This is a genomic window from Candidatus Accumulibacter sp. ACC012 (assembly GCF_907163155.1).
Classification (GTDB): Bacteria; Pseudomonadota; Gammaproteobacteria; order Burkholderiales; family Rhodocyclaceae; genus Accumulibacter; species Accumulibacter delftensis.
On sequence record NZ_CAJQUC010000003.1, the window covers coordinates 286112 to 343782 of the forward strand.

The 57671-nt window shown below is 62.9% G+C and carries 47 protein-coding genes and 1 tRNA gene (2 of these 48 running past the window's edge); 33 read left to right on the top strand and 15 right to left on the bottom strand.

The genetic code is table 11. The annotated features are described in order from the left end of the window. Positions 1-1524, top strand: partial view of a PhoX family phosphatase gene (locus QZ648_RS04765; protein ID WP_291996262.1) — the 3' portion only. Its footprint begins 396 nt before the window's first position; 1524 of the gene's 1920 nt are visible here — the last part of the coding sequence; its start codon lies beyond the left edge, outside the window; its stop codon occupies positions 1522-1524. A gap of 80 nt (positions 1525-1604) precedes the next feature. On the opposite strand, the gene QZ648_RS04770 is transcribed toward QZ648_RS04765, so the two are convergent. Continuing rightward, positions 1605-2258, bottom strand: coding sequence for a sigma-70 family RNA polymerase sigma factor (locus tag QZ648_RS04770; protein ID WP_366144057.1), 654 nt, complete (start codon positions 2256-2258; stop codon positions 1605-1607). A 277-nt stretch (positions 2259-2535) separates the two neighbouring features. Between QZ648_RS04770 and ald the strand changes: the two genes are divergently transcribed. Next, on the top strand, positions 2536-3654 hold the full coding sequence (gene ald, locus QZ648_RS04775; protein WP_169067967.1) for an alanine dehydrogenase: 1119 nt from the start codon (positions 2536-2538) through the stop codon (positions 3652-3654). Positions 3655-3751: 97 nt separating this feature from the next. Here the strand turns inward: ald and radC are convergent, their stop codons facing one another. The 8 genes from radC to QZ648_RS04815 all read right to left on the bottom strand — a co-directional run bounded on the left by radC (position 3752) and on the right by QZ648_RS04815 (position 13425). Then, positions 3752-4414: a DNA repair protein RadC gene (gene radC / locus QZ648_RS04780; RefSeq protein ID WP_291996263.1), complete on the bottom strand. Its 663-nt coding sequence runs from the start codon at positions 4412-4414 to the stop codon at positions 3752-3754. Beyond that, entirely contained in the window at positions 4411-7347 is a 2937-nt protein-coding gene (locus QZ648_RS04785) for a DEAD/DEAH box helicase family protein (RefSeq protein WP_291996264.1), read from the bottom strand. The genes radC and QZ648_RS04785 overlap by 4 nt, the downstream gene beginning before the upstream one ends. A 7-nt stretch (positions 7348-7354) precedes the next feature. Further along, complete coding sequence (locus QZ648_RS04790) at positions 7355-8047, bottom strand: DUF4276 family protein (protein WP_291996265.1); 693 nt, start codon at positions 8045-8047, stop codon at positions 7355-7357. Between the two features lie 4 nt (positions 8048-8051). After that, positions 8052-9155 carry an AAA family ATPase gene (locus tag QZ648_RS04795; protein WP_291996266.1) on the bottom strand — a complete coding sequence of 368 codons (1104 nt, stop codon included), beginning with the start codon at positions 9153-9155 and terminating at the stop codon, positions 8052-8054. Continuing rightward, positions 9148-10491, bottom strand: coding sequence for a restriction endonuclease subunit S (locus QZ648_RS04800; RefSeq protein WP_169067963.1), 1344 nt, complete (start codon positions 10489-10491; stop codon positions 9148-9150). The genes QZ648_RS04795 and QZ648_RS04800 overlap by 8 nt, the downstream gene beginning before the upstream one ends. Next, complete coding sequence (locus QZ648_RS04805) at positions 10488-11474, bottom strand: N-6 DNA methylase (protein ID WP_291996267.1); 987 nt, start codon at positions 11472-11474, stop codon at positions 10488-10490. The genes QZ648_RS04800 and QZ648_RS04805 overlap by 4 nt, the downstream gene beginning before the upstream one ends. Further along, positions 11471-12493, bottom strand: coding sequence for a class I SAM-dependent DNA methyltransferase (locus QZ648_RS04810; protein ID WP_272873712.1), 1023 nt, complete (start codon positions 12491-12493; stop codon positions 11471-11473). Before QZ648_RS04810 ends, QZ648_RS04805 begins: the two co-directional genes overlap by 4 nt. 122 nt (positions 12494-12615) lie before the next feature. Next, positions 12616-13425 carry an inositol monophosphatase family protein gene (locus QZ648_RS04815; protein ID WP_169067962.1) on the bottom strand — a complete coding sequence of 270 codons (810 nt, stop codon included), beginning with the start codon at positions 13423-13425 and terminating at the stop codon, positions 12616-12618. Between the two features lie 63 nt (positions 13426-13488). Here QZ648_RS04815 and QZ648_RS04820 point away from each other — a divergent pair, with 63 nt between their 5' ends. The 13 genes from QZ648_RS04820 (at position 13489) to QZ648_RS04880 (ending at position 23549) form a co-directional block, all read left to right on the top strand. Next, on the top strand, positions 13489-14307 hold the full coding sequence (locus QZ648_RS04820) for an RNA methyltransferase (protein ID WP_169067961.1): 819 nt from the start codon (positions 13489-13491) through the stop codon (positions 14305-14307). A 58-nt stretch (positions 14308-14365) separates the two neighbouring features. Continuing rightward, a complete protein-coding gene (gene cysE / locus QZ648_RS04825) occupies positions 14366-15118 on the top strand; it encodes a serine O-acetyltransferase (protein ID WP_169067960.1) in 753 nt (250 codons plus the stop codon). 79 nt (positions 15119-15197) lie between these two features. After that, positions 15198-15707 carry a Fe-S cluster assembly transcriptional regulator IscR gene (gene iscR / locus QZ648_RS04830; protein WP_169067959.1) on the top strand — a complete coding sequence of 170 codons (510 nt, stop codon included), beginning with the start codon at positions 15198-15200 and terminating at the stop codon, positions 15705-15707. A 29-nt stretch (positions 15708-15736) separates the two neighbouring features. Then, complete coding sequence (locus tag QZ648_RS04835) at positions 15737-16894, top strand: cysteine desulfurase family protein (RefSeq protein ID WP_291996268.1); 1158 nt, start codon at positions 15737-15739, stop codon at positions 16892-16894. A 94-nt stretch (positions 16895-16988) separates the two neighbouring features. Further along, a complete protein-coding gene (locus QZ648_RS04840; protein WP_291996269.1) occupies positions 16989-18200 on the top strand; it encodes an IscS subfamily cysteine desulfurase in 1212 nt (403 codons plus the stop codon). A gap of 31 nt (positions 18201-18231) precedes the next feature. After that, positions 18232-18627 carry a Fe-S cluster assembly scaffold IscU gene (gene iscU, locus QZ648_RS04845; RefSeq protein ID WP_169067956.1) on the top strand — a complete coding sequence of 132 codons (396 nt, stop codon included), beginning with the start codon at positions 18232-18234 and terminating at the stop codon, positions 18625-18627. A 67-nt stretch (positions 18628-18694) separates the two neighbouring features. Then, positions 18695-19018 (top strand): iron-sulfur cluster assembly protein IscA, encoded by a 324-nt coding sequence (gene iscA, locus QZ648_RS04850; RefSeq protein ID WP_169067955.1) that lies wholly within the window; start codon positions 18695-18697, stop codon positions 19016-19018. Positions 19019-19110: 92 nt separating this feature from the next. Next, complete coding sequence (gene hscB / locus QZ648_RS04855; RefSeq protein WP_291996270.1) at positions 19111-19638, top strand: Fe-S protein assembly co-chaperone HscB; 528 nt, start codon at positions 19111-19113, stop codon at positions 19636-19638. A 137-nt stretch (positions 19639-19775) separates the two neighbouring features. Then, entirely contained in the window at positions 19776-21677 is a 1902-nt protein-coding gene (gene hscA / locus QZ648_RS04860) for a Fe-S protein assembly chaperone HscA (RefSeq protein WP_291996271.1), read from the top strand. After that, positions 21674-22015, top strand: coding sequence for an ISC system 2Fe-2S type ferredoxin (gene fdx, locus QZ648_RS04865; protein ID WP_169067953.1), 342 nt, complete (start codon positions 21674-21676; stop codon positions 22013-22015). Before hscA ends, fdx begins: the two co-directional genes overlap by 4 nt. Beyond that, a complete protein-coding gene (gene iscX, locus QZ648_RS04870; protein WP_291996272.1) occupies positions 22012-22206 on the top strand; it encodes a Fe-S cluster assembly protein IscX in 195 nt (64 codons plus the stop codon). The genes fdx and iscX overlap by 4 nt, the downstream gene beginning before the upstream one ends. After that, the gene (locus QZ648_RS04875) at positions 22203-22592 is read left to right on the top strand and encodes a DUF2237 domain-containing protein (RefSeq protein ID WP_291996273.1); all 390 of its coding nucleotides are present in this window, start codon (positions 22203-22205) and stop codon (positions 22590-22592) included. Before iscX ends, QZ648_RS04875 begins: the two co-directional genes overlap by 4 nt. 147 nt (positions 22593-22739) lie before the next feature. Beyond that, on the top strand, positions 22740-23549 hold the full coding sequence (locus QZ648_RS04880; protein ID WP_291996274.1) for an endonuclease/exonuclease/phosphatase family protein: 810 nt from the start codon (positions 22740-22742) through the stop codon (positions 23547-23549). Between the two features lie 49 nt (positions 23550-23598). On the opposite strand, the gene QZ648_RS04885 is transcribed toward QZ648_RS04880, so the two are convergent. Beyond that, entirely contained in the window at positions 23599-24282 is a 684-nt protein-coding gene (locus QZ648_RS04885) for a PhoU domain-containing protein (RefSeq protein ID WP_291996275.1), read from the bottom strand. Between the two features lie 2 nt (positions 24283-24284). Next, entirely contained in the window at positions 24285-25406 is a 1122-nt protein-coding gene (locus QZ648_RS04890) for a Na/Pi symporter (protein ID WP_291996276.1), read from the bottom strand. A 421-nt stretch (positions 25407-25827) separates the two neighbouring features. Between QZ648_RS04890 and QZ648_RS04895 the strand changes: the two genes are divergently transcribed. Further along, positions 25828-26292 (top strand): hypothetical protein, encoded by a 465-nt coding sequence (locus QZ648_RS04895; RefSeq protein ID WP_169067950.1) that lies wholly within the window; start codon positions 25828-25830, stop codon positions 26290-26292. 411 nt (positions 26293-26703) lie between these two features. After that, the gene (locus QZ648_RS04900) at positions 26704-26904 is read left to right on the top strand and encodes a hypothetical protein (protein ID WP_169067949.1); all 201 of its coding nucleotides are present in this window, start codon (positions 26704-26706) and stop codon (positions 26902-26904) included. Between the two features lie 340 nt (positions 26905-27244). Here the strand turns inward: QZ648_RS04900 and QZ648_RS04905 are convergent, their stop codons facing one another. After that, on the bottom strand, positions 27245-28144 hold the full coding sequence (locus tag QZ648_RS04905; RefSeq protein ID WP_169067948.1) for a recombination-associated protein RdgC: 900 nt from the start codon (positions 28142-28144) through the stop codon (positions 27245-27247). A gap of 334 nt (positions 28145-28478) precedes the next feature. On the opposite strand from QZ648_RS04905, the gene QZ648_RS04910 reads away from it, so the two are divergent. The 16 genes from QZ648_RS04910 to QZ648_RS04985 all read left to right on the top strand — a co-directional run bounded on the left by QZ648_RS04910 (position 28479) and on the right by QZ648_RS04985 (position 54469). Continuing rightward, positions 28479-28563: transfer RNA gene (locus QZ648_RS04910), tRNA-Leu, on the top strand. A gap of 621 nt (positions 28564-29184) precedes the next feature. Further along, positions 29185-29430 (top strand): helix-turn-helix transcriptional regulator, encoded by a 246-nt coding sequence (locus QZ648_RS04915; protein ID WP_291996277.1) that lies wholly within the window; start codon positions 29185-29187, stop codon positions 29428-29430. After that, positions 29431-33699, top strand: a complete 4269-nt coding sequence (pglW, locus tag QZ648_RS04920) for a BREX system serine/threonine kinase PglW (RefSeq protein ID WP_291996278.1) — start codon at positions 29431-29433, stop codon at positions 33697-33699. A gap of 33 nt (positions 33700-33732) precedes the next feature. After that, entirely contained in the window at positions 33733-37350 is a 3618-nt protein-coding gene (gene pglX / locus QZ648_RS04925; RefSeq protein WP_291996279.1) for a BREX-2 system adenine-specific DNA-methyltransferase PglX, read from the top strand. A 29-nt stretch (positions 37351-37379) separates the two neighbouring features. Then, the gene (locus tag QZ648_RS04930) at positions 37380-37802 is read left to right on the top strand and encodes a hypothetical protein (protein ID WP_291996280.1); all 423 of its coding nucleotides are present in this window, start codon (positions 37380-37382) and stop codon (positions 37800-37802) included. Next, positions 37802-39151, top strand: coding sequence for an AAA family ATPase (locus QZ648_RS04935; RefSeq protein ID WP_291996281.1), 1350 nt, complete (start codon positions 37802-37804; stop codon positions 39149-39151). The genes QZ648_RS04930 and QZ648_RS04935 overlap by 1 nt, the downstream gene beginning before the upstream one ends. 1 nt (position 39152) lies before the next feature. After that, positions 39153-40619: a hypothetical protein gene (locus tag QZ648_RS04940; protein ID WP_291996282.1), complete on the top strand. Its 1467-nt coding sequence runs from the start codon at positions 39153-39155 to the stop codon at positions 40617-40619. 40 nt (positions 40620-40659) lie between these two features. Continuing rightward, entirely contained in the window at positions 40660-40980 is a 321-nt protein-coding gene (locus tag QZ648_RS04945; protein ID WP_291996283.1) for a hypothetical protein, read from the top strand. 3 nt (positions 40981-40983) lie between these two features. Continuing rightward, the gene (locus QZ648_RS04950) at positions 40984-41358 is read left to right on the top strand and encodes a type II toxin-antitoxin system VapC family toxin (protein WP_291996284.1); all 375 of its coding nucleotides are present in this window, start codon (positions 40984-40986) and stop codon (positions 41356-41358) included. A gap of 89 nt (positions 41359-41447) precedes the next feature. Next, positions 41448-45119: a phage resistance protein gene (locus QZ648_RS04955; protein ID WP_291996285.1), complete on the top strand. Its 3672-nt coding sequence runs from the start codon at positions 41448-41450 to the stop codon at positions 45117-45119. Further along, positions 45116-47839 carry a BREX-2 system phosphatase PglZ gene (gene pglZ, locus QZ648_RS04960; protein WP_291996286.1) on the top strand — a complete coding sequence of 908 codons (2724 nt, stop codon included), beginning with the start codon at positions 45116-45118 and terminating at the stop codon, positions 47837-47839. The genes QZ648_RS04955 and pglZ overlap by 4 nt, the downstream gene beginning before the upstream one ends. A 356-nt stretch (positions 47840-48195) precedes the next feature. Next, positions 48196-48474, top strand: a complete 279-nt coding sequence (locus QZ648_RS04965; RefSeq protein WP_291996544.1) for a transcriptional regulator — start codon at positions 48196-48198, stop codon at positions 48472-48474. A gap of 338 nt (positions 48475-48812) precedes the next feature. Further along, positions 48813-49253 (top strand): hypothetical protein, encoded by a 441-nt coding sequence (locus tag QZ648_RS04970; RefSeq protein WP_291996287.1) that lies wholly within the window; start codon positions 48813-48815, stop codon positions 49251-49253. Next, complete coding sequence (locus QZ648_RS04975) at positions 49246-50565, top strand: hypothetical protein (RefSeq protein WP_291996288.1); 1320 nt, start codon at positions 49246-49248, stop codon at positions 50563-50565. The genes QZ648_RS04970 and QZ648_RS04975 overlap by 8 nt, the downstream gene beginning before the upstream one ends. Positions 50566-50953: 388 nt before the next feature. Then, positions 50954-52264 (top strand): BREX system ATP-binding protein BrxD, encoded by a 1311-nt coding sequence (brxD, locus tag QZ648_RS04980; RefSeq protein ID WP_291996289.1) that lies wholly within the window; start codon positions 50954-50956, stop codon positions 52262-52264. 36 nt (positions 52265-52300) lie between these two features. Then, entirely contained in the window at positions 52301-54469 is a 2169-nt protein-coding gene (locus QZ648_RS04985) for a DEAD/DEAH box helicase (protein WP_291996290.1), read from the top strand. Between the two features lie 106 nt (positions 54470-54575). Here QZ648_RS04985 and QZ648_RS04990 read toward each other — a convergent pair whose 3' ends face one another. From QZ648_RS04990 to QZ648_RS05000, 3 genes are all read right to left on the bottom strand, one after another. Continuing rightward, positions 54576-54749, bottom strand: coding sequence for a hypothetical protein (locus QZ648_RS04990; RefSeq protein ID WP_291996560.1), 174 nt, complete (start codon positions 54747-54749; stop codon positions 54576-54578). 19 nt (positions 54750-54768) lie between these two features. Next, on the bottom strand, positions 54769-56178 hold the full coding sequence (locus QZ648_RS04995) for a DUF234 domain-containing protein (RefSeq protein WP_291996545.1): 1410 nt from the start codon (positions 56176-56178) through the stop codon (positions 54769-54771). A 175-nt stretch (positions 56179-56353) separates the two neighbouring features. Further along, a protein-coding gene (locus QZ648_RS05000; RefSeq protein WP_291996291.1) for a site-specific DNA-methyltransferase crosses the window boundary here: on the bottom strand, positions 56354-57671 show its 3' end. It continues 1535 nt past the right edge of the window; 1318 of the gene's 2853 nt are visible here — the last part of the coding sequence; its start codon lies beyond the right edge, outside the window — the gene reads right to left on this strand; it ends in the stop codon at positions 56354-56356.

A 57671-nucleotide genomic window follows, 5' to 3' on the forward strand; every position in this document is an offset into this window, starting at 1 on the left:
CACGGCCTGCTGTGCATCAATCACGAATACACGGACGACGGGCTCTTGCATCCCGACGGGATGGCCGACTGGAGCCACGAGAAGACGCGCAAGTCCCAGAACGCGCATGGCGTGTCAGTGATCGAGGTTGAGCTCAAGGAGAGCGGCAGCGAGTTTCGCTGGCAGCTGGTGCGGCCGTCTCGGTACGCGCGTCGGATAAGCGCGCGTACGCCGACACGCATCGCCGGTCCGGCGGCCGGCGCGCCAGGCATGCGCACCGGCGACGACCGGCGTGGCAACGTCGTCTTCGGGACGCTGGCCAATTGCGCGATGGGGCACACCCCGTGGGGCACTTACCTCAGCTGTGAAGAGAACTTCGACGGCTATTTCAACGGCCTTGTCGAGCCGACTGCCGATCAGAAGCGTTATGGTATCCGTGCCAACGGTGCCGGCTTCCGCTGGCACGAGTACGACCGTCGCTTCGATGTGGCGAGCGAGGCGAACGAGGCCAATCGTTTTGGCTGGGTGGTCGAAATCGATCCCTGGAAACCTGCGCAGGCGCCCGTCAAGCGTACCGCCCTCGGTCGCTTCAAGCACGAATGTGCCACGCTTACGCTGGCCAGCGACGGCCGTGTCGTGGTCTACATGAGCGACGACCAGGCTTTCGAGTACCTTTACAAGTTCGTCTCCAGCGATCGCTTCGCTGCCGGAGATGCCGCTTCTGGCGGCCATCTGCTCGACGTCGGGACGCTGTACGTGGCGCGCTTCGATGCCGACGGCAAAGGTCGCTGGATCGCCCTGCAGCACGGGCAGAATGGTCTCGACGAGGCTAGTGGCTTTGCGGATCAGGCCGACATCCTGATCCGCACTCGGCAGGCCGCCGATCTCCTTGGCGCAACGAAGATGGACCGCCCGGAATGGCTGGCCGTCGATCCGCAGAGTGGCGAGGTGTATTGCACGCTGACCAACAACCGCAAGCGCGTGTCTGCAGATGCCGCGAATCCCCGCGCAGGGAACGCTTTTGGGCACATCATTCGCTGGCGCGAGGAACAGGCGGATGCGGCGGCTGCTGCTTTTGACTGGGATGTTTTCGTGCTCTGTGGCGACCCCGAAAATCCCGACCCGGCCAAGCGCGGGAACATCAAAGGCGATGCTTTCGCCAGCCCGGACGGCCTGTGGTTCGACCCCGCCGGTCGCCTCTGGATCCAGACCGACGTTTCCGGCAGCGTCGCGAATCGTGGCGACTACCAGCGGCTCGGTAACAATCAGATGCTCGTCGCCGACGTCGCCAGCGGTGAAATACGGCGCTTCCTGACCGGACCGAAAGCCTGCGAGATCACCGGCATCAGCGCCACGCCGGATGCGCGCAGTCTGTTCATCAACGTCCAGCATCCCGGTGAGGCGGCCGGTGGGCGTTCGTCACCCTCGGCGCCGCTGGCCGGATCAGGATGGCCAGCCAACCAGTTTGCAGGTGTCACCGGTGGCCGACCGCGTTCGGCTACGCTGGTGATCAGGCGCGCGGATGGGGGCGTTGTCGGCACCTGAAGCCCCGATCGCAGGCAGTCGCTGCTTGCCGCGGCGCTGCTGCGATTCGCCTGCCCGCTTATTGCTCACTTCTTGGTCGCTCATCGACCGTCTCGTTCACCGCTTCCGAACCACTTCTGTTCGAGGCACAGGCGTAGCCCCATGCGTGCGCGATGCAGCACGACCCAGCAATTGCTGCTGCTCATCGACAGTTCCTGGCAGATTTCGTTGGTCTCCAGGCCGAGCATTTCGCGCATCATGAAGACGCGTGCGGTGGTCGGCGGCAGGCGCTGCAGGCAGGCGTCGAAGACTGCCCAGAAGCTGCGGTTTTCGAAAGTTTTTTCCGGATTTCCCCAGTCCGAAGGCCGCGCATCGCGTTGCCAGTGACCATTGCTCTTGAACAGCGGGTCGAAATCGGCGTCGTCGACTTCCTGCTCGGCTGCTTCGTGGATCGGTTCGCGAACTCGCCGTCGGATGATGTCGACGATCTTGTTGCGCAAAATCGAGAACACCCAGGTCTTCAGCTTGGCACGCTCGGCAAAGCGCGCCGCGCCTTGGAGCGCCGCGAGCATGGTTTCCTGCACGGCGTCCTCGGCGCTTGCCTGATCGCGCAACTGCAGGACCGCAAAGCGCAGCATGTCACGGCGAAAGCTGGCCAGTTCCGTGGCCATCGCCTCGGCAGCGGCGGGGAGCGCCGGTCCGCTGCTGTCCGGAGCTGGCGTGTGATTTTTGCTGTCGCGATCGTTGCGGGTCATCGGCTTCGGCAATCGGTGGGGGGCAAGTCGCCGGGTTCAGGAGTGGCAGTTTATACGCAAGCGCGCAGCGGCGATAGACGTGCCGAGGTCTTGGCGCTGGCGCGCCGAGTGGCGCCCTGCGGGACTGGTTCTCGAGCGGCGAGTCCGCCCAGGCAAGCCTCCCGGGCGTGCGCCGGGGGCATGCCGAACGGGCAACTGCACGACACGCAAAAAGCCAGCCCGCCATACGGAAATCGCCTAAGATAAGCGGCTTAAATACGATCACAAGGAGACAGCGATGCACATCGGCGTACCCAAGGAGATAAAGAACCACGAATACCGTGTGGGTCTCACCCCGTCATCGGTTCGCGAGATGGTCGAGCACGGTCATCCGGTGACTGTTGAAACCGGCGCCGGCGCTGGCATCGGTGCCGCTGACGAGGTCTACGAGAAGGCCGGAGCGACGATTGCCGCGACCGCCGCGGAGATTTTTGCCAAGGCCGAAATGATCATCAAGGTTAAGGAGCCGCAGGCCGGCGAACGCGCCATGCTGCGCGAAGGGCAGATTCTTTATACCTATCTGCACCTCGCCCCCGATCCTGCACAGTGCGCGGATCTGGTCAGCAGCGGCGCCGTTTGCATCGCCTACGAAACGGTCACCCAGCCGGGCGGCGGCCTGCCCTTGCTGGCGCCGATGTCGGAAGTCGCCGGACGCCTGTCGATTCAGGCCGGTGCCTATTGCCTCGAAAAGGCGCACGGCGGCATGGGCATCCTGCTCGGCGGCGTCGCCGGCGTGCCGTCGGCGAAGATCGTCATCCTCGGCGGTGGTGTCGTCGGTTCGAACGCCGCGCAGATCGCCGTCGGCACCGGCGCGCAAGTGGTGGTCATCGACCGCAGCCTCGACGTCCTGCGGCGCCTCGATCGCCAGCTCGGCGCGCGCGTGATCACCGTTTTCTCGAACCGGGACAATGTCGAGCAGCACGTGCTGACCGCCGATCTGGTGATCGGTGGCGTGCTCATCCCGGGTGCCGCGGCACCGAAGCTGATCACTCGCGACCTGGTCAATGCGATGAAGCCCGGGTCAGTGATCGTGGACGTGGCCATCGACCAGGGGGGCTGCTGCGAGACCGCCAAGGCGACGACGCACGCCGACCCGACCTACGTGGTTGGTAACGTGGTGCATTACTGCGTCGCCAACATGCCGGGTGGCGTACCCAACACTTCGACCTACGCGCTCAACAATGCGACCCTGCCTTTCGCGCTGCAGATCGCCGACAAGGGCTGGCGGCAGGCGCTGCAGGACAGCGAGCACCTGCGCAACGGTCTCAACGTCGCGTTCGGAAAAGTCACCTGCCGCGAGGTCGCCGACGACCTCAAGTACGACTATCATGATGCACTGTCGGTGCTTGCCGGCTGACGAGTTTCCAGCGCGGATAGTTGGTTTTTTGCCGGGGAAGGACCGCGGGGCGCTCTGGCGGGGCTCGCGGTTGCCGACCGATTTCTGTTTGCGCGGCTTACAGCCGCCCGGCCTCGAGAAAACTGAAGTAACCCCTGCGATTGAAGATGATGTGGTCCAGCAGCGGTACGCCGACGATGCTACCGGCCGCCTTGAGTTGCCTGGTGGCTTCGATGTCGGCTGCCGACGGTTCGAGCCCGCCGCTTGGATGGTTGTGGGCGACGATGATCGCCGCGGCGCGGTCAACCAGCGCGTCGGCGAAGACTTCGCGCGGATGAACGGGCGTACGATCGATCAGACCGATTGAAACAACCCTTATGTTCAGGATCTCGTTTGCCCCGTTGATGCTGGCGCACAGGAAATGCTCCTGCTTGCGGTCGGCGTAATGCCGCACATGCGGCAGAAGGTCGGCGGACGTTGTAATCCGGGAGCCCTCGGGCTTGATGCGGCGGCGCGCAAATTCGACCGCTGCGAGAATCAGCGCAGCCTTGGCGTCGCCAACGCCGCCGTACTGGGTGAGATCGTCGGCGCGAAGCTGCAGGCCTTTCTCGTCGACAATCCTCACCAGCTTGCCGGCGAGCGTCATGACGTCCATTGCCGCCGTGCCCTTGCCGAGCAGCACCGCGACGAGTTCCTGATCACTGAGTGCTGCAGCGCCTTTGCGCAGCAGTTTCTCGCGTGGTCGATCATGCTCCGGGATGTCGGTCATGCGTGTGTTCATGCCGCAGCCTGCAGATGACGTTCGATGACGGTTGCGGCCATGATGTCGAAGATGGCTCCGGTGTCGGTGTACCTGGCGTCCGCCAGCGCCTCGTAGCGTTCGAGATGGCGGTAGGCGATGAGAATTTCCCCGTTCACCTGGATGTGGTAGGCGCCTTCGAGGAAGCCCATGTCCTCGCGATGTGCGTGCACCGTGCTGCGAATGGTCGCGTCGACCGACTTTTCCTCGGTCACCTGCCTGATGAATAGCGCCTCCTCGTCGCTGATCGTGAACTCAGCCGCAATGTCGGCGATCATCTGCTGGATCGAGACTTTACGTAGCGTCGGGCCGACGCCCTTTCTGCCGCCGCCGGGTCTCAGTTTCACCTCGCCGCCGCGGCTGCGCACTTCGCCGTTGTAGCGAACGGCGGCCTTGGCGACTTCGGTCCGACGAATCTGCTGCATCAGCTCGGAAATGCTGCCCTGCTTGATCAGCTGCGGTCCGACGTATTCGGCAAAGGTGGCGATCTCCCGTACGGCGGCGGGCAAGGCGAAGAAACAGGTCAGGAAATGAACGCTCTTCACCAGCCGCGCCAGCAGGTAGACAAAGTTCTTGCGCTCGTCCGCGGACGTGAGCCTGGTCTGGAAGCGTATGCGAAGCGCGTTTACGACGAGCTGCAGTTGCGCATCCGTTCCCGACGCAGCCAGGGCGACGAAGTCGCTGGCGTCGCTCTGCGAGAAGACGCCCGCTGCGAGTAGCCGGGCGTGCAGGGCAGTGCATTGCGCGGGGTCCGGCTCCTCCGTTTCGAAGGGCGTGCCTTTGCGGTATCTGGCGAAAGCGCCGAGGATGGCCCTGGCGTTGTTGGTGAAATCGACCACCACCACATCGTTCTTGCCTTCGTGGCTGCGGTTCAGTCGCGACACGGTCTGTACGGCGTTGCGGTCCAGGACCGGCTTGTCGAGGAACATTCCGGCCAGTAGCGGCTGGTCGAAGCCGGTCTGGAACTTGTTGGCGACGACCATCAGGCGATAGTCCTCACCCTTGAAGCGCTCCTCGATCAGCTCGCCATCGTCGAGGTGGTTCACCGCGTGCTCGCTGATCGCTGCGTTGCTCTGTGGATGGACGAAGTCCGAGAACGCGTAGAGCGCCTTGTAGGCGGTGCCGCGCTCCCTGAGCTTCTCCTGGATGATGCGGAAATAGCGCAGGCCGGCGACGCGCGAGCTGGCAACGATCATCGCCTTGGCGCGATTTCCGATCAGTGGCTGTACGTCCTTTTCGAAGATGCGCAGTATCACTTCTGCCTTGTACTGGATCAGGCCGTCGTCCTGGAAAGCGACGTTCTTCAGCGCTTTCGACACCACGCCCGCCGGATACAATCGCTCGTCGTCAGGCTTGGGCACGAGTGGACAATGCAGGTTATAGAGCGTCTTGTACGAGATGATGCTCGATGCCACGTCGACGATGTAGCCTTCAGCAATCGCCTCCGCCTCGCTGTAGGTGTCGAAAGGCTTGCCGAACAGTGTCACCGTGGCTGGAGCCGGTGTCGCGCTGAAGGCGACGAAAAGCTGGTTGACATCGTGCGCGCGGATGATCCTGGCGATTTTTTCGTCATCGTCCGGCGTTTCCCCTGTTGCGGCTTCGTCGCCCTGGTCGGCTTCGTCGGCGCGCCGGAAAGGCACACGGATGGCGACACCCATCTGGCCTTCCTGCGAGCGATGTGCCTCGTCGATCAGGAAGGCGACGCGCAGTTTCTTGAGCGCCGGGTCGTTCCTGATCTGTTCGAGCACCCAGGCGAACTTCTGCTGCGTAGTGACAATGATTGCCTTGCGCTCCTTGAGGAAACGCGGCAGGTCGTCGGCCTTGCGCGCCAGGCCGACGACATCCTTGAGATGGGTGAACTTCTCGATGTCGTCGCGGATGTTGGTATCCAGCGCCTTGCGGTCGGTCAGGATGAAGACCACGTTCACCAGCTTCTCGCTGCTGCCCGGCTTGAACAGGCTGTGCAGGCGGTCGGCCAGCCAGCAGATGGAGAGCGTCTTGCCGCTGCCCGCCGAGTGATTGATCAGATACTTGCGGCCGATGTTTCCGGAGGCGGCAAACAGCGCCTGCGCGTTGTCGGCGAGCTTGCGCACCATGCGGCTCTGGTGGTAGCGCGGCAGGATGGTGAAGGCCGCCTGCCGCCGCTTGTCGTCTTCGGCTTCCCGCTCTGGTACGCGGACCAGAAAGAAGGACAGCGCTTCCAGCAACTCGTCCTTGCCGAGAATCTCGCGATAGAGGAACTCGACCGAGTACTCGCCTGCCGTTTGCGCCGTATTGGTCAGGCCGCTGTTGTGCCAGCGGAAGTTTTCCACCCGGCGTGGGTCGGTCGCCGCCATCACGTCGCTGGTATCGGCGGCCAGGTACAGGAACGGGTGCCGGAAGATGCGCTGCGCGTGGTCGCGCGCGGCGAACTGGGCGACCGCGTCGTGTACCGTCTGGTTTTTCTCGTGCTTCAGTTCCAGCGCGACGATCGGCAGGCCGTTGAGGAAGACGACGAAGTCGATCTCCTGCCGCGTCTCGCCAAAATAGAAGTGCGGACGAAAGGTGAGGCGGTTTTGGCCGTGTCTGTCCGCTGCGGCGCTCTCGACCGAGCGGGGTTTCGGGTAGTAGAGGCGGAACGCCAGCCCGCGCACTTTCAGGCCGTGGCGCAGGATCATCCACAGCGGCGTGTACTCCAGCTCCCTGCGCAGGGCGCGAAAGACTTCTTCGCGCGCATCGCTCGAATAGTCGTCGGCGAGCGTTCTGAGCTGCTCGGCCTGCGTCGCCTGCAGGAAGGCCCAGAGCTGATCTTCGGCGATGCAGTGTTCGCTGTCGGTGATTTCCGCCTGCTCGAGTACGCCGTAGCCATGCACACGGACCAGGAAGTCCGCGACGTGCTGCTGGAAATTCAGTTCCGGCGCTCGTGTGCGTGGCATGGTCAATTCAGCCGGGCCGGGACTCGATATGTTCGAGCCATTGCCGGAAATGCGGACACTGCGCACGAATCGCGTTCAGCCCGATCTCCAGGGCGGCAAGGGTGCCGAACAGCGGTTTTTCGTAACCGGGGACGAGGGCTTGCACGCGCTTCGACGGCGCCGTCACCGGCGAGTCGTTGATTTCTTCCGGCGTGTCGAATTCGTCGCGGATGGCCTGGAAAGATGGCGCCAGTTCAGCCCTGCCGATACCCTCGGCGAAGTGTGCGCAGTCGCTGAACAGCAGCCCCTCGAACTCGTGCATCATCACGTACGGCACGAAGCGCGTCGCGAGCGAGGCGGCGCCAGCTTCGCTGCCGATGTCGGCCAGCAAGGCGTCCTGTACGGTCGCCGCCTTGCGTGCGAAGGGCAGAGATCCAGCCTCGGCCCGGCCTGGCCACGCCTTCTCGCCACTCTGCGGCAAGCCGTAGTAGTCGACCATCGTCGTCGCCAGGCAGGCGGAGTCCTCCTTGAGGTGCTTCAGGATATCCCTGCGCACCCCATTCCAGCCGCGGATTCCACCGCGCCGATCGCGCTGCCGGGCATTGCCGAGCAGGCGAGCGCTGACCTGGCTGTAGCCGCAGGTGTACAGGTGCGGAGCAAGAAGCTCATTGACGAAGCTCTCTTCCGTTTCGCCCTCCACGTGGATCAGCAGGCGGGTCATTCGCTCATTCTCCGGCCGGGCGGCCACCGAACTCGTTCTTTTCCCAGAGCTGGCCCAGGCTGTAGTCCTCCAGCCAGCTCGCCAGTCGGTCCGCTTCAAGCCGCGTGAATTGCGTTGCGCCGCCGACGCGGTTGGCGACCAGGACATCCTCGGGCTGGAAATGATCGAGCAGCAGCGGCGATTGGGTCGACAGAATGACCTGCGTCGTGACGGCGGCTTGCTTGACCAGCGAGGCCAGCAGAGTGATTGCGTAGGGATGCAGACCCAGCTCCGGTTCGTCGACCAGGATCAGCGACGGGCGATAGCTGTCCGGTTGCAGGAACAGCGTTGCCAGGGCGATGAAGCGCAGCGTGCCATCGGAGAGGGATGCCGCGTCGAAATAGGCTTCCGAACCCTTGTGACGCCACTCCAGGCGGATCTTGTCAGGATTGAGCTGTTGCGGTTCGAGAACGAAATCATCGAAGAAGGGCGCGACGCGCTGAATCGTGCGACGGATCAGGCTGTACGCGGAGTCGTGCTTCAGGCGCAGGTAATAGAGGAAGGCGGCCAGATTCGAGCCGTCCGGGCGCAGGTAGCGGTTGTCGTTGACGTCCGCCGTCTTCTTCATCGGAGAAGTCGAACTGGTGTCGTGGAAGTGGTAGAGCCGCCAGCGATCGAGGTGCTGGCGTACGTAGGAGCCCGTGGGTGGCAGTCGCGGGTCGCTGATGCCGGCTTCCATTCCGAGTGAGGCGAGGTCGTCTGAATACGGTGCCGGAGCACACTTGTCGCTACGGGAGACGGTTTCGGAAGCTGGGTGAAGCTGGTCTGCCGCGGTCGGTTCAAGAGCGATTGCGTACTGGTTAATGCCGTCCTTGAAGGAAACGCGAATTTCCAGCTTCTCGGTCGCCTTGGATCCGAAATGCAGGACTTTGTCGGCGCCACCCGCCTTGACCACGTAGTCCTGCAGATGCCCTTCGCGGATCGCGTGCAGGAAGGAAAAAACGCCGATGAAGTTCGACTTGCCCGATCCATTCGGCCCGATGACGACATTGATCGCCCCGAGCTTCAGTTTCTCGATGGCGGCGATGCTCTTGAAGCCCTTGACGGTGATCGTGTCGAGTTCAGGCATGGGTCGGTTCCGGCTGCGCTTCCGCGTCGACTCTAGCAGTTCGGCTCGTGACTGCGCGCAGATCGGCCTCCGAAATTCGCCGCTGGCCGGTGACGCATTCGTGGATCAGGGCTTTGCGGTAAGTGGTGAGGGCGGCGATCTGCGCTTCTACGTTGGCGACTATCCGATTCAGCTCGGCCGTGCGTTTATCGAGAAAAGCTGCGATTTCGATTTGCTCGGGTAGCGGCGGTCGTGGGACGAGGAGTCGACAGTAGCGAGTCGAGTTGAGATTCGATTGCTGGACCGAAGGGATGGCAAGTTTTCTTGCGAAGGACAGGAAGCCGGCGCAGTTGATCAGATAGTTCAGGTAGCGCGCATCTGCGCGGTGGTTCGTGCGAAGTCGCACGAGGTACGAGGCGAAAGTCACCTGGTCCGCCTTGCTCCGGCGAAAAATGGCGGCTTTCCCAACCTGGTCTGGGCTGTTGGTTCTGTTGAAGAGCAAATCACCCTTGTCGAGCAGCAGGTGTTCGGGAACCGTGTGCACGAAGTCGAGGTTGCGAAACGTGATTTCGCCGCGCTGGATATGCCCCATTTTAAGCACCGGGTAACGTCCTTCCGGTTCGGTGCTTTGGGAGATTCCATAATCAACGCTGGACACGATGCGCTTGATCCGACAGGCCTGCCAGTGGATGGGAATCATCGTGAGCCATTCGTTGTCGATGGTACGCAGCTCTGCGTCGACGCGCACACCTCGAGTGACAGTGTGTTCGATGAGGCTTTCCCTTGTGGTATCGAGTGTTTCGATCTGGCGGCGCTTGGCGGCTATTGCCGCGTCAATCGCTGCGCAACTCGCGTCGAGATATCCAGCGATGCGTTCTTGCTCGGGGAGCGTGGGCAGCGGGAGGCGATGCGAACCAAAGTCCTTATCGCTTATCGCCGGATAACCGACGCCGGTGGCCGTCGCTTCAAAATACTGCCGGCCGCGTTCGGATATCAGGGCGTAGTAGGCAAACTTCGGCAAGACCTTGTTTTCGATCGGCTGCACCACATTGAAACCTGTCGAACACACAAGGTTGCTACTGATCTCGCTCAAGAAGACGACAGCCTGCAAGTTGGGTCGCACTGACGAGATCAAGGTACAGTTCCGCGAGACACGGCGCCTGGCTCTTGACGGGGCGTCCTCGAAGCGCAAATTCTCAATCGCGTCGGGGTTGATGACCCCATGGTAGTCAACGTTCGAAATTTCGAGGTAGTCGAACTCGTAATCTGGATCCGTATTAGTTGGCAGTGAAGCTCCGTTGACAAGCGCGACATCTTTCAGCCGGTCTCTATGCCAGTCGGAAGGAAGCTTAGTCATTGCGCCAACCCCTCCAACATCTTCTCCGCCTCCTTCTCCAGCCTCCAGAACTCGGCGAGCAGTTCCTTCGCCGGTTTTGGCGGCTCATAGCGATAGAAGTACTTGTTGGGCAGGATTTCGTAGCCGAGCTGGGGGCTGTCCTGCCAGCGGATGATGGGTTTGGCGATTTCACGGTCCAGGAAGGCAGCAATGTCCTCGCCGTGCGGGATGTACTCGTCGTCCCTGACGTAGTGGTGGTGGGTCCATTCGACGGCGACCACTTCCGCCTTGTCGGCCAGCAGCGCCTTGAACTTCTGCGTTGCGTTGTCCCTGGGGGTTAGCGTGAGGACGCGGAGCGCCTCGCCCTCGCTCGCAGCTCCCTTTCCTCCGCCAGGCGAGGGCGTTGCGACGCGCACGCGAAAGATCAGCTCGCTGTCGTAGAACTCCTGTTCTTTCCTGAGGTTCGCGGCCGTGAAGGCTTTTTCGTAGGGCTCGGTGAGTATTGCTGGCTGATCGTTTTCGTCGAACTGCCAGAAGACGACGCTGACCTTGTGGTAGGCGAAGTCCTGGCAGCGGAAGATCTTGAGCTGCTCGTCGTGGTAGTCCGGCTGCCAGCCGTCGCGATAGCGCGTCTCGATCCAGGCGCGGTGGACGTCGGTGATGCGATTGCGTTTGTTGCCGAAGGACTTGGGTTCCTTCTCGAACTGCTGGCGGGCATCGATGAGCATCACGCGGCCGCGATGGGCAGCCGGCTTGTCGTTGCGCAGCAGCCAGACGTAGGTGAAGATTCCGGTGTTGTAGAAGAGCTGGTCGGGCAGCATGACGATCGCGTCGAGCCAGTCGTTTTCGAGGATCCAGCGGCGGATTTCGCTTTCGCCCGAGCCGCAGTCGCCATTGGACAGCGGCGAACCGTTGAAGATGATGGCGATCCGGCTTTCGCCCTTGGCCGCTTCCTTCAGCTTGGCGAGCATGGTCTGCAGAAAGAGCAGTGCGCCGTCGTTCACGCGCGGCAGGCCGGCGCGATAGCGGTTTTTCGCGAGCTTGCGCGTTTCGCTCTCGTAGCCGTCCTTGCCGCCCAGGTGACGCCAAAGGGCGGATTCGAGAGCATGAAGTCGAAGCGGTGGCGGCTTTCGGGCCACTGGTCGCCGGGCTCGCGGCTGTGCGGATCGTGCGGAATCAGTGAGTTGCCGAGATGGACGTGCGCCTGCCGGTCGTTCTTGATCAGCAGGTCGGCCTGGCAGATGGCGTAGTTGGCCGACGACAGCTCCTGGCCATGGACGGTGACGTACTTCTCGACGTCTGCCTTCTGCCTGGCCGTTGCTGCGCGGTCGAGCAGGTGTTCCTTGGCTACCGAGAGCATGCCGCCGGTGCCGCAGGCCGGGTCATAGATCGACAGGTGGTGGTCGGGGATCGGGATGTCGAGCAGTTCGACCATCAGCCGGATCACTTCGCGTGGCGTGAAATGCTCCCCGGCTTCCTCGCCGCTCTGTTCCGAAAAACGTCGCAGCAACTCTTCGTAGATGTAGCCCATTTCCAGCGGCGACAGTTTGTCGGGGCCGAGTTCAAGCTCCTTGTACTGGTTGAGGATCGGCGCCAGGCGGTTGTTCCTGACCATCTGCGCGATGGTTGCCCGGTAATTGAAGTGGTCGATGATGTTGTCGACGTTCTCCGAGAAACCGTTGATATACGCCCGGAAGTTTGCTTCGAGAAGGGTGTGGTCTTCGTCGTAGATCCGGCTCAGCGTCCATTCGGTGTGGTTGGCGAAAGGCGCGGTGCCGATTTCCAGCCGCTTTACCAGCTCATCGAGTTCTCGTCCTTTCAGCTCCGGGCGTCGGCCTTGGACCTCGGCCGCGGTATCGCGGCGCCATTTGATCAGCACGCATTCCAGGCGGCGGATGACGATGATCGGCAGGATGACGCTCTGGTATTCGTAGGCCTTGAACTTGCCCCGGAGCCGCTCGGCCGACTTCCAGATATCGGTGGCGAGATTGTCCAGTTTGGGCTTGTTCAGGGCGAGGGACATCGGGGTGTCTTCCTTCTCGTGGGGTGTGTGATCGCCTGCGGGCTTCCTAAGTTGCTGGCTATCTTTGCTGACGCGCGTTAGAGCGCTTCAGGCCTCACGCCTCACGCCTCACGCCTCACGCCTCAAGCCGCCAGCCCCGGCGTGCGGTGGCTGTCGATCACTTGCAGCAGCTGCGCGAAGACTTTCGGCGTGCCGGCAACCAGGTTGCCGGATTGCAGGTAGGTTTCGTTGCCGGCGAGGTCGCTGACCAGGCCGCCGGCTTCCGAAATCAGCAGGGTGCCGCCGGCCATGTCCCAGGGCGACAGGCCGAACTCCCAGAAGCCGTCGAAGCGTCCGCAGGCGACGTAGGCCAGGTCGAGTGCGGCGGCACCCGGGCGGCGCATGCCGGCCGTTTTCTTCGCCAGTTCCTTGAAGATTTGCAGGTAGGCGTCGATGTGGTCGTACATGCGGTAGGGGAAGCCGGTACCGATCAAGGCGGTTTCCAGTTTCAGGCACTTGCTGACCCGGATGCGGCGGTCGTTGAGGAAGGCGCCGCCGCCCTTGCTGGCGGTAAACATCTCGTTGCGCAGCGGGTCATAGACCACCGCTTGGGTGACCTGCCCGCGGTAGGCGAGGGCAATCGAGATCGCGTATTGGGGAAATCCGTGGATGAAATTGGTCGTGCCGTCGAGGGGGTCGATGATCCACTGATAGTCGCTGCCACCGCCTTGGCCGGCGGTCAGGCCGGACTCTTCTGCTAAAATGCCGTATTCCGGATAGGCCTCGCGCAGGATGTCGATGATCGCCGCCTCGGCCGCCTTGTCGACTTCGGTGACGAAGTCGCTCTGACGCTTGGTGGTGATCTGCAGGTGTTCGAGATCCAGTGCCGCACGGTTGATGATCTGGCTGGCGCGACGCGCCGCCTTGATGATGATGTTCAGAGCTGGATGCATGATTTTGACGGCGCGACGGGTGGCTGACGCAGCCCCATTGATGTAGAGGACCCCGATTCTAATATGAACAGGCCCGCAGGGTCGCATTCTTCCGGTTCGCCGCTCGCGCACATCCGCGTCGTCCTTTCGCACACCAGTCATCCCGGCAACATCGGCGCGGCCGCACGCGCGATGAAGACCATGGGTTTGTCGCGGCTGTCACTGGTCAATCCGAAGCACTTTCCCGACCCGCAGGCGGTGGCGCGTGCTGCCGACGCGGACGATATTCTCGAACAGGCGCAGCTCTGCAGCAGCCTCGACGAGGCGCTGGCCGGGACGGTGCAGGTGTACGCGCTGTCGGCGCGGCACCGCAACCTTGGGCCGCCGGCGCTGCCGGCACGCGAGGCGGCAACGGACATTCTCGGCTGGGCCGGCGAGGGCGAGGTCGCGCTGCTCTTCGGCAACGAGACGGCTGGCTTGTCGAACGCCGAGGTGCAGCGCTGCCAACGGACGGTGTTCATCCCGGCGAATCCCGACTACAGCTCTCTGAACCTGGCTTCGGCAGTGCAGTTGCTGTGCTACGAGCTGCGCCTGGCGGCCTTCGACGGTCGTCCGCCGGTGGTCACCCGCGCTGTCCCTTTTGCCTCGCCGCCAGCGGCGCATGAGGACGTCGAGCGCTTCTATCTGCACCTCGAGCGGGTAATGATCAGCAGCGGTTTTCTCGATCCGCAGCGGCCGCGGCGGCTGCTACCCAAGCTGCGCCGTCTGTTCGGGCGCGCCGAGCTTGAACGCGACGAGATCAACATCCTGCGCGGCCTGCTCGATGCGGTCGAACGGAAAGCCTCGCCAGGCGACGCGCCGCGCGCCATCCCCGGTGAGAGCCTGGGAAGTACGGCGAAGTAGTGTACTAAAATAGTCCGGTATTATATAATCGCGGTCATCGTTCAAGGATTTTCCGTTCATGTTCAACCGTCTTCGCGAAGACATCCAGTCAGTTTTCAAGCGTGATCCCGCCGCGCGCACTTTCTGGGAGGTGCTGACCTGCTATCCGGGCGTGCATGCCATCACCCTGCATCGTCTTGCGCACTGGCTGTGGGCGCGCGGTCTGCGTTGGCTGGGTCGCCTGGTTTCGCATTTCGGACGTTTCTTCACCGGTATCGAAATCCACCCCGGCGCGACCATCGGCCGGCGTATGTTCATCGATCACGGGATGGGGGTGGTCATCGGCGAAACGGCGGTGATTGGAGACGACGTGACGCTCTACCATGGTGTCACCCTGGGCGGCACCTCGTGGAACAAGGGCAAGCGCCATCCGACGCTGGAGGACGGTGTGGTGATCGGCGCCGGAGCGCAGGTGCTCGGGCCGATTACGGTTGGCGCGTCGGCGAAAGTCGGCTCCAATGCGGTGGTCGTCAAGAATGTTCCGAGCGGGGCGACCGCGGTCGGTAACCCGGCGCGAATCATCGACAACGAGCAGGACCAGAGGCGCGAGCAAATGGCAGGGCAACTGGGCTTTTCGGCCTACGCGCTGGCCGCCAATCAGGATGATCCCTTGGCCAAGGCGATTCATGGCCTGCTCGATCATGCGGCGGAAGTCGATCGGCGCTTCGAATTGCTGCTCAAGAAGCTTGAAGACGCTGGCGTGCATGTCAACGGCGACCTGGCGACGGCGGCTCGGTTCGACCCGCAATACCTGAGTAAAATAGTTGACTAATAGGTGCTTGCTCGTTATAGTGAATAGTGTAGTATTTTGATCAACAATTATTAGTACTTGTAGTATCGGAGGAGGAAATATGAGACTGACGACGAAAGGACGCTTTGCAGTGACGGCGATGATCGATCTGGCTCTGCGCGGTGGTGACGGCCCGGTGTCTCTGGCTGGCATCAGCGAGCGCCAGAAAATTTCGCTGTCGTATCTGGAGCAGTTGTTCGGCAAGTTGCGCCGCCACCAGTTGGTGGGCAGCGTGCGTGGTCCAGGTGGTGGTTATTGCCTGGCGCGGCCAACCAGCGCGATGACCGTCGCGGACATCATTCGTGCCGTCGATGAGCCGCTCGATGCCACCCAGTGCGGTGGTCGCGAGAATTGCCATGACGAAGAGCGCTGCATGACCCATGACCTGTGGGCGACTTTGAACGTCAAGATGTTCGACTATCTGAGTTCCGTGACGCTGGCCGACCTCGTCGCGCAGCAGGGCGGCAAGAGTAGCGGCGAGGTGGCGGTGATGCATCAGGAACGACGAAAGGCTGATGAGCGGCGGAAGGGCGAGCGTCAGCGCGCCAAGCTCATCGCTGTCAATAGCTAGCCGAAAACCGGAAAGCTTCGCCCGTCGCCGTGTTCGCTCCCGTCTATCTCGACCACAACGCAACAACCGCTACCGATCCGGTGGTGGTCGAGGCGATGTTGCCCTACCTCTCGGGGCTCTGCGGCAACGCTTCGAGTCGTCATGAGTACGGCCGGGCGGCGCGGCGAGCGATCGATGAGGCGCGCAGCAAGGTGGCCGCGGCGGTCGGTGCGCATGCCAGCGAGGTGGTGTTTACCAGTGGTGGTTCGGAAGCCAACAACCTGCTGATCAAGGGTGCGGCAGCGTGCCTGAAACCTGGCGTGCTGGCAGTCAGCGCCATCGAGCACCCGTGTGTGATCAGGCCCGCCGAGCAGCTCCGCAAGCGCGGCTGGACCTTGCACAAGCTGGCGGTGGACGCCGCCGGACGGGTCGATGTTGCAAGCTTCCAGGCCGTGATCGCCGAGCAACCGCGCATCGTCTCGGTGATGCTGGCCAACAACGAGACCGGCGTGGTGCAGGACGTCGCTTCGCTGGCGACGCAGGCCGGAGCGGCAGGGGCCTGGTTTCATACCGATGCGGTGCAGGCGGTGGGCAAGATCGCCGTCGATTTTCGCCAGCTCAACGCCGCTGGCGTCAATGCCCTCAGCCTGTCGGCGCACAAGATCGGCGGTCCCAAGGGGGCGGCGGCACTGGTGCTCGACAAGCGACTCGACATTGAGCCCTTGATCGCTGGCGGAGGTCATGAACGTGGTTTGCGTTCGGGTACCGAGAACGTGGCGGCAATCGTCGGTTTCGGCGTGGCCTGTGAATTGGCAGCGGCGCGCCTGGCGGACGTGGCGCCGCGGCTGCTGGCCCTGCGCGAGAGGCTCGAGAGGGGGCTTTTCAGCCTCGGCGCGACGCTCTTTGGCCAGGCCGCCGAGCGCTTGCCGAACACTCTCTATTTCGCGTTTCCCGACATCGACGGCGAGACACTGGTTGGCCACCTCGACCGCGCCGGTTACGCCTTGGCCAGCGGCTCGGCCTGTTCGAGCGCCAACCCGGAACCCTCGCATGTGCTGCGCGCGATGGGCGTCGAAGCCGAACTGGCACGTGGCGCGCTGCGGGTCAGCCTGGGTGCCGCCAACAGCGCAGCCGAGATGGATGGATTTCTGGTAACGCTGCGGGCCACCGTTCTCAGGCTGCAGCAGCTGACCGCGATGGCCGTCTGAGCAGAAAACCGCAGCGGACGGCGGAACCAACGCCCAGGACAATGAGTCAAGAATCGCACGTAACACGCAACCTGTACACATCGGAGCAAGAGCAATGCTGAAACTGCCTATCTATCTTGATTATTCGGCGACCACGCCAGTTGATCCGCGCGTCGCCGACAAGATGATCCCTTATCTGGTCGAGAAATTCGGCAACCCGGCCTCGCGGTCGCACGCCTTCGGCTGGGAAGTCGAGACGGCGGTCGAAGAAGCGCGCGAAGAAGTGGCCAAGCTGGTCAACGCCGACGCCAAGGAAATCGTCTGGACCTCGGGTGCCACCGAGTCAAACAATCTGGCGCTCAAAGGCGCAGCGCAATTCTATGCCGGCAAGGGCAAGCACCTGGTGACGGTGAAGACCGAGCACAAGGCCGTGCTCGACACCTGCCGGGATCTCGAACGTCTCGGTTTCGAAGTTACTTACCTCGACGTCCAGGACAACGGCCTGATCGACCTCGAAGTCTTCAAGGCGGCTTTGCGCCCGGACACCATTCTGGTGTCGGTGATGATGGTCAATAACGAGATCGGCGTCATCCAGCCGATCGCCGAAATCGGCGAAATCTGCCGCGCAAAGGGAATCATCTTCCACGTCGATGCGGCACAGGCGACGGGCAAGGTGGTCATCGATCTGGCGACGCTGAAAGTCGATCTGATGAGTTTTTCGGCCCACAAGACCTACGGCCCGAAAGGCATTGGCGCGCTCTACGTGCGCCGCAAGCCGCGCATTCGCCTGACCGCGCAGATGCATGGCGGCGGTCATGAACGTGGCTTCCGTTCCGGTACGCTGCCGACGCATCAGATCGTCGGCATGGGTGAGGCTTTCCGCCTCGCGCGCGTGGAAATGGGAGCCGAGAATGAGCGTATCCGCATGCTTCGCGACCGCCTTTACAAAGGCCTGTCGGACATTGATGAGGTTTATGTCAACGGCGACATGGAGCAGCGTGTTCCGCACAATCTGAATATCAGTTTTGCCTACGTCGAAGGCGAATCGTTGCTGATGGCGGTCAAGGATTTGGCGGTGTCGTCCGGATCGGCCTGCACCTCGGCTTCGCTCGAACCTTCGTACGTGCTGCGCGCCCTCGGCCGCGAGGATGAACTGGCGCACAGTTCGATCCGCTTCACCCTCGGCCGCTTCACTACCGAGGAAGAGGTCGACTACGCGGTCAAGCTGCTGCACGAAAAGATCAGCCGGCTACGCGAGCTTTCGCCGCTGTGGGAAATGGTCCAGGAAGGCGTCGATTTGAGTACGGTCCAGTGGGCCGCCCATTGACAAGGCATAACAGGCATCAAGGAGAATCATCATGGCATACAGTGTAAAAGTTCTGGATCACTACGAGAATCCACGCAACGTTGGTTCGTTTGGCAAGGACGACGAGGGTATCGCTACCGGCATGGTCGGTGCGCCCGCCTGCGGCGACGTCATGAAGCTGCAGATCAAGGTCGGCAAGGGCGGTGTCATCGAAGACGCCAAGTTCAAGACCTACGGCTGCGGTTCGGCGATTGCATCGTCTTCGCTGGTCACCGAGTGGGTCAAGGGCAAGACCATTGAGCAGGCGCTGGACATCAAGAATACGCAGATCGCCGAAGAGCTGGCGCTGCCGCCGGTCAAAATTCATTGCTCGATTCTCGCCGAGGACGCGATCAAGGCGGCGGTCGCCGACTACAAGAAAAAGCACGCCGATCAGGCTGCCGTTTGAGTTCGCAGCACTGGGCCGAAGCCAGCACAACCAAGGTCGCAAATGCAAATTACAGCAGGAGGTTTTGATGGCAGTGACACTTTCTGAAAGGGCCGCCAACCACGTCGCCAATTTCATGGTCAAGCGCGGCAAAGGTATTGGTTTGCGCCTTGGCGTACGCACCAGCGGCTGCTCGGGCATGGCCTACAAGCTCGAGTTTGCCGATAGTGCGCAACCGGACGATGTCGAGTTTGAATCGCATGGCGTCAGGGTGCTGGTCGATCCGAAGAGCATGCCTTACCTCGACGGCACCGAGCTGGACTACGCGCGCGAGGGGCTCAACGAAGGCTTCAAGTTCAACAACCCGAACGTCAAGGACGCTTGCGGCTGCGGCGAGAGTTTCAACGTTTGACTCCGCAGGGCGCGGAGCGGCGGCGGCTCGATGGCTTCGCTTCGTAGACCACTGCTCGCTGCTTGTCCCGACCGGCGTCTTGACTGAAAAGCATGGACTTCAACACCGATCATTTCTCGCTGTTCGAGCTGCCGGCCAGCTTCCGGCTTGACGCGGCACTGCTCGACCGGCGCTACCTGGAGATGCAGTCGCGCGTTCACCCCGACCGCTTTGCGAGCGCTGGTGACGCCGAACGGCGCCTCTCCTTGCAGTGGGCAACACGGGTAAATGAAGCCTATCAGACGCTCAAAAAGCCGCTACCACGCGCCAGATACCTGTTGCACTTGTCAGACCACGACGTCGGCAGCGAGAACAACGTCTTGATGCCGACCGACTTTCTGATTGAACAGATGGAATGGCGCGAGGCGGTTGGCGAAGCGCGCCTGGCGGGCGAGCACCATGAGCTCGAGCATCTCCACCATCGCTTGCAACACGACATCGCCCAACGTTATGACGAGCTTGCGGCGTTATTTGACGACGCTCACGACCTCGAACAGGCGGCGGATCGCGTCCGGCGCCTGATGTTCATCGAGAAGCTGCTCGTCGAACTCGACGAGGCGATGATCGCCTGCGAAGAGTGAACACTGAACACTGAAGAGTAAATAGCGGCTACTGAACAGCAGGCAGCAAGTGCACGGCAGTCGCATCGCCTTGGTTTGCCTTGCGTCGTAAAGCTTATTCTCACACCGGTAACAAGTATCAGGACCTCAATTTCTTCATGGCGCTATTACAGATTGCGGAACCCGGCGAGTCAGCAGCGCCGCACGAGCATCGGCTGGCGGTCGGCATCGACCTCGGGACGACCAATTCACTGGTGGCGACCGTACGCAGCGGTCTGGCCGTCGTCCTTCGCGACGAACTCGGTCGTCCCCTGCTACCCTCGGTGGTCCGTTATCTGCCCGATGGCAGCAGCGAGCTCGGCTACGAGGCGCAGGCGCAGCAAGCGCTCGATCCGCGCAACACCATTGGTTCGGTGAAGCGCTTCATGGGCCGCGGCATTACCGATATCGCCAATCGCGAGGCCATGCCTTACGTCTTCGAGGACAGTCCGGGGATGCTGCGCCTGCATACCGTCGCTGGTGTGAAGAGTCCGGTTGAAGTCTCCGCAGACATCCTGCGTGTTTTGCGCTTGCGTGCCGAAGCGGCGCTGGGCGGCGCGCTGGTGGGCGCGGTGATCACCGTGCCGGCGTACTTTGACGAGGCGCAGCGGCAGGCGACCAAGGACGCCGCGAAGCTCGCCGGACTGGCGGTTTTGCGCTTGCTCAACGAGCCGACGGCGGCGGCGATCGCCTATGGGCTGGACAATGCCGCGGAGGGTGTCTATGCGGTCTATGACCTTGGCGGTGGCACTTTCGATATTTCGATTCTCAGGCTGTCGCGGGGAATCTTCGAGGTTCTGGCGACCGGCGGTGACTCGGCGCTTGGTGGCGACGATTTCGATCATCGCATCTTCTGCTGGATCATCGAAGCCGCTGATCTCAAGCCGCTCTCGGTCGAGGACGCCAGCATGCTGCTGGCACGGGCACGCGAAGCCAAGGAATACCTGACCGTACACGGTGTGGCGCCAATCAGCGCGCGTCTGACCAGCGGCGAGCGGGTTGAGCTGCAGTTGACCACCGGGATCTTCGCCGAGATCAGCCAGACGCTGGTTGCCAAGACCATTCAGCCGGTCAAAAAGGCGCTGCGCGACGCCGGCCTGTCGGTTAGCGACGTCAAGGGCGTGGTGATGGTCGGTGGTGCAACGCGCATGCCGCAGGTTCAGCGCGCGGTGGGCGAATTCTTCCGGCAGGACCCGCTCAACAATCTCGATCCGGACAAGGTCGTGGCCATTGGCGCGGCGACGCAAGCCAACCTCCTGGCCGGTAACCGTGCGGCCGGTGATGACTGGCTGCTGCTCGATGTGATTCCGCTGTCGCTAGGCCTGGAAACGATGGGCGGCCTGGTCGAGAAGATCATTCCGCGCAATGCGACGATTCCGACCGCGCGTGCGCAGGAATTTACGACTTTCCGCGACGGCCAGACGGCGCTGGCCATTCACGTCGTCCAGGGCGAGCGCGAGTTGGTCAGCGATTGCCGTTCGCTGGCGCGTTTCGAGCTGCGTGGCATCCCGCCGATGGTCGCCGGCTCGGCGCGCATCCGCGTCGCTTTCCAGGTTGATGCCGATGGCCTGCTGGCGGTCAGCGCTCGCGAGCAGGCTTCCGGGGTCGAAGCGAGCATCATCGTCAAACCCTCGTACGGCCTTTCCGACGACGAAATCGCCGGCATGCTCAAGGACTCGATGACGCACGTCAAGGACGACGCGCAGCGGCGCGCGTTGAAGGAATCGCAGGTCGACGCGCAGCGCCTGCTGGAAGCCGTGCGCGCGGCGCTCGCCGTCGACCGCGAACTGCTGACGGCCGACGAGTTGGCGCGCGTCGAGGAAGACATCGCCAAGCTCGAGAGCGCAGCGCTCGCCGACAACCGCCGCCAGATCATGCTGGCGATGGACGATCTCGAAGCCGACACCAAGGACTTCGCCGCCCGGCGCATGGACAAATCGATCCGGCGGGCCTTTGCTGGCCGCAACATCAACGAGCTTGATGGCGATTCCGTGGCCAGCAAGACGGGAGAAACCGCATGACCCAGATCATCGTCCTGCCGCACATCGAGCTGTGCCCGGACGGCGCCGTGTTCGACGCCCGGCCAGGCGAATCGCTGTGCCAGAACCTGCTCGAAAACGGCATCGCCGTCGAGCACGCTTGCGAAATGTCCTGCGCCTGTACCACCTGCCACGTCGTTGTTCGGGAAGGTTTCAACGCCCTCGAGCCTTCCGACGAAGTCGAAGACGACCTGCTTGACAAGGCCTGGGGCCTGGAGCCGAATTCGCGCCTGTCGTGTCAGGCGATGATCAATGACACGCCGCTGACCATCGAGATTCCGCGCTACTCGATCAACATGACCAAGGAAGGCAAGCGATGAAATGGACCGATATCAACGAGCTGGCCATCGAGCTCGTCGAAGCCCATCCGGAGGTCGATCCGCTGAAGATCAACTTCGTTGACCTGATGAACTGGGTCGTCGCTTTGCCCGGCTTCGAAGACGATACTCGCCACTGTGGCGAAAAAATTCTCGAGGCGATCCAGCAAGCCTGGATCGACGAGCTGGCATGAAGCCCGACGATAGCGGCGGGCAGCAGCGCAACGTCCTCGGTGGCCTGCTCGGCGCGTGCAGCGAGCATCCGATGACCGGGTTTTTTCGTGACGGCTGCTGTAACACCAGCGAGGAAGATTTCGGCAGCCATACCATCTGCGTGGTCGCCACCGCCGACTTTCTCGCCTTCTCCAAGGCCAGCGGTAACGACTTGTCGACACCGCGACCGGAATTCGGATTTGCCGGCCTGCAGCCCGGCGATCGTTGGTGCCTCTGTGCCGCCCGCTGGCAGCAAGCCCTGCTCGCCGGCAAGGCCCCACAGGTGGTTCTCAACGCCACCAACGAAGCCGCGCTGCTGGTCGTCAGCCTTGACGATCTCAAGCCGCACGCCATCGACCTGAACTGAAGCGCAGCGCACGAACCGGCGGACGCCGATGATCCGTGCTCTGGGCGTCGCGCGGGTGAACTCATTTCGACGACCCGCCACTCATCGATTGCTACTTCGAGCGCCTGCCTTGACCCCCTTGCAAACCGGCATCTGCCGTGCCCAGCCATGAATATCCGAGTCGCCACCTACAACATCCACAAAGGCGTCACCGGCATTCGTGGTCGGCCCCGCATTCACGACGTGCGGCAGGCACTGCAGGCGATCGACGCCGACATCGTCTTCCTCCAGGAAGTCCAGGACCGTAACGAGCGCCTGGCACATCACCCCGATCAGCCGCTGGGAACGCAGCTCGAGTATCTTTCCTTTGGCGCCTATGCGCATCGCGCCTACGGCATGAACGCGGTTTACCCGCACGGGCATCACGGCAACGCCATTCTCTCGCGCCACCCCATCGTCGACTTCGTCAACCACGACATCTCCGACCACGTGCTCGAAAAGCGCGGCCTGCTGCACGCCGTGATGCGCGTCGGCAGTGGCCAGGGCAGCGCGGTACATCTGATCTGCCTGCACCTCGGCCTGATCAAACGCAGCCGCCTTCGCCAGGCGACTTTTCTGGCTGACCTGGTGCAGCGCGAAGTCCCACCGGACGCGCCGCTGATCATTGCCGGCGATTTCAACGATTGGCAGCAGCGTGTCGACGGCCTCCTGCGTGCCCGTCTTGGCGTCGAGGAAGTGGCGGTCGCGGCCAGGGCTGCCTCACCCGCCAAAACCATGCTCAACTGGCTGCTTACCTGGCGCAGCGGCAAGCGCCCGGGCGCTGGCGTTTCCCGCACTTTCCCCAGCTTCGCCCCGTGGCTGACCCTGGACCGCATCTACGTGCGCGGCTTCGAGGTCCTCGACATGCATGTCCCCAACGGCCTGGCGTGGGCGCGCTGCTCGGATCACGCGCCGCTGGTTGCCGAGTTGAAACTCTGAGCAGCCTGCGGGGGCGCGCTGTTTCGCGCTTGATCGAGGTGGATCTGGCTCAATCTTTCTGGGCAATTCCCGGCGGTAGTACGACCTTGGCGATACGTTTCGCCAGGGTGTAGATCCTGCGCATCTGGTCGACGAAGGACATCTGCATGCGCACCAGAGTGAGGTAGTCCGGATCATCAGTGGCGACAAGCCGTGTCGCTTTTCTCTCCAGCAAGCGCTCGCTCTGGTCGCGGATGGTGTCCTTCATGATCATCACCGATTCCGCTGCTCGCTGGTCATTGTCGCGAATGGCCTGTACCGCCAGTCCCACAGACTTCAGTGTGGACTCATAGAGCTCGATCAATATCGTTCGGGTTTCGCCTTCCGTCGCGGACTTGATGTTCACCAGCTTGCGGGCCAGGGCAACCATATCGGTTTCGATGACGTCGGCCAGATTTTCCAGATTGTCAGTGGCCACCATCAACTGCTGCATTTCGGCGCTTTCCCGTTCGGTCATGTGGCCGACGCGAATCCTGCCCAGATAGCGAAAGATCTCCGCCTCCAGAATATCCACCTCGTCGTCGCGACGGGCGATGTCCTCGATGCGCTCAAGGTCTCGATCTCTGAGTGCCGGCCCGACGTCGCGCAACATGCCGATCGTGATCTCGCCAACCCGCCCCAGTTCCAGGCGCACCGCTTGCAGCGCCACCGATGGTGCTTCCAGCGCGCCATCATCGAGGTATTGGGCTTGCACGATTACCCCCGTGCGCGGTCTGGTACCGCCCGCTCGGCCATCTTGGCGAACCAGCCGGTGAAGCCGATGAACAGCACCGTGTTGAGGACGTTGAAAAGCGTGTTCGCATTGGCGATCTGGCGTGGGACTTCGGCCGCCGCTCTGGCGGCGCCCTGTAACTCCGGGCTGGCGGGTGAAACCCACACCGACAGGTCAGCCAGTAGCCAGATTACCGGCAACCAGATCAGGGTGCCGATGACATTGAAGGCCACGTGCACCACCGAGGCCCGCGTCGCTTCTGCGGACTTGCTGCTCAGGATACCCATGAAGGCCGTCGTCGCAGCGGTGCCGATATTGGCGCCGAGTGCCAGTGCGATGCCGGCCGGCAGTGCCAGCAAGCCTTCACTGGCCATGGCGATGGCGATACCCACCGTCGCCGCCGATGACTGCACGATGGCAGTGAACAGCGCGCCGGCGGCAATGCCCGCGAGCGGGTTCTCGAGTCCTTTGAGGATGACCAGGAAGGGCTCATAGGTGCGCAGTGGCGTCATGCCGCTGCTCATCAGGCCCATGCCGTAGAAGACCAGGCCGAGGCCCATGATCATCATGCCGTAGTACTTCACTTTTTCCCGCTTGGCGCTGAACATCATGAAAAAGCCGATGGCGACCGGACCGAGGGAATAGGCGGAAAGGTTGAAGGCAAGTAGCTGCGCGGTCACGGTGCTGCCGATGTTGGCGCCCATGGTCACGCCGACCGATTGCGTCAGGGTCATGAAGCCGGCACTGATGAAGCCGACCACCAGCAGCGTGGTGACCGTCGAGGAATTGAGTATGCCAGTCACAAATGCGCCGGTCAGGGCACCCGTGAAGCGATTGGTGGTGAGCTTGGCGAGCACCGTTTTCAATGCCTGGCCAGCGGCTTTCTTCATGCCTTCCGATAACAACTGCAGGCCACCGAGAAACAGCGCCAGGCCGCCGAAAAGACCCAGGAACAGCTGCACCCAGTCCGGGGATTCGGCAGCGACATCGGGCTCGACGGCAAATGCCGAGAAGGCGATCGCCAGCAGCAATACCGGCACGCCGATACGCAGCAGGGAGAGCTGGAGATTCGGGAAGGCGGGCGGGGCAGCTGGCAGTGATCTCATCGGTACCCTTTGCAGAAACTTGGTGACGGGAAGTTGGCCGCAGAAAAGCTTTGCCGCGACTGCAGAAAGTGCCACGCAGCTTCGCTGTTGCGCAATGGAACAGACAATGACCGCCGATGAGTATAGGAGGCGTGCACCAGGGCGGTCAATCGAGCGGCACAGCCGCACTGCCGCAGCAGTACCTGCCTGGCGAAGGCGGCGACACGAAGCGGGCTGATGGCGGCGGCGCGCCTCGCCACCGTCTCGGCACCGGCGCGATAGCTGTGGCGTTGCAGCAATTGCGCCCGTACCGAGGGAAAAGTAGCTGGTCGCGCTATGAACTGAAGAGTTCTAGTGGCCATGATGCGGGGTTGTGCACCGCACCAAAAAAGGTGTTATAGTGGCCTCAATTGCTTACCTTATAACGCTTCCCAGAAGCTCCATGTATATCGTAGATGATCCAACCCTGGCGCTGATTGCTCGGTTTTTGGGCGATGTCGCGTCTGAAGCTTACTCTGATGAAGAGTTCTTCAACCGCCAGCTCAGCGCTGTCGAAGCCTACGTCGAGGGTTTCCCCGAGGACGAACGCGACGCGCGAGCCCTGGAGTGGATCGAGGGCAACGCCATGCACTATCGCCAGCAGTGGCAGAAGCAGACGGCGATCAGCACGTTGGCGAGTCGACGCTGTCCCGATTGCCCACTGGCCGGTGGTCACCAGGAAAAACCTTGTGCCATCCACCGCCGTTGGTTGCGGCTCCTTGAGCGCTACGCCGCGGACAAGCTCTCTTCACATGAATATGTCGAAATGAGCCTGGCGTTATTGGCGGCCCACAAGAGCTGGCTGAAAGTGACTCGGCGTCGCGAGCCCGCGGATTCGGCGCGGTCGTCGGCCTTGTACGCCAGCTGACTGGCAGGCGCGGAGCGCCGCTTCCCCCTCAAGCAACAGATTTCGCCAAGAAAATGAGCACATCTGTGCATTTGTCCCTCCTTCTAAAGCGGTGTTGTTGGCGATACTTGCCACACGCGGTCGCTGGCGGAAAGGTGACCGTAGGCGATTAAGGCGATTGCCGGAAAAGAACGTACCAGATTGCGCCGGATTTTCGGTCGGCTTCAAGGCGCGACAACAGACGCATAGTCGAACTATGTAACTGTTGTCGCAACACAGAAGACGGGCAAAAAGACAAGCTAGATAGTATGTTCTTTGACAGAAATCGCCTAAGGCCTGGTGTAGGCAGCGGGCGCCGGGGGGAAGAGTCAAACCGCTGGACCATGCAGCCGTTTTCTCGAACTGAGGAGCGGGCAAGAAAGGAGTCTGGAAATGAAAGTGATGATGATCGTTGACGGCGACTGTTGCGGATTGAAGATCGATCCGGAGGATGACGAAGGTAGCGCCTTGCTTGCCGCCTTTGGAATCACGGGTACGTTCTACCGCCGGCTCGGCGGCACACAGGTACCGCTTGCCTTGTCAGCAAAGCAACTGAGCGCGAGCTACGAGGGGACGCCGGCGGAAGTCGATTGAGCTGCCGCGCGACCGAGCCAGCGGCTTCTTGCTGGCTTGCTGGCTTCCTGACTAACGCGCGACCGAGCCAGCGGCTTCTTGCTGGCTTCCTGACTAACGGTCATGACATGTCGAGACACCCCTGATGATGAAAGCCATGACCGTTTTCCCTCTTCCCCTGACCCTTCTCCCGCGAGGGGAGAAGGGAGTTTCGTGAGTCGCTTGCGCGACTTTCACATTAACGGTCATGACACGTGGAGACACCCCAAATCATGAAAGTCATGACCGTTTCCCTCTTCCCCCGGCCCTTCTCCCGCGAGGGGAGAAGGGAGTTTCGTGAGTCGCTTGCGCGACTTTCACATTAAACTGCGGCCACTGGCTCACCGCCGAGGGCCGCCAGCAGATCGTCAAGCAGTTGCGCGACTTCGCCGCTCATCAGGGTGAAGTCGAGGTCGAAGCGCTCGTCTTCGTTGTCCGCCTGGCCGTCGGCCTGCTCCTTGAGGATGTCGAGGAAGGCCAGTCGTTTGATCTGCAGGTTGTCGTCGAGAACGAAGGAAATGCGGTCGTTCCAGGTCATCGCCAGACGTGTGACCACCTTGCCGGCCTCGATATGCTGCCGGATTTCCTCGCCTTCCAGGCTGTGCTTGACGTAGCGCACGGTCGCTTTTTCGGCGGAGCGCAGTTCGAGATCCTGGTCGAGCGTGAAGCCCGCCGGCGCTTCGCCGCCGGCCACCCAGCCGGTCATCGCCGCCGACGGCGACTGGATGACCTTGAGTACTTTGGCAGGTACGCCGTCGACCGACTTGCGCAGATGTTCGAGCAATTCCTCGGCTTTCGCCGGCGACGCCGAATCGATCACCAGCCAGCCGTTGCCCCGGTCAATCCAGGCGAAGCTGATGCGCCCGCGAACAAAGGCCCGCGGCAGCAGTTCGAGAGTCATCTCTTCCTGGATTTCACGCATTTCCTTGCGCCCGATGCGGCGCCCTTCGGCCTCTTCGATGGCTTTTGCCTTGTCGCTGGCAAAACGCTTGACGATCGATGCCGGCAGCAGCTTTTCTTCGACACCGAGGGCCAGCAGCCATTGCTGGTTGACCGAATGGATCAGCGCGCCGCCGTCGCGTGGCGCTACCCAGCCGATGCTGCGTGGATCGGTCGCACTGCACCCTTGCAGCGTCAGGCGGGCAAGCTGTTCTTCCAGCGCGGCGGCATCAATGGCCCAGTTCTTGGGGAGGCGGTAGAGATAAAGGTTCTTGAACCACATGGGCGGACTCGAAATCGGAAAAAGGCGGCAATTATAGGCCTGAATCGGCGGCTTCTTGCCAGCTCAACTTTACCCGCCTGCCCGCGCGCGGTAGGTCAGCCGCTGGTCGCCAGGGCGAGCAGGCGAGGAAACTCGGCTGCGCGGCAGAGGCAAAGCCAGGCCACGCAGCGCTCCGCTGGCCTCGGTTGCGCGCGGGGGCTGACAACACAGGCTGGTCGCGGTTAGAATGCCGCACTTGCGCCGGCGCTTCGGGCCGGTGTGCTTGCCAAGTGGCTATGCCGGGAGTGCGTTTTTGTGCATGGTCGTGCGTGCGCTTGACTTGGCGACGGGCAGTGCCCAGGTGGCGAAATTGGTAGACGCAGCAGGTTTAGGTCCTGCCGCCGCAAGGTGTGGGGGTTCGATTCCCTTCCTGGGCACCACAAGGCTAGACGCAGCAAGGGTTTCAGGGCGGTCCGTGTAATTTCCCGTGTAAGAGTTGCAGTTATCCACAGGTTTTGGGCTGGTTACGTGGCCCGCTGTAACCATTGACGGATGAATTGCGCCACGGTTTTGATGTTTCAATGCTCACGCAAGTTGATGGCGTTAATGTGAAAGTCGCGCAAGCGACTCACGAAACTCCCTTCTCCCCTTGCGGGAGAAGGGGCAGGGGAAGAGGGAAACGGTCATGACTTTCATGATTTGGGGTGTCTCCACGTGTCATGACCGTTAATGTGAAAGTCGCGCAAGCGACTCACGAAACTCCCTTCTCCCCTTGCGGGAGAAGGGGCAGGGGAAGAGGGGTTTTTGATCGGGTGCATAGGCACCACTAGCAAGTTCTATGTGATTCTATCTAAAACAAGATAGACATTGTTAGATATGCCCGGAGCCATCATCCGGCAGCAAACATCAAACCTTCACTAGCTTCATCACCTCGTCCCCCAGGTGGTTGATCACCTTCACGGCGATTCGCCCGGACTTCGGCTTGTCGAACGGCCGCGAGGTGTCGCTGTTGAGGGTTGCTGTGCTACTCTGCGCAGCACCCCGCCATAAATCGAGATTTCATGGTCCGTTGCCACCTCGTCGAACTGATGCGCCGCCACCAGCTGAAAACGACCGAGTTGGCGCGGCTGGCGCACGTCAATCGCAGCACGGTGGCCGCCTTGACGCGCGATCGGGCGACCCGGGTCGATCTCGCCGCGCTGGAGCGAATCTGCACGGTCCTCGGCTGCGGGCTCGGTGATTTGCTGGAAATCGTTCCGGACGAGCCTCCGCAAAACGACAACCTGCCGACTGCCGGAGCGACCTGAATGCCCATGAGCCTCAGTCGCTGGCAGGCCGTCGCCCAGTCGCAGTTCGCCTGGGAGCGCGAGGCACTGGACTGGCTGCGCAAGCAGCTACCCGATCGCGAACCCTGGCACGCCTGGACCAACTTTGAATTCATTGACGAGGAGGGCAAGGTCAACGAGGTTGACGCGCTGATCCTCACCCCGGCGGGTCTCTTCCTCATCGAGATCAAGAGCCGGCCCGGCGTCGTCACGGGCGACGCGCACACCTGGCTGTGGGTCACCGACGGTCGTGAACGGGCCTGCGACAACCCGCTGATCCTCGCCAACCGCAAGGCGAAGCGACTGGCCAGCCTGTTGCGGCGGCAGTCATCGGTATTCAAGGCGAAGCTGCGCTTGCCCTTTGTCGAGCCGCTGATCTTCCTGTCGGCTACCAGCCTTGACTGCAAACTCGGTGGCACGGCCCGCTCGGGCACCTATCTCCGCGGTCAGCCGGACAGCGAGTCCGATACCGGGATCATCGACGCGCTACAAAACGGAACCGCCAGTGCCCGCGCGATGCAGCTCGGCCGCGTTGATCATCAACACGCCCGGGTGCTCGCTCGGGCCATGGCAGAGGCCGGCATCAGGCCTTCGAACAAGCATCGCAAGGTGGCCGATTACCAGCTCGGCGCGCTGTTGTCGGAAGGAGGCGCCTACCAGGACTGGGAAGGCACGCACACCGCGATGGAGGCCGTGCGCCGGCGTATTCGCATCTACACGGTCGCCGCTGCCGCCACTGCCGATGCGCGCAAGTCGCTGGTTCGCCAGGCGCAGCGCGAGTTCCAGATTCTCGAAGGCATCGATCACCCGGGCATCGTCAAGGTCAAGGACTACCAGGACACTGAACTCGGCCCGGCGCTGATCTTCGATCACGACCCCAGGGCAATCCGGCTCGACTTCCTGCTGCGCGAAGGGGGGCAACAGCGAGGCCAACAACTCAACGTAGACCAGCGCCTGCAGATCGTCCGTGACCTGGCCGAGACACTCAAGCATGCCCACCAGAAGCGCCTCTACCACCGCGCCCTGTGCCCGCAGAGCATCCTGGTTCAGGATGTCGCCGGCGCAACGCCACGGCCGCGCATCATGAACTGGCAGACGGGCACACGCGAGGGCACGCAAGGCACCGACAGCGTCGATCCGGCGCGGCGCACCGTCGGCGGCACCATGCACGTCGAGGAGTATGTCGAGGACCCCGGCCTGGTCTATCTGGCTCCTGAAACCTCGCAGTCCGAGGCGCAGCACGGCCCCAGCCTGGACGTCTTCAGCCTCGGTGCGATCAGCTATCACGTCTTCTCCGGCCGGCCGCCGGCCAGCTCGGTGCTCGATCTCGCCGAAAAGTTGCGCATCGGCCAGGGCCTGCGCCTGTCGGACGTGCTCGACGGTTGCGGCAAGCAGCTGCAGGACCTCATCCAGTACAGCACCCATCCCGACGTGATGGGCCGCTACGGCAGCATCGACGAATTCCTGCAGGACCTCGACAAGGTCGTCGATGAACTGACCACCCCGGAGCCCGAGGCCACCGTCGATCCGGCCGATGCCAAACCCGACGAGCGCATCGAAGGCGGCTTCACGGTTATCCGCAAAATGGGCCGGGGCTCGTCGGCCGACGTGCTGCTGGTCCGCGAGGACGCCAGAAGCGAAGAGCTGATCCTCAAGGTCGCCCTCGATGCCAGCCTCAATGACCGTCTCGGCGCCGAGGGCGAAGCGCTCGCCAAGCTTCGTCATCCGAACATCGTCGAGTGGCAGCGCACGCTTACCGTCAATGGTCGGACGGCACTGCTGATGCACCAGGCCGGCGAAAAGACCTTGGCATTCGGCATCCGCGAAGAAGCCCGCCCGTCGCTCGACCTGCTGCAACGTTTCGGTGAACAGCTGATTCAGGCGGTCGACTACCTCGACCAGCAAGGCGTCCCCCACCGCGACATCAAGCCCGACAACATCGGCATGTCGCAGGCCGGCTCCCGCGGCAAGCTGCAACTGGTGCTGTTCGATTTCTCGCTTACCAGCAGCTCGGCCGAAAACATCGCCGCCGGCACCCACCCCTACCTCGACCCCTTCCTCTCGCTGCGCAAACCGGCGCGCTGGGACCTGCAGGCGGAGCGCTTTGCGCTCGCCGTCACCCTGCACGAAATGCTCACCGGTGTGCTGCCGCGCTGGGGCGATGGCAAGACACAGCCGTCGATGCTCGATTGCGAAGCGACGCTGGCCAGCGAGCGTTTCGATCCCTTGTTGCGCGACGCTTTCACCACCTTCTTCGCCAAGGCGCTGAACCGCAATCCGCAGCATCGCTTCGACAACGCCGAAGAGATGCTGCGCGACTGGCGCCACATTTTCGAGGCGGGCGCGTCGGCAAGCCAGCAGTCGGCTGACCCCTTCGACGCCGTCGCGCGCCTGGCCACCGCCAGCACCAACATGGCCGAACTGGGCTATAGCGTCGAAGCGCAGAACGTGCTCGAAGCGATGGCCATCCACAACGCGCGCGAGTTGCTGGCCGTCGATCGCGTCCGCTTCCGCTATCTGCGCGGCGTCGGCGATCGCATCCGCAAGGAAATCCGCCTCAAGGCCAAAGCCCTGGCGGCCATCCGGCCGGACCTCGTGCAAGGCCGCCCAACGCTGCACGAGGTCGACGACGATGCGGCCGCGGCCGGCGCCATCAGCGTCAACGAGCTGGCCGCGCAGTTGCTGCCACGTCGCCCGGCCGGCGACGATCGTGTCGAAGAAGCCGCACTGGCCATCTACCTCGGCCTGGAAGAGGCCGAAGCTTCGACCCCATGCACGCCATCGCCCCTATGGACGCCGCTGGGCGTTGCCGCCAAAGCGCTGGCTATCGACCGCAACGAGCTTTCCGCCGCCTTGCTGAAAGCGCGCGAGCGCTGGCTGAAAACGCCGCAGCTCACCGAACTGCGCAACCACTTCGAAAGCCTGCTTTCCACCCAGGGCGGGGTGATGACCGTACCCGAGCTGGCGTCGGCGCTGCTCGCCATGCGCGGCTGCGCCTCGCAGGACGACGCCGAGCGGATGCGTCTGGCCACCGCCGTCGTTCGCGCCTGTTGCGAAGCCGAAGCCCATCTGGAGCGTCTGCGTTTTCAGGAATTCGAACACCGCCCCCTGCCGCTGATCGCCGTTTCCGCAGCGCTCGCCGAATACGCCCGCCGGCTCGGCGCATCGGCGGACGCCTGTGCGCAAGCGGAACCCTTGCTGACCCCGCAGCGAGCCCTCGAAACCCTGCAGTCGGTGTCCGCGCCGGAGGCCAATCCGGCTCTTTCGGCGCAGCGCCTGTTGCGCCTGGCCACCGCCGCAGCGCTGCGCGCGGCGCTGTCCAGCCGGCAGGAAATCTATCCGCGCGGCATGGCCGCTTCTCTGGCCTTGCGCCAGTCGCTCGGTGCGCTGATGGGGGTGCGTTTTCTCAAGCCGAAGGACGTGCAGGATCGCGTCGCCGGCCGTTACCCGGAAGCACAGCCGCTGCCGCGCCGCCCACTCCTCGACACGCTGCTGGCCGATGTCGGCGCGCTGCTGGTGTGGAGCGACGACGCCCCGGCCGGTCCGGGCTACCTGCCCTCGACGCAAGCACTCGGTCCGTCGGCGGGTACTACCACGCAATATTCCCGCGCCACCACGGCCATGGAGCGCGGCTTGCCGGCAGCGGATGCTGGCGCCAACGAGACCTCCGCCGCTGCCATCGAGGCAGAGAAGCTGGAAGAACGCCTCGCCCATGCGCAAAAGGCGGGTGGCCTTCTCGTGCTCACCGTCGAGCCGCGGCTGGCGCACCCTGTCGAAACCGAATTGCTGCGCCGTTTCGGCCGTCAGCGGGTGAGCTTCGAGACCCTCATGCTCAAGGCCCTGCGCGAGCAGGCCGCAGCCTTGAAGGTCAATTGGAATGTCGTGCTGATGGCCGACGCCGCCGCTCCCGCCCCCAGCAGCAGCGACTGGAGCCGCCTGATGCGCCTGGTGCACAAGGCACTGCCGCAGGTAAAGCAGGCGCTCCTCGAAGCCACGGCGCCGGTGCTGCTGGTCAATTCCGGTCTGCTCGCCCGTTATGACTTGATGCCGCTGATCACCGACCTGCGCGACGAAGTCGGCCGGCCGGGCAAGCTCGCCAGCCTGTGGATGCTGCTGCCGATGGCGGCCACCGGCCTGCCGACCATCGACGATGTCCCCGTACCGGTCATCACTTCCAGCCAGTGGGCGAATGTTCCCGTCGCCTGGGCCAGGAACCTGCATCGTGCACCCTCCGCCGCCGCCGCGGCTTGAACGCAGAAATTGCGCACGAATTGAAGTCCTCCGATGATCGATGCCAAAATCCTGCTCGCTGACCTGACCCGCCTGCTCAAGCGCCTCGAAGACGACCTGCGCGAACGCGTGCTCAACCCCGCCAGCGAAGTGCCGGAGTTGCGCATCCAGCTTCAGGCCGAGTGGCAGGCGGCGCGTGACGCCGGGCGCACGGCCGAGACTTTCGAATCCTGGGCCGGGCAGGTCATCACCCAGGCCGGGGTGCACTGGCTGCTGAGCTGCGTGTTTTTGCGTTTCATCGAAGGCAACGGGCTGGTGGAGCGGCCGTGGATCGGCGGCACGCCGCAGTCGGGCCGGCTGGCCCTGGCGCGCGACCGGCATGAGGCCTACTTTCGCGAACATCCGCACCAGAACGACCGCGACTACCTGATCGCGTGTTTCCAGGAGGCCGGCGCCTTGCCGGGCCTGCACACTTTCTTCGACGGCGCCCACAACCCGGTCTTTCGCCTCGGCATCAGCGGCGATGCGGCGATGGCAGTGATGCAGTTCTGGCAGGAGGTTGCCGCCGATTCCGGGGCGCTGATTCGCGACTTTACCGATCCGAGCTGGAATACCCGCTTTCTTGGCGATCTGTACCAGGATCTGAGCGAGGCCGCGCGCAAGCGTTATGCGCTGCTGCAGACGCCCGAGTTCGTCGAGGAGTTCATCCTCGACCGGACGCTCACCCCGGCGCTCAACGAGTTCGGCTATCGCCAGGTGCGCATGATCGATCCCACCTGCGGCTCGGGGCACTTCCTGCTGGGCGGCTTCCATCGCCTGGTCGAAGAGTGGGCAAGCAAGGAGCCCGGCCGCAATCGTCGCGACGTGGCCCAGAAAGCGCTGGATGCGGTGGCCGGCGTTGACCTGAATCCGTTCGCCGTCGCCATCGCGCGTTTCCGCCTGCTGCTGGCCGCACTGCAGGCCAGCGACGTGCAGCGAATCGCCGAGGCGCCGGATTTCAGGATTCATGTCGCCATCGGCGACAGCCTGCTGCACGGCACGCGCTTTGGACTGACTGCCACGGACGACATGTTCCAGGGCGCCGAGAATTTTGCCGATACCGGCCTGGCGCATGCCTACGCCAGCGAAGACCTGGCTGAAGTGCAGGAGATTCTCGGCCGGCAATACCACGCGGTGGTCGGCAACCCGCCGTACATCGTCGTGCGCGACGCAGCGCTGAACGCGACCTATCGCCAGCACTACGCCAGCTGCCATATGAAGTATTCGCTGGGCGCGCCGTTCACCGAGCGCTTCTTCGAACTGGCAGTCACTGGCCGCGATGCACGGCCGGCCGGCTACGTCGGCCTGATCACCACCAACTCATTCATGAAGCGCGAGTTCGGCAGCAAGCTGATCGAGCAGGTACTGCCGCGTCTGGACCTGAGCCATGTGGTCGACACCTCGGGCGCCTACATCCCGGGGCACGGCACGCCGACGGTGATCCTGTTCGGCCGGCATCGGGCGCCAGTGGGCGACGGCGTGCGTACGGTGATGGGCATCAAGGGTGAGCCGAGCACGCCAGACGATCCGGCGCATGGGCTGGTGTGGTCGGCGATCCTGGGTCAGATCGACCAGGTGGGGTCCGAGAGCGAGTTCGTTAGCGTGGCGGACACGGGGCGCGATGTTTTCGCCAAGCATCCGTGGAGCATCGGTGGAGGTGGGGCCGCCGAGGTGCTCGATTTCTTGAACGAGCACGCTTCTATCACGCTTGGATCTCTGACCAGCGCAATCGGTCGCACGACGCATACAGGTCAGGATAACGTGTTCTTCGTCCCGCCGGCGTGGGTACGTAGGTCGGCGTTGACGAGTTGCTCAGTTGGCCTCGTCGAGGGGGAAGGCATCCGTGACTTCAGTCTATCAACTGACACAATGGCCTTGTTCCCGTATGACCTGCAGACGTGCGACGTCTTGAATACGCTCCCCCAATCACTAGAACGTCACTTTTGGATATACCGCCGCGTGCTGCAGGAGCGAAGCGACTATGGCAACTACATTGAAGCGCGAGGTCTCCGATGGTACGAGCACTCGATGTTTTTTCCTGAGCGCTTTAAGACTCGGTTAGGTATTGCCTTTCCCTTCGTTGCCACCCACAACCACTTCGTCCTCGACCGCGGCGGCAAGGTCTTCAAGCAGACGGCGCCGGTCATCAAGCTGCCCGCCGGAGCCAGCGAGGACGAGTACCTGGGGCTGCTCGGGCTGCTCAACTCGTCGGTAGCGTGCTTCTGGTTGAAGCAGGTGTGCTTTAACAAGGGTATGGGGGAACAACCATGGGCGGATCGGTACGAGCACGATTCGGGAAAGGTTGCAGAACTGCCGTTGCCAACTTCACGTCCGTTGGAGGTTGGTCGTCGACTAGACAGGCTTGCTCGCGATATCAATGACTGCCTACCGGCCGCCCGCTTCTACCTCGCCGCTGAAGGTTCGCAGCCTCTTCCGAGGCGCCAAGCCCTTGACGAGATGCGTGACCGTGCCGCCGAGCTGCGTCGCCACGCGATCACGTGGCAGGAGGAGCTTGACTGGCATTGCTACCACATCTACGGCTTGCTGCCAGCCGGCGGCGACCCCTCGACCTACCAGGACCTAGCGGCGCCCGAGGTCGCGCACGGCGAACGTGCCTTCGAGATCGTGCTCGCCCGCCGCCTAGCCGCCGGCACCGAGACCACGACCTGGTTCGAGCGCCACGGCTCGATACCCGTCACCGAGATCCCGGCCCGCTGGCCCGAGGATTACCGCCAGGTCGTGCAGCGGCGCATCGAGCTGATCGAAAGCGACCGCAACATCGGCCTGATCGAGCGCCCGGAGTACAAACGCCGCTGGAACACGCCGGCGTGGGATTCGCTGGAGCAGGCCGCGCTGCGCGACTGGCTGCTGGCCCGCCTGGAGTCTCCTCGCTATTGGCCGCGCCTGGACGGCAGCGGCAGCGACGCCACTCCGCAGCTGCTGTCCACCAGCCGGCTCGCCGACGCCGCCGGGCGCGATGCCGAGTTCATGCAGCTCGCCGCGCTGTACGCCGGCCATGCCGATTTCGATCTGAACCAGCTCGTCGCTAAACTCGTCGCCGCCGAGTCAGTGCCCTTCCTACCTGTGCTGCGTTACACCGACACCGGCCTGCGCAAACGTGCCCAGTGGGAAGACACCTGGGCCCTGCAGCGCCGCGAGGACGCTGGCGAGAACGTCGGCAAGATCCCGGTGCCGCCCAAGTACCAGAGCAGGGACTTCCTGAAGACCGACTTCTGGCGCCTGCGCGGCGGCCTGGACGTCCCCAAAGAGCGCTGGATCAGCTACCCCGGCTGTGAACGCGGTGCCGACGGCAGCCTGGTCATCGCCTGGGCCGGCTGGGACCATCTGCAGCAGGCCACCGCCCTGGCGACGTACTTCATCGACATGAAGGAAAACGAGGGCTGGAGCCGCGAACGCCTGCAACCCTTGCTCGCCGGCCTGCTCGAACTGGTCCCCTGGCTCAAACAGTGGCACAACGACATGAACCCCGATTTCGGCGCACGCATGGGCGACTACTACGAGAGCTTCGTCACCGACGAGGCGCGAGCGCTGCAATTCACGCTCGATAACCTTCACGCCTGGAAGCCGGCGGCTACCGCTGCCAGACGAGGACGGAGAAAGGCCAAGCAATGAGTTTTGCTACACCGGCAGCGCAAAGGCCCGTGGACTACAAAGCGGCTGCACGTCGTCATCTTGCTGACGCGTCGGTGCTGATGCACGCCGAGAGTGCACCGAATGCTGGACAGCTATTGGGATTTTCGGTCGAGTGCGGTCTCAAGGCCTTGCTTGTCGCGTCTGGCGCGTCAGTTGACCAGGACGGAAACATCCTGAAGGCGAGCGGGTTCCGTGAGCACCTGCCGAAACTGGCAACGCTGATCTCGGCCATCGCGACACTGCCTGATGGCCGACTCTTGGGTAGCTTCCAGGCACGGATGCCGAGTCTCGCTGCGCTGCAAGATTGGCACGTCGATCACCGATACTGGCGGGAGTCGGCGCTGCCTCTGGCATCCTTGTCAGCTTGGGAACTGGCGGCCCGGGAGGTCGATGCCATGCTGGATCAAGCTACTGCAGATGGAGTGCTGTGATGAAAATCGTTAGATTCAACGACGCCTTGCGTATTGCGGCGCTGGCGGCAACCGATGCCGGGCTGCCTGTGCAGTGGCCCGTCGGTCTGGTGCGAGATGTCTACGGCCGACTCCGGTTCGCCGTCAATGCCGAGCGCGCAGATTACCCGGAGCCTGCCCGCCTGCAACTCGAGTCTCGCACTGCTCAACTTGGGGCGTTTGCAACCTCGGAGCGGGTTCTATTTCGCGACGACTTCTCGGATGCCGACGCTTTGTTCTCGCATCCTGACTGGCATCAGACCCTTGTGGTAGGCAATGTTGAGGACGAAGAGGAGGTGGGCGGCCTGGCCCCGGAGATTCCAGTGCCCTTGCTTGACAGGCAGGTCACTGGCCAGGACTGGCTGCGCACCGAAGCGAGCGAATCAGGAGTAGCGCATCCGCCGCGAATCGTGTTCTACGGCCTCAAAGGGGGCGTTGGTCGATCGACTGCGCTGGCCATGCTGGCATATCGCCTGGCGCGCGACGGCAAGCGGGTTTTACTGATTGACTTTGACCTCGAATCGCCCGGCCTGTCTGGGTTGTTGCTCCCGGAAGAGCGAGTGGCGCCTTTTGGACTAGTGGACTGGTTTGTCGAGGATGCCGTCGGTCAAGCTGATGACGTCTTGTTTGACCTTGTCTCGGACAGCCCGCTCGCAGAGCAGTCGACGGGGTCTATTCGGGTTGCTGCCGCGATGGGCAACGGCGAGACCGCCTATTTGGCAAAACTTGCGCGTGTCTATGCCGATGTGCCCAATCCCGGTGGTGGTGTGCAGCGATTCGCGCAACGCATGCAGCGCGTTGTGGAGGCTCTCGAGGCCCAGGAAAAACCGGATGTTGTGCTGATTGACAGCCGTGCTGGCCTTCATGATGTGGCGGCGGTATCCATCGCTGGCCTGGCAACGGTGGCACTGCTTTTCGCCACCAACTCTCCGCAAAACTGGCAAGGCTACCGGCAGCTTTTCGCCCACTGGCAACACCGGCCGGAAGTCCTGCGGCACATCCGATCGCGACTTGCCATCGTTCAGGCGTTGTTCCCTGAGACCGATCAGGCGGCGAGAGCCGCACGATTTGTGCAGCAGTCGTACGACCTGTTTGCTGACCATCTCTATGACCAGATCGAGCCGGGCGACACAACCCCCACCGATGCGTTTACGTTCGACATGAATGACCAGGCTGCACCGCACTTTCCATGGCGCGTGCGATGGAGCCCCAGGTTGCAGGAGTTCGACCCGCTGCTTCGAGTTGAAGATGGGGGCGCGGACAACACGGATATCGAGCTGGCCTTCGGTCCCTTTTTTCAAGAAGTGATTTCTGCAGTATCGGGAGGCTGAGATGCGGGAGGCGGAACGACTAAGACAAGCGCTGAGGGAATCACTGCCTGAAGTCGATCACGCGGGCGCTGATCCAGATCGTGAGCCCGCGTTTACTTACGTACCTCCCAGCCACGCCAAGGCCCTGGATCCGGACGTAAGCGTCGTGGAGGGGATCCGTGGTTCAGGGAAGAGCTTCTGGTGGGCGCATCTTTCATCCGAACCACATCGCAAGTTCATCGGTGCCGCCTTTCCAGAGACGCGTTTTGGCGACCAGGTGAAAGTCGAGCAGGGGTTTGGTGCGCAGCCATCGTCAACGGACGCTCCGAGCCAGGAGGTTCTAGCGGAGCTTGTGGAGGCAGGCTACTCTGCGCGGGCCATCTGGCGCGCCGTTCTCGCCCACAAGGCGCAATTTGGGGCTCCCTTTCCAGCGGCAGCCAAGTGGCGAGATCGAGTTCAGTGGGTCCGATCGAACGCAGAAGACTTCGATGAACTCCTGCTGAAGGCTGATCAAGCGCTGCAAACTGATGGCAAGACCCTTGTCATACTGTTTGACGCCCTGGATCGACTGGGGGACGAGTGGGCCACCATTCGTCCCTTGGCGAAAGGACTGCTGCAGATTGCGCTGGATGTCCGTGCAACGAAAAGAATCCGCCTCAAGGTTTTCGTGCGCCCTGACATGCTGCAGGACCGCGAAATCATCGGTTTCCCGGATGCCTCGAAGTTGCTCGCGCGCAAGGCGGCTTTGGTATGGCGACGGGCCGACCTCTATGCCCTATTGTTCCAATGCATGGGCAATGCAAATAACGGTGGACGAGAATTCCGGCAAGTGTGTCAAGACAGTTTAGGGTTGGCCTGGACAAGTTCGGTTGATGCGTGGGTATTGCCATTGTCCTTGCGCACGGACGAGGCAGTTCAGGAGCAGGCCTTCATACAACTTGCTGGCAAGGCCATGGCGTCGGGACCCAGTGGATACAAGCGCGGCAAACCCTACACCTGGCTCGTCAACCACCTTCAAGACGGACTCGATCAAGTCAGCCCGCGAAGCTTCTTTGCGGCGATTCGACACGCTGCAGACAAGACGTCCGATGCCACTAGCCTTCCTCTCGACTACAAGGCTATTCAGTCTGGAGTACAGGCTGCGTCGCAGATCCGGGTCAATGAGATCACCCGGGAAGACTACCCGTGGGTGGAAATCGTGATGCAGCCGCTCAAGGGCAGGCTAACCGTCCCATGTACGGCCAAGGATGTGGAAGTGCTCTGGAACAACGACAAGACGCTGCAACAATTGCGCGACCGACTGAAGCAGTCTGGATTTGGCGTGAAACTTCCGCCCCAACAGCTCGACGAGGGTGTTGAAGGCGTGCTGAGTGATTTGGAGTCTCTAGGGCTGATCAAGCGCCTGTCCGATGGTCGCGTGCAGATGCCCGACGTGTACCGCATTGCATTTGGTCTCGGCCGTCGTGGCGGGGTCAAGCCGTTGAGATGAGACGCTTACTTGCCTATCGGCAATGCAGATCGACCGTTAAGTGTTTGCAGCCGGGCGAATTGAACAAAGGAGTTTTCGCATGCAAGCTATAGAACTCGAAACCACGATTTCGGCCCAGGGCAGCATCTTGCTGCCTCCCGATTGCCAGGCCTTCTACGGCCGTCATGCGCGGATGATATTGCTTTTGGATGATGAAACGCCGACCCCCGCGCCGCAAACCCAGCGCACTGAGCGTCAGGCAGCCATGCGTCAGGCGCTGGACGCCGTTGCGCAGGCCGGAATGTTTGCCCATATCGACGACGCCGCCGACTGGCAGCGGGAGCAACGCGCCGAGCCCACACAACCGGGGCGCGAGGACTGAGCCATGTGGCTGGCTGACAGCAATATCCTGATTCGCGCCGTAGCACGACCGGGTCATCCACTACAGGACTGGCTACTGAATAATCTGCCCGCAATTTCGGTCGTTACGCGTATCGAAACGCTTGGCTATCATCGCCTTGGTGTCGACGAGGAAAAGTTGCTGCAAGCCTTGTTGGGTGCATTCGACGAGTATCAGATCGGGCCGCAAACCGTCAGTCTCGCCATTAGTCTGCGACGGCAGCGGAAAATGACGCTCGGCGATGCCCTGGTCGCCGCGACCTGTCTCGAACACGGGCTGCAATTGGCGACACGGAACGTCAGAGATTTCGACTGGATTCCCGGCCTTCGCGTCGATTCACTGAGCGAAATTCCACTTTGATGCCACCTGCGAAGTCGCCTTCCGCCAAGCTTGGCGGCCTCTGGCCCGTGCCTGGTTCCGGATCTGCCGCGTTGGGAGAAAGAGAATAAATGCCCCTGATCAGAGAACTGATCGCCATCCCGGAGCAGGTGCACCAGGGCGACTTCGTCCTGAAGCTGGCCGAGGGCGTGGCACATGCCGAAGCGACGCTGCGCGACTACGTCGTGACCCCGCAGCTCAACGCCTGCTTCAATGACGCGCTGAATTTCATCAAGCAGTCGGTCCAGGGTGGCACCAGCAAGGCTGCGTATCTGCATGGCAGCTTCGGCTCCGGCAAGAGCCACTTCATGGCCGTGCTCAACCTGCTGCTCGACAACAACGTGTTGGCTCGCTCGCTGCCCGAGCTGGCCAACGTCGTCGCCCAGCACAATGACTGGACGCAGACTCGCAAGTTCCTGCTCGTGCCGTATCACATGATCGGCGCGCGCAGCATGGAGTCGGCGATCCTCGGCGGCTATGCCGAGTTCGTGCGCCAGCGGCATCCCGACGCGCCCATTCCGGGTTTTTATCTGTCGGAGCGTCTGTTCGAGGATGCGCTGCGCATGCGTGGCCGTCTCGGTGACGAGGCCTTCTTCCGTGATCTGAACGCAGGGTCGGACGATGGCAACGATGGCAACGGCGGCGACAGCGGCTGGGGTGAGCTGAGTGGCGGCTGGGATGCCACGAGCTTCGAAGCCGCGATGCTCGAGCCACCGAGTGGCGACGACCGCGTGCGCCTGGTCGGCGACCTGATCAGCTGTTACTTCACGGCCATTGCCGACGTTGCCGAAAGCCGCGGCGAAGCCTTTGTGCCGCTCGACGACGGCCTCAGCATCATGAGTCGCCATGCCAGGGCGCTTGGCTACGATGCGGTGATCCTGTTCCTCGATGAACTGATCCTCTGGCTGGCCAGCCGGGCGGCCGATGTCAGCTTCGTCAGCAGCGAGGGTACCAAGCTGGTCAAGCTGGTCGAAGCCGGCAACGCCGATCGGCCGATTCCACTGGTCAGCTTTGTCGCGCGGCAACGCGATCTGCGCGAACTGGTCGGCGAGAACCTCGCCGGCTCGCTGCAACTGCAGTTCAGCGACGTGCTGCGCCACTGGGAGGCGCGCTTCCATCGCATCACGCTCGAAGACCGCAACCTGCCGGCGATTGCCGAGAAGCGGCTGCTCAAACCCTTGTCCGAAGCGGCCCGGCAGACTCTGGGCAATGCCTTCGACGAATTCCAGAAGGTCAGGCCCGAGGTCTGGAATACCTTGCTGACCGAGACCGCGGACAAGGAGATGTTCCGCAAGGTCTACCCCTTCAGCCCGGCACTGGTGCAGACCCTGATTGCCGTATCGGAGGCCTTGCAGCGTGAGCGCACGGCCTTGAAGCTGATGCTGCAACTGCTGGTCGATCGGCGCGATGACCTGGAACTGGGCCAGATCATCCCGGTTGGCGACCTGTTCGATGTGATCGCCGATGGCGACGAGCCGTTCTCGGAAGCGATGCGCATCCATTTCGACAACGCCAAGCGGCTCTACAAACAGAAGCTCTTGCCGCATCTGGAACGGCAGCATGGCGTGACCTGGGAAAACATTCGTATCGGCGACGCCGACCCGGCCAGGGCCCGAGTGCTGCGCAACGACGCGCGGCTGATCAAGACGCTGCTGCTGAGCGCCCTCGTTCCCGAAGTCGATTCCTTGAAAGCCCTGACAGCGCAGCGTCTGGCCGCACTGAACCACGGCACGATCCGCTCGCCCATTCCCGGCCGGGAAACCCAGGACGTGCTGCGCAAGTGCAAGGAGTGGGCGGCCGACATCGGCGAGATAAAGGTCACCGACGATACCAACTCACTGATCTCGATCCAGGTCACCGGCGTCGACATCGAGCCCATCGTGCGCGGGCCGGCGGCCTCCAGCGACAACCCGGGCAACCGCCGACGCCGCGTGCGCGAGATGCTGTTCGAGCAACTCGGCGTGACCGACAGCAACGACCTGTTCGCCACCTACACGGTGCTCTGGCGCGGGACCAGGCGCGAAGTCGAGGTGCTGTTCGAGAACGTCCGCGAGCTGTCGGACGACAAGCTGCGTGGGCGCCCGGGTAGCTGGACGGTGGTCATCGACTTCCCGTTCGACGACTCGACGTTCACCCCGGCAGACGACCTGGCTCGTCTCGGGAAGTATCGCGGCGATGACACGCAGACGCTGGTGTGGATGCCGTCGTTCTTCAGCGCCAAGGCGCAGCATGATCTGGGCCGCCTGGTGGTATTGGACTACATCCTGACCGGGGAGCGCTTCAACGAGCTGGCTGCCCACCTGGCGCTGGTCGATCGCGCACCGGCGCAGGCGCTGCTGCGCAACCAGCGTGACCAGTTGCAGCAGCGCGTTCGGCAGTATCTCGAGGTCGCCTACGGCATTGCCGGCGACTCGCGCGATGCGGTGGTGAATCCGCTGGCGCCCGAAGATCAGTTTCGCTCGCTCGACCAGACGCTGACGCCGCTGCCGCCGGTGGGGGCGAACCTCAAATCGGCCTTCGAAGCTCTGCTCGACCAGCTCTTCAGACACCAGTACCCGGCGCATCCGGTCTTCGATGCCGAAGTGAAACCGGCCGCCGTAAAGAAAGTGTGGCCGGAACTGGAGCGCGCCATCGCGACCGCCGACGGGCGCGCGCCGGTCGGCGACCGCGTGCTGCGGCAACTGATTCGCTCGATCGCCGACCCGGTGCAGTTGGGCAAGACCGGTGAGACGCATTTTGTGCTGGGCAACCACTGGCGCTCGCACTTTCTCCGCGAGCAGGCCAAGGCGAGCGCCGCGATCACGGTGGGCAATCTGCGCAAGTGGCTGGACCAGCCGCTGGCGATGGGCTTGCCGAGCGAAGCGCAGAACCTGATCATCCTCAGCTTCGCCGGGCAGACCAACCGCAGCTTCGTGCGCGGCAAGGTCCCCTACACGCCGAGCATCGATCAGATGCCGGACGACCTGGAACTGCGCGAACAGACGCTGCCCGACCCGGGCGACTGGGAAACCGCCTGCAAGCGTGCCGCCGCGCTGTTCGGCCTGACCATCCCGACCTCGCGCAACGCGGGCAACGTCGCCAGGCTGGCCGAAGAAATGCAGGCCAGGGCACGTGAAACACGGGAGTCGATCGGCAGCCTGGTCAAGACGCTGACCGAGAAGTCCGTCTTGTTCCCGGCCGCTGGCGACAACCATCGCCTGCAGACGGCACGTTCCGCGCTGGCCTTGCTTGCCGGCCTGTTGAATGCCGAAAGCGCGGCAGTGGTTACGACCCTTGCCGGGGCACCGATAGACACCTCAGAGGTCGCCATGTGCCGGACACTGGCCAGGGCACGTGAACTGGATGAAGCGGTGCGCACCGGAGCCTGGGACATCTTCGAGGCGATGAAGACGCTCAGCGACGAGCGGCAAACCGCGGCGCGGGCGATTGTCGCCAAGGTGTGCGAGACACTGGCGGCCGACGAGCATGCGATTGGCTTGAAGGCGGCGCTCGACGAGCAGCGTGGCAAGGCCGTGCGCTTGCTGACCGTGACGCCGCAGCCACCACAGCCGCCACAGCCACCGCCTCCACCGCCGCCGCCGCCGCTCGTGCCGGCGGTGATCGTGCAGGAATCCGCAGCGGCTGACCTTGAAAGCACGCAGGCGCTGGCCTTGCTGGACGATCTGCACGCCAAACTCGACAAGGACGCGGACCTGCGGCTGTCGATTTCGTGGCGGCTCGAAAAACCGGGGAGCAGCAAGTGAGCGGTGCCAGCGGACCGCTGTCCTTGCCGCAGATCGAGGCGCAGGCGCTCGCGGTGCTGGAGCGTGCGAGCGACGCAAAAGTCATCGCCATCCAGACCAGGACGAAGGCGGCGTGGCCGGACGCCATCAAGCTGTCGGGCCGGCCGTTCCGGCTGTGTTGGTGCGAAAGTCCGTTGATGGCCCGCGAAGCGCTGTCCGCGCTGGAAGAGGGGGCCGACGAGCAGGCCGGGGCCGGGCTCATCGTGCTGACGCCGCTGTCTGCACGCGACCTGGGCGGCGACGTCGTCGCGCGACTGGCCCGTGCGCAGGTCTTTCAGCCCGACGCCTGGGGCATGGTGCAGCAGCTCTTCAAGGCGCGCGAGGTCGACGCGCGACTCGGCCGTTTCCGGTGGATGGCGCAACTGCTCGTTGAGCGCTCCAGCATGGGTGCCTATCCGCCCGTGCCCAACGGTTTCCTCGACACGGACACGGCGTGGCGTCATGTCCTTGGCCGCTGTTTGAGTCTGCAGGCAGCGCAGCCGGATGCGGCAATACTGTTGAACTGGTCTCTGGGCGCCGACTCGGCCGGGTATTTCGAAGCTCTGCCCGCTCAGGCCAAAGCGCCGATCGCCGCCTGGTTTGGCGATTCGGCCGGAGCGGTAGGCACGCTGGTCATGGGTTGCGTAATGGCCGGCAACACGCAGGATGCCGTCCCGCTCGGACTGGTGTGCGGCGTGCTGTTGTCCGCTCAGGGCGAAGGCGTGCATGAGCTTGCCGCCGCCGCGATTCGTCTCGAGCGCTTCATGGGGGACAAGCGCATCGGCATTGCCGAGGGGCGCGCGTGGGCGAACGATGCGGCAATGTGCCTGAAGACCTTGACGCCGGCCTTGCGTCACGAGGTGATCGAACGCGCCGAGTGGCTGTTGCGCGAACTGCATGTCGATGTCTACGCGCATCTGAGCGATGTGCTGCCACTCGGCCTGGAGCAGCGGCTTGCGCTACTCGCGGATGCGCTCAAGGCCTTCATCGCCGGGCCGGCGACGGCACAACTTCAGGTCATCGAAGGCGCGGCCGATTCGGTAACACGTCATGCCCATGCCGATCCGACAAGCACACGCATGCTGCGCGTGAACATGGCCGTTCGCCTGTGTCGATGGATGATGGCCGAGCGGCCAGACAGCAAAGGTTCGAGCGGGCGTCAGGCAAGCGGCTTCGCCGAGCTCGCGCAAGGCTATGCCCACCAAGGCGCCTTCGTCGATTGGGCACGTTTCAAACTGCTCGGCGGCGACGAGCTGCCGGGCCTTTCTTCAGCCTTTGTTGCCTTGCGCGACGCGGCACGCACAAGAGCCGAGGCCTTCAATCAAAGCTTTGCCAAAGCCCTGCAGGTCTGGAATCGCGAGCCCCGGGCAGAGCCCGCATGCATGCCGGTGGAAGCGATCGTCGAACGCTTCCTCGCCCCGCTGGCAAAGCAAAGCCCGGTGCTATTGCTGGTGGCGGACGGACTGAGTTATCCCATTTTTCGGGAGCTTTTCGAGGACCTGGAGACCCGGGGCTGGGACGAGCAGGTCACGTGCGCGCCGACGACACTGGCGGTCGGCATCGCCGCCTTACCGACGATTACCGAAGTGAGCCGGAGCAGCCTGTTGTCGGGTCGCCTGGTAGTCGGCGCAGCAGCGCAGGAAAAGAGCGCGTTCGCGACGCATCCTGCCCTCGTCGGCGCGTCGCGCGCCGGAAGCAGGCCGGTGGTGTTCCACAAGGGCGATCTCTCGGACGCCGAAGGCTTGTCGTCGACGGTTCGCGATGCGATCGCCTCGACGCAGCAGCAGGTGGTGGCCGTCGTCTACAACGCCGTCGACGACCACCTGAGCGGCTCGAACCAGATCCAGGTGCGCTGGACGATCGACGATCTGCGGCTGCTTGGGCCCTTGTTGGGCGAAGCACGTCGGGCGCGGCGGGTGGTGGTGGTCACCGCCGACCATGGCCATGTGATCGACGCTGGCACGGTGCAGCGTGGCCAGGGGGAGGGCGATCGCTGGCGGCTGCCGTCGGGCACGCCGGACGCGAGCGAGCTGCTCTTCGAGGGTGGTCGCGTGAGAACGCCGTCCGGCGATGCGGTGGTCTGCACGTGGTCGGAAGGCGTGCGCCACGGAGCCAGGAAGAACGGCTATCACGGCGGGGCATCGGCACAGGAAGTCGTCGTGCCGCTGAGCGTGTTCACACCACGCAACATGGTGCTCAAGGGCTGGCAGGTCGCAGCTGCGCCACAACCCGATTGGTGGGCGCCGCTGGAGGCCGCATTGCCAACAGGAGGCCCTGAAACGCCGGTGCTCCCGAAGAAGCCGCCCAAAGCGAAACCGCTGGCTGCGCCCACACCGCAGATCGACCTGTTCGGTGGGACGCTGCCTGCGGCGTCACCCGACCCCGCAGTGAACTGGATCGACGCTCTGCAGGCATCGCCCGCCTACGCGGCGCAGAAAGCACTGGCGGCGCGCGTGGCGCCGAGCGATGCCGACGTGCGCTCCTTGCTGGAGGCACTGGCTGCGCGTGGTGGAAAGCTTTCCAAAGCAGCACTTGCACAGCGGCTTGGCATGCCCGCGATGCGCATCAGTGGCTTTGTCAATGCCGCCAAGCGCGTGCTCAACGTCGATCAAGCCGCGGTACTGGTGCTCGACGAGACGGCGGCTACGGTGGAGCTGAACCGGGAATTGTTGGGGCGGCAGTTTCGGGTGGCGGTGCGATGAGGGGCGGAGTGCGGCGGAAACTGCCGGTGCTTCGAACTGCAGACGGGGCAGGGCTTCCGAAAGCGTTGACGGTGTACCGTCGCCGCGGGTCGCCGCCTGTTGATTTGATTTACAGCGCCCATTGTCGTTGTTAGCATTTACCGCATGCCAGCCGTCCTGATCCTCGCTGACCGCTATCCGCAAGGGCGACCACTTCCACCGTGGCGAAGCGGACGCGTCTTACCTCTTCACCTCGCTGGAACAACCCCTGGCGGACTTCTGGACCGCCGTCGATGACTGGAGAAAGTGACATGACCAACACCGTAACCATCGGCGTTGCGTCGCGGGCAGAGATCAATGCTCGCTTCACCCACGCAATGACCACCGGCGAGCACGCCACGCCTTTTATCGGCTTTGTCGATGAGCAGGCGCTATGGCGCACCCTGACGCCGCTGCGTTGGGACATCCTCAAGCTGATGACCGGTGCGGGCCCGCTGCCATTGCGGGAAATCGCACGGCGCGTGGCGCGCGACGTGCGCGGTGTGCATACAGACGTGCATTCATTGCTGGCAGCGGGGCTGATCGAGCGAGACGAAGCAGGGTTTCGTTTTCCTTACGATGCGGTGCATGTAGATTTCATTCTGACGGCGGCGTGACTGTCGAGAACGCTGATGCTTGCGGCAAGAAATGAAAGATCTTGCGCTTTGTCCTCTCCCGGCCGATTGCTGTCGTTCGATGATTCTGGCAAGCAGCCATCTGAACGGCTGCTGTATTTCGCAAGCTGCCAGAGAGCCAATGGACACAACTCGGCCAGAGCAGTCGTTGGGGGTGGCGAGGATGTATGGCTGGAATCTCACAGATTGCTGTCGCTGCCAGCTTGAATGGCCGACCGTTAGCTTTCCCGGATGACGAACGCGAACTACCGACCCAATTTGGCCAGTACCATTGAATTAGCTGGTAAACTCAAGAGCGGTAATTGTCTGCCCCAAACACGATGAAGCGTCGCTACGCCCAGTTCAATCCCAAGCGCAAACTACTCTCGCCCGCTGAGGCGGAAGTTCGCGTGGCCGAACTATGGGCGTTGGCCAGTCGCGCTCGCTATGGCGGCAACCCAGAGCATAAGAAGAACCCCGGCGATTTTAGGCTCGTTCCACCTTCCGATCCAAGACAAGGGAAATCGCTGTGCGATTTCGCCAAGATTTTTAAGCGTAACGAAGCTGAAGAGTTACTGCGCGCGGGACTGCGCAAAGGCCTTGTGAGCGACCGGATGGTTGGCGATTGGCCGAAGAACGTATGGGCAGTCACTGACGACGGTTTTGCCATGGAAGCGCAGCTTGAAAACCCCGATTTGGGGACCTATCACGGATACCCCATGCCTGAGACTGATCCGCTGTCGCTGGAAGTCATTCGTCGTTGGGGGTGCCTCAATGGCTGAGCTGCGCATCAACGCAAAGTGGATGGCATCAGCATGCGGGGAACCGGAAGTCATGGCCACAGCAGCCTGGGTCGACATGGATGTCGACAACATCAGCCTGACTCGGAACCAGGACATCTGGGCGGAGACCGTGCGTGACAAAGTCTTCGTCTCTGCCTACCCGCTGGCTATGTGGTTTGCGAGTTCGTGGTGGCGCCTCAACCATGAGCCACTGCCAACGCAGCAGCCTGGCCATAATTGGCGTATGGTCCATGAACTCGGTGCAGCCAATCACGGCTTCGTATGGCCGCGCGTCATCTTTATCCCAGATGGTGAGGCGATTCACGTGTGGGCCGGGACGTCGATGACGCCGGACCAGTCGGTGCAGTACCTGCAAGCGCTGGATGTGCCGAGAATGATCACGTTGACTGGCTTTCAGCAGAGCGTCGAGAGCTTCATATACAGCGTGCTGGCCCGCTTGGATGCTAAGGGCCTCGCTGGGTCGAATTTGGCGCACCTGTGGGCCCTCGTGCAGGAGGATTTAGCGGACCCCGAGGCGGTCCGCCGGAGGAAGCTGGAGGCCGAACTGGGATTCGATCCCGAGGAGTGCCCGGAGCAAGCGCTGAACGCGGCACTGCAGTGGGAGAGCCAGGTCGGAGACGCGGCACTGTCAGAGCTGGCACCGGCGATTGCAGCGTCGGGAGCCACCCCGGATTTGGCGCTCATTGGGCAGCTGGCTAGCGCCGGCGGAATTGTTGGCATCCCCGATATCTCGCCTGGCAGCATCGATCACCTGGACCACGGGGCACCCTGGGAGCGCGCGATTCATGACGCTCGTGCGCTTCGTAACAAGATGGGCAATGTCAGCGACCCAGTTCCCGACCGCAGTCTGCATGACCTGCTTGGCATGAGCAGTGAAGCTGCTGCCAATTGGTCGGCGCCGGTTGGACGGTCGCCAGTCGCGGTGGCGATACCGATGAACGATCGCCAATTGAAGTTCGTTCCGCGCAAGCACAACCCTGCCGGGAAACGCTTCGAGCTGGCACGTTTCTTGGGCGAGTACGTCCGTCCCTCGACTCACGAATCGCGTTGGCTTGTATCAACTGACCTATCGACTTTCCGTCAGAAGTACCAGCGCGCTTTCGCCGCAGAGTTTCTTTGCCCCATCGATTCATTGACGTCCTTTTTGGGCGGTGATTTCTCTTCATACGCCATCGAAGAAGCCGCCGCCGAGTTCGACGTCAGCGAGCAGACGGTAACAAGCCTGTTGCTCAACAATGGCTACATTCACCATCATTGGACTGATAGGATGCCGTATCGAATGGCAGCCTGATCTGCTTTTCGTGATCTCAACTTCCGCTTAGGGTCGAGAGTTCGCGTTCCCCAAGGTAGTAGGCTGATGTTCATCCGACCCAAGCCGCCAACGACAGCAATCCGGGCGATACCGGCTCTCTACCCTCGCCATCCTCAATGGCCGGTGAGGCCGAGGAGCACTCAGCCAGCTACCACTCGGTGCGACTGCTCCGCTCCGAAACCTGTCGCTGGAACACCGAGACGATGAATGTCTCTTCGGGGTCGGACGCGGTCGTTTTCAAGCCAAGAACAAATCAGTTCAGCAGAACTCGTCCGAACCCCTGGTCGAGTTTGCATCGTGATCGGCAGCGGCTTTCCGTTGTTTCGGCGAGTCGCTGCCGGGTGAAGTAGGCAATGAGGGTACATAAGTGATTAGTCCGCAACGCCGAGCCGAAGTCATCGAGGCCTTGAGACGCGGCACGGTTCCTAAGGCTGGCCTCGATGCGCTGGCCGTGGGCTATGGCCGCCTGCAGGGAACTCTCGATGAAGAGTTGGACGCCGTGGCGTCCGGACGCGGAGCTTTCAAGGCTATCCGCGGTGAATACGGCTCGGGCAAGACTTTTTTTGGCCGTTGGCTGCAGGAACGAGCCCGGGCGCGTGGTCTCGCGACCAGCGAGGTGCAGATCTCGGAAACGGAGACGCCGCTGCATCGCCTGGAAACGGTGTACCGCCGCTTGGTCGAACGCATTGCCACGGCGGACAGCGGCGAAGGTGCGTTCCGGGGCATCGTCGATGGCTGGTTCTATGCGCTGGAGCGCGACGTGCTGGAGGACAGCAGCCTCGACCCGACGGACGAAGTGAGCTTGCTCGCCAGGACCGAGGCACTGATGGAGGCGAGATTGGCCGGCGTGAGCAGGGTGGCGCCGGCTTTTTCAGCCACGCTTCGCGCCTACCGCCGCGCGCTGCAGGCCGGCGACAAGGCCACGGCCGATGGGCTGATGGCCTGGCTCAGCGGCCAGCCCAACGTCGCGGCATCGATTCGGCGCTCGGCTGGTGTGAAGGGCGATATCGATCACTTCGGCGCGACCAACTTCCTGTCCGGCTTGCTGACCATGCTGCGCGACTCGGGCTATGGCGGCCTGCTGCTGGTCTTGGACGAAGTCGAGACCCTGCAACGCATGCGCGCCGATACCCGCGAGCGGGGCTTGAATGCCTTGCGCCAGTGGATCGACGAGATCGACGCCGGTCGTTTTGCGGGGCTATATCTCCTGATCACCGGAACCCGGGCCTTCTATGAGGGTGCTCAAGGCGTTCAGCGCCTCGTACCGCTGGCACAACGACTGCACGTCGATTTCGGTACCGACTCGCGCTTCGACAACCCACGCGCAGTGCAGGTGCGCCTGCCAGCTTTCGGTCACGATTCGCTGCTCGAAGTGGGACACAAGGTGCGCGACATCTATGCCGAAGGTGCCGTTTCCGGCGATCGGGTCCATGCTCTGGTCGACGACGATTACGTCGAATCCCTGGCCAAGGCCGTCACCGGGAACCTGGGCGGCAGGGTCGGCGTGTCTCCGCGGTTGTTCCTGAAGAAGCTGGTTGCCGACGTGATGGATCGCGTCGATCAGTTCGAGGACTTCGACCCGCGCAAGCACTATGCGCTGACAATTTCGGAGAGCGAGATGACTGCGCAGGAACGTGCATCCGTGGGCGTCAGCTCGGTCGATGACATCGAGTTGTAGGCAGCTGGGCGCTCCGGGCGCTCCGGGCGGCAATCAGTGAGCGTGGAAGGCTTTGAGCGCCTGCACGGCGCCTTGCAGTACCACATCGTCAACTCACTGCGCTGGGCGGGCCTGCGCTCGACGCAGGCCGAGGCGGTAGCAGCGATCCTCGAAGGCAAGCATTGCCTGATCCTCGCGCCGACGGCCGGTGGCAAGACCGAGGCGGCAATCCTTCCCGTCCTGTCGTGCATGGCGAGCGAGGAGTGGCCGGGGACCAGCGTTCTGTACGTGTGCCCGATCAAGGCGCTGCTCAACAACCTGGAATCACGCTTGTCCGGCTATGCCGGCTTCGTCGGCAGGACGGTACAGATTTGGCACGGGGACGTCGGGCAAGGGAGCAAAGCGCGGGCCAGGCGCTCGGCACCGGACATCCTGCTGACCACACCGGAGTCCCTCGAAGGGATGCTGATTTCGACGAAGCTGGATCGAGCCTCATGGTTCGGCGGTGTCCGCGTCGTGATCGTTGATGAATTGCATGCCTTTGCCGGTGACGACCGCGGCTGGCACCTGCGCGCAGTAATCAAGCGGATCGAGGCTTACGCCAGGCAGCCGATGCAGAGGATCGGCCTGTCGGCGACGGTGGGCAACCCGGATGAACTGCTGGACTGGTTTGCCGGAGCAGGTGAGCGCCAGGTCGTCGGCTCGTCGTCGGTCAGCACGGACGCCGATGTCAGCATCGATCATGTCGGCTCGATGGCCAATGCTGCGACGGTGATCTCACGGCTGCACCGTGGCTCGAAACGTCTGGTTTTCTGTGACAGCCGCGCCAGGGTGGAAGAACTGGGGGTGGCGCTGCGTCGCCTGAACACGCGCACCTTCGTCTCGCATTCGTCCTTGAGTGCGTCCGAGCGGAAGCTTGCCGAAACCGCTTTCGCCGAAGAGCAGGACTGCGTGATCGTCGCCACCAGCACGCTGGAGTTGGGGATCGATGTCGGTGACCTGGACTACGTGATTCAGATCGACTCCCCGAGCACGGTTTCCTCCTTCCTGCAGCGGATGGGGCGCAGCGGCCGGCGCACCGGCAGCCGCCGCAACACCCTGTTCCTGACAACAACTGACGAGGCCTTCCTGCTGGCTTGTGCAATCACCACGCTGTGGCGCGAGAGGTATGTCGAGCACATCAAACCGCCGCCGCTACCGTGGCACATGGTGGCGCAGCAGATGATGGCGCTGGTGCTCGAATACCCCGGCCTACCGGCGCACGAAGTGATCGGCGTGGCGCGAACTCAGTTCCCCGAACTCGATCGGGAAACGGTAGCGACGGTGTTTGGTTTCATGGCGGCCAAAGGCGTCCTGTTCGTCAGTAGCGGCCTCGCGTCGATGGGGCCTGAAGGCGAGAAGCTGTTCGGGCGCGCTCATTTCCTGGACCTGCTGTCGGCGTTTGCGAGCCCGATGACGCTAGCGGCACGCCACGGTTCCAGCGAGCTGGGTCATGTCGATCCGCTGGCGGTTCAGCAGCACGGCCCGACGGTCCTCCTGCTTGGCGGCCGAAGCTGGAAAGTGATTTCAGTCGAGTGGTCCAGGCGCACGGTGTGGGTGGAGCCGAGCGACGAGAAGGGAAAATCGCGCTGGCTCGGGACGTCTCGCTGCCTGGGTTTCGAGGTCTGTCAGGCCATGCGCCGGGTGTTGTTGAAAGAAAGCGATGTGGAGTTGGGCCTGTCGAAGCGGGGCATTCGGCAACTCGCTGAAGTCCGTGAGCTGATCTCCGCGCCAGAGCGCCAGGGATCGCTCCTGCTGGAGCAGCTGCCGTCCGGACGGCAGCGTTGGTGGACATTTGCCGGCGGTGCCGTCAATAGGGCATTGGCGCTGAGACTCGCTGAGCTTGGAAGCATACGGGTGGATGATCTGTGGCTGGAGACAGGCATCGGGGTCCCGGTAATGAAGCTCATGCAGGGTCGAATTGAGCCTGTGGCAATAGCAGCGTTTGGCGCCAGCCTGGCGGCGCGCGCCCAGTTGAAGTTCGCTGCTTGTCTTCCCTCTGACCTGGTGGCCGCAGTTGTTCTAGGTCGCTCGCTCGATGAAGCGAATCTGCAGCGACTCGTGTGCGGAGAGCTCGGTGGCGTGGGTAACGGTCATGACAGTCGAGATACCCCGGATGATGAAAGTCATGACCGTCCCCCTCTTCCCCTGACCCTTCTCCCGCGAGGGGAGAAGGGAGTTTCGTGAGTCGCTTGCGCGCCTTTTCATTAAGGGCACTAGCGTGGGGCTTTCACCAGCATGATCAGGAGAATGGCCATGACCGCGGCCGCCCCTGCCGCAGGCGAGTCCGAGGCTACCTGTGCGAGAGGGCATCAGCGACCTTCGCCCGCTCCAGTTTGTGGAAACCCATGCCGAGGTTGGCCGGGTTGATCTGCAAGTCGAACGCCGTCGTTTTCACAGCCTTCTGTTCGTCGCCGGTCAGGCGCGCCAGGCGGTCGGTGAACGTATCTGCGATGCGGAATTCCATGTCTGCTTTCTTGCCTCGGTTACAGTCCGGCCGTCAGGTCGACGAGGCTCTGTGGCAATACGTCGCGCTCCTGCAATGCCGCCCTGACGCTCTCGCCAATGTCGGGGGCGATGGCCACATACTCGCTGGTCCACCCTTTGAACTTCGGATGCACGGCAAGGAAGCGGTCGGCGCTCTTCTTCAGCGCATCTGCCGAGCCAATCAGACGTTCGGGGTTGCGCTTGCAGGTGCCGAAGCGAATTCGTTGTTCGTCTTCGTTCACCGCCACGAGGTCGATTTCGACGTCGGAGCGATCCCAATAACCACGGATGCGCTCGCTGAGCGCGAAGTCGCCAATACCCAGGCGGCTGCGCTCCTCGTATAGCTGGCCCGCGAGGTCTTCCAGCGCGTAGCCCTCGACGTCGGCCAGACGCCCATCGGCCTGGTCGATCAGGACGTCGATCGGACGAAAGGCGACCGCCGAAACGGGCCGCTGCAAGGCCGACAGCCAGGCGCGCAGGAAGTTGTCGCGGATGTAGTAGCGGCCGCTGCGTGCCCGCGCCGGCGAGAAGATCGGCAGGCGCCGCTCGATCATGCGGTAGCGTTCGCTGAGGACTTTCAGATAGCCCCCGACCTGGCGTACCTCGCCGGGACCGGAAAGCTCGACCATCGTCGCTTCGATGTCGGCGTTGGTGCAGCCCGGGTGTCTGGCCAGGTACTGCAACACCATGTCGTAGCGTCCGCGCAGTTCGCGCAGAAACCAGTTGTCGGCTTCGTTGCGCAAGGGTGAGGAACTGGAGAAGAACAGGCTGCGCAGCAAGGGCCGGCGCTCCGCGTTCAGCACCCCCTGCTCGTAGGCGTCGCGGTAGAACTTGGGTACACCCTCGAAGAGATTCCAGAGAAACAGCAGCCGTGAAGGATCGTCGTTGGCGTGGACGCGCAGGATCTCGAGCACCGAGGCGATGTCGAGATGCCCCAACTCGATGGTATCGGTGCTGCGGTTGAACAGCGGAGCGTCCCGGTCCTCGAGCACGGCAGTCATTTCGGCGTGCAGCGAGCCGAGCACGATCAGGCCGCCGACGACCTCGGCCGCACGCGCAGCAAGGCGATCGACTTCCGCTTGCAGCAGCGAACAGAAGTCGGCCAATTGTTTGCGGTGGAAATACTGGAACTCATCGAGCGCCACCACGTAACCGGCGCTGGCCAGCCGCCCGATCAGTTGTGCCAGTTCGCCGAGGCTGGAAACCCGCGCGTCGATCCCGAACGTCTCCAGATAGCCGTTGCAGGCGGCTACCACACCTGCAGGGTCGGAATCCGGGATCTGAATGTAGAGCGTTCTGTCGATAGCGGCTGCGCGCAGCGCCTCCTGGATCAGCGCGGTCTTGCCGATACGCCGCCGTCCTGAAATCTGCAGGAAGAACCACCGCCGCCGCTGGAGAATGCGCTGCATCTGTTGCAGCTCGGAGCGGCGGCCATAGAACGACCAGGGAGCCATGTCAGTCATGTCGAATGCGTTGCGGGCCTTAATATAAAAGTTTTTACCTTAACCGGAAAATCGCAGCAAGCTTTTGAATAATAGATATAAATAGCTGCCAACGAGAGGTCGATAGGGCATGGAGGCAAAGCTAGACCCTGAACACCTTCATCACTTCGTCCCCCAGATGATTGATCACCTTCACCGCGATCCGCCCGGACTTGGGCTTCTCGAACGGGCGCGAGGTATTGCTGTTCAAGGTCGCCCAGGCCTCCGGGTCGATCTCGGCCTTGAGGGTTGTCTTCAGGGACTTGTAGGGGTCGTTGGCGCCGAGGAAGTAGGCGTGGCGGACGAAGAAGCTTTCTTCGTTGTAGTCGGTGTCGATGAACCAGCAGGCGATGCCGTCGGCGCCATCGCTGACCACTTCGCCGGTTTGCGGCTTGAAGACGTCGACGCCGTTTATTTTCAGTCGCAGCTTGCCGTCGGGCGAATTTTCATCGTCTCGGAGCAGGGTGATGTCCGGCTCGCCGAAAATCACGAAAAGGTTGCCCTGGCCGGTGTTCTTGAGGTCCTCGGCCATGTGCAGGTCGGCGTTCATGCGCGCCTTGAGTATCGGGATACGGCCGAGCTTGCTGAAGTCGGTGGCGTGCGCCTCGTAGTTGAAGGCGCAGGCGATCAGCACGTCGAAGCCGCCATCGCCGGCTTCGCGCGCGGCGGCGACGAGGTCGGCGCGCTGGACGGTGCCGAACTCGGGGCCGATGAAGATCGCCGCGCGCTTGTCGCTGCCGGTTTCGGCGCTGCCTTCCAGGTAGCGGCCTTCGGCGCAGACCAGATCGCCGGGCCAGGGGGTGAGGGCGGTGAAGCTGATCCGCCCCTCCTTGTGCGCCTGCTGCACGCCGGCCGTCTTGAGGTTTTCGAGGACCATCTGCGGGAAGGACTGTTTCGCCGCGTAGTCGGCGCGGTCTTCGTTCAGGATGTCGATCAGTTCGTCGTCCTCATCGACGCCGAGCACGCGGTGCGGGCTGAGGCTTTCGACGGTAAAAGGGCCGGCGACGCGGACCGTTTTCCTGTCCTCGTAGGGCTTGTCGTAGAGGGTCTCGAATTCGGCCCTGGCGGCGATCGAAGCGTCGATTTCCTGCTGCCGCGCGATGCGCGCCTGCCACCAGTCGCCGTGCAGCTTCTTGGTCGCGTCCGGCCACCTGGCGTCGGCGTCGCGCGGCAGCTCCCACTCGTGCCAGGATTTCTGCAGCGCCGCGTTCAGCGCCTCGCGCAAGGGCTCCAGCTTCGCCTGCCACTGCTCCCAGATGACGTCGATCTCGGCGTTGTTGGCGATCGACTTGAGCGTGATGTGCGGCACACGCTCATAGACGAAGCCGTGGCGGATGTCGCCGTGCACCGGTTGAGAACTCGGCGCGGAACGGGTGACCTCGGCTTCCTTGATCTGGCCGGCACGCGAATCGGCGAGCAGG

What these genes read in the sequence shown, in the direction of transcription:
- QZ648_RS04770 (WP_366144057.1), bottom strand. Translation starts at nt 2,258, where the DNA reads ATGACCCGCAACGATCGCGACAGCAAAAATCACACGCCAGCTCCGGAC.
- ald (WP_169067967.1), top strand. Translation starts at nt 2,536, where the DNA reads ATGCACATCGGCGTACCCAAGGAGATAAAGAACCACGAATACCGTGTG.
- radC (WP_291996263.1), bottom strand. Translation starts at nt 4,414, where the DNA reads ATGAACACACGCATGACCGACATCCCGGAGCATGATCGACCACGCGAG.
- QZ648_RS04785 (WP_291996264.1), bottom strand. Translation starts at nt 7,347, where the DNA reads ATGCCACGCACACGAGCGCCGGAACTGAATTTCCAGCAGCACGTCGCG.
- QZ648_RS04790 (WP_291996265.1), bottom strand. Translation starts at nt 8,047, where the DNA reads ATGACCCGCCTGCTGATCCACGTGGAGGGCGAAACGGAAGAGAGCTTC.
- QZ648_RS04795 (WP_291996266.1), bottom strand. Translation starts at nt 9,155, where the DNA reads ATGCCTGAACTCGACACGATCACCGTCAAGGGCTTCAAGAGCATCGCC.
- QZ648_RS04800 (WP_169067963.1), bottom strand. Translation starts at nt 10,491, where the DNA reads ATGACTAAGCTTCCTTCCGACTGGCATAGAGACCGGCTGAAAGATGTC.
- QZ648_RS04810 (WP_272873712.1), bottom strand. Translation starts at nt 12,493, where the DNA reads ATGTCCCTCGCCCTGAACAAGCCCAAACTGGACAATCTCGCCACCGAT.
- QZ648_RS04815 (WP_169067962.1), bottom strand. Translation starts at nt 13,425, where the DNA reads ATGCATCCAGCTCTGAACATCATCATCAAGGCGGCGCGTCGCGCCAGC.
- QZ648_RS04820 (WP_169067961.1), top strand. Translation starts at nt 13,489, where the DNA reads ATGAACAGGCCCGCAGGGTCGCATTCTTCCGGTTCGCCGCTCGCGCAC.
- cysE (WP_169067960.1), top strand. Translation starts at nt 14,366, where the DNA reads ATGTTCAACCGTCTTCGCGAAGACATCCAGTCAGTTTTCAAGCGTGAT.
- iscR (WP_169067959.1), top strand. Translation starts at nt 15,198, where the DNA reads ATGAGACTGACGACGAAAGGACGCTTTGCAGTGACGGCGATGATCGAT.
- QZ648_RS04840 (WP_291996269.1), top strand. Translation starts at nt 16,989, where the DNA reads ATGCTGAAACTGCCTATCTATCTTGATTATTCGGCGACCACGCCAGTT.
- iscU (WP_169067956.1), top strand. Translation starts at nt 18,232, where the DNA reads ATGGCATACAGTGTAAAAGTTCTGGATCACTACGAGAATCCACGCAAC.
- iscA (WP_169067955.1), top strand. Translation starts at nt 18,695, where the DNA reads ATGGCAGTGACACTTTCTGAAAGGGCCGCCAACCACGTCGCCAATTTC.
- hscB (WP_291996270.1), top strand. Translation starts at nt 19,111, where the DNA reads ATGGACTTCAACACCGATCATTTCTCGCTGTTCGAGCTGCCGGCCAGC.
- hscA (WP_291996271.1), top strand. Translation starts at nt 19,776, where the DNA reads ATGGCGCTATTACAGATTGCGGAACCCGGCGAGTCAGCAGCGCCGCAC.
- fdx (WP_169067953.1), top strand. Translation starts at nt 21,674, where the DNA reads ATGACCCAGATCATCGTCCTGCCGCACATCGAGCTGTGCCCGGACGGC.
- iscX (WP_291996272.1), top strand. Translation starts at nt 22,012, where the DNA reads ATGAAATGGACCGATATCAACGAGCTGGCCATCGAGCTCGTCGAAGCC.
- QZ648_RS04875 (WP_291996273.1), top strand. Translation starts at nt 22,203, where the DNA reads ATGAAGCCCGACGATAGCGGCGGGCAGCAGCGCAACGTCCTCGGTGGC.
- QZ648_RS04880 (WP_291996274.1), top strand. Translation starts at nt 22,740, where the DNA reads ATGAATATCCGAGTCGCCACCTACAACATCCACAAAGGCGTCACCGGC.
- QZ648_RS04890 (WP_291996276.1), bottom strand. Translation starts at nt 25,406, where the DNA reads ATGAGATCACTGCCAGCTGCCCCGCCCGCCTTCCCGAATCTCCAGCTC.
- QZ648_RS04895 (WP_169067950.1), top strand. Translation starts at nt 25,828, where the DNA reads ATGTATATCGTAGATGATCCAACCCTGGCGCTGATTGCTCGGTTTTTG.
- QZ648_RS04900 (WP_169067949.1), top strand. Translation starts at nt 26,704, where the DNA reads ATGAAAGTGATGATGATCGTTGACGGCGACTGTTGCGGATTGAAGATC.
- QZ648_RS04905 (WP_169067948.1), bottom strand. Translation starts at nt 28,144, where the DNA reads ATGTGGTTCAAGAACCTTTATCTCTACCGCCTCCCCAAGAACTGGGCC.
- QZ648_RS04915 (WP_291996277.1), top strand. Translation starts at nt 29,185, where the DNA reads ATGGTCCGTTGCCACCTCGTCGAACTGATGCGCCGCCACCAGCTGAAA.
- pglW (WP_291996278.1), top strand. Translation starts at nt 29,431, where the DNA reads ATGCCCATGAGCCTCAGTCGCTGGCAGGCCGTCGCCCAGTCGCAGTTC.
- pglX (WP_291996279.1), top strand. Translation starts at nt 33,733, where the DNA reads ATGATCGATGCCAAAATCCTGCTCGCTGACCTGACCCGCCTGCTCAAG.
- QZ648_RS04935 (WP_291996281.1), top strand. Translation starts at nt 37,802, where the DNA reads ATGAAAATCGTTAGATTCAACGACGCCTTGCGTATTGCGGCGCTGGCG.
- QZ648_RS04940 (WP_291996282.1), top strand. Translation starts at nt 39,153, where the DNA reads ATGCGGGAGGCGGAACGACTAAGACAAGCGCTGAGGGAATCACTGCCT.
- QZ648_RS04950 (WP_291996284.1), top strand. Translation starts at nt 40,984, where the DNA reads ATGTGGCTGGCTGACAGCAATATCCTGATTCGCGCCGTAGCACGACCG.
- QZ648_RS04955 (WP_291996285.1), top strand. Translation starts at nt 41,448, where the DNA reads ATGCCCCTGATCAGAGAACTGATCGCCATCCCGGAGCAGGTGCACCAG.
- QZ648_RS04965 (WP_291996544.1), top strand. Translation starts at nt 48,196, where the DNA reads ATGACCACCGGCGAGCACGCCACGCCTTTTATCGGCTTTGTCGATGAG.
- QZ648_RS04970 (WP_291996287.1), top strand. Translation starts at nt 48,813, where the DNA reads ATGAAGCGTCGCTACGCCCAGTTCAATCCCAAGCGCAAACTACTCTCG.
- QZ648_RS04975 (WP_291996288.1), top strand. Translation starts at nt 49,246, where the DNA reads ATGGCTGAGCTGCGCATCAACGCAAAGTGGATGGCATCAGCATGCGGG.
- QZ648_RS04990 (WP_291996560.1), bottom strand. Translation starts at nt 54,749, where the DNA reads ATGGAATTCCGCATCGCAGATACGTTCACCGACCGCCTGGCGCGCCTG.
- QZ648_RS04995 (WP_291996545.1), bottom strand. Translation starts at nt 56,178, where the DNA reads ATGCAGCGCATTCTCCAGCGGCGGCGGTGGTTCTTCCTGCAGATTTCA.